The organism is Shewanella sp. 1311, from assembly GCF_059338235.1.
The window spans coordinates 2,305,331-2,363,001 of the sequence record NZ_CM181686.1 but is presented as its reverse complement, the minus strand read 5'-3'; the positions used below and the strand labels follow the sequence as shown (position 1 = coordinate 2,363,001).

The 57,671-nt window shown below is 47.0% G+C and carries 49 protein-coding genes, 3 rRNA genes and 1 other RNA gene (2 of these 53 running past the window's edge); 36 read left to right on the top strand and 17 right to left on the bottom strand.

Going from position 1 to position 57,671, the window contains the following annotated elements:
- A protein-coding gene (gene ccmB, locus AC5YB3_RS10600) for a heme exporter protein CcmB (RefSeq protein ID WP_006079706.1) crosses the window boundary here: on the bottom strand, positions 1-35 show its 5' end (the start). 652 nt of this gene lie to the left of the window's left edge; only the first 35 of its 687 coding nucleotides appear in the window; it begins with the start codon at positions 33-35; the stop codon falls past the left edge of the window.
- 11 nt (positions 36-46) lie between these two features.
- Positions 47-697: a cytochrome c biogenesis heme-transporting ATPase CcmA gene (gene ccmA, locus AC5YB3_RS10595; RefSeq protein ID WP_006079707.1), complete on the bottom strand. Its 651-nt coding sequence runs from the start codon at positions 695-697 to the stop codon at positions 47-49.
- A gap of 318 nt (positions 698-1,015) precedes the next feature.
- Here ccmA and AC5YB3_RS10590 point away from each other — a divergent pair, with 318 nt between their 5' ends.
- The gene (locus AC5YB3_RS10590) at positions 1,016-1,315 is read left to right on the top strand and encodes a c-type cytochrome (protein ID WP_006079708.1); all 300 of its coding nucleotides are present in this window, start codon (positions 1,016-1,018) and stop codon (positions 1,313-1,315) included.
- Between the two features lie 64 nt (positions 1,316-1,379).
- On the opposite strand, the gene ccmI is transcribed toward AC5YB3_RS10590, so the two are convergent.
- Positions 1,380-2,633, bottom strand: a complete 1,254-nt coding sequence (gene ccmI / locus AC5YB3_RS10585) for a c-type cytochrome biogenesis protein CcmI (RefSeq protein ID WP_126493415.1) — start codon at positions 2,631-2,633, stop codon at positions 1,380-1,382.
- 400 nt (positions 2,634-3,033) lie between these two features.
- Here ccmI and AC5YB3_RS10580 point away from each other — a divergent pair, with 400 nt between their 5' ends.
- From AC5YB3_RS10580 to AC5YB3_RS10545, 8 genes are all read left to right on the top strand, one after another.
- Positions 3,034-5,013 (top strand): heme lyase CcmF/NrfE family subunit, encoded by a 1,980-nt coding sequence (locus AC5YB3_RS10580; protein ID WP_012588806.1) that lies wholly within the window; start codon positions 3,034-3,036, stop codon positions 5,011-5,013.
- An 11-nt stretch (positions 5,014-5,024) separates the two neighbouring features.
- Positions 5,025-5,579, top strand: a complete 555-nt coding sequence (locus AC5YB3_RS10575; protein WP_006079711.1) for a DsbE family thiol:disulfide interchange protein — start codon at positions 5,025-5,027, stop codon at positions 5,577-5,579.
- The gene (nrfF, locus tag AC5YB3_RS10570) at positions 5,576-6,055 is read left to right on the top strand and encodes a heme lyase NrfEFG subunit NrfF (protein WP_063883936.1); all 480 of its coding nucleotides are present in this window, start codon (positions 5,576-5,578) and stop codon (positions 6,053-6,055) included. Before AC5YB3_RS10575 ends, nrfF begins: the two co-directional genes overlap by 4 nt.
- A complete protein-coding gene (locus AC5YB3_RS10565; RefSeq protein WP_494527102.1) occupies positions 6,052-6,639 on the top strand; it encodes a TlpA disulfide reductase family protein in 588 nt (195 codons plus the stop codon). The genes nrfF and AC5YB3_RS10565 overlap by 4 nt, the downstream gene beginning before the upstream one ends.
- A gap of 514 nt (positions 6,640-7,153) precedes the next feature.
- Positions 7,154-8,698, top strand: a 16S ribosomal RNA gene (locus tag AC5YB3_RS10560).
- A 368-nt stretch (positions 8,699-9,066) separates the two neighbouring features.
- Positions 9,067-11,969, top strand: a 23S ribosomal RNA gene (locus AC5YB3_RS10555).
- 138 nt (positions 11,970-12,107) lie between these two features.
- A 5S ribosomal RNA gene (rrf, locus tag AC5YB3_RS10550) occupies positions 12,108-12,223 on the top strand.
- The 16S, 23S and 5S rRNA genes sit together here, the layout of an rRNA operon.
- A 312-nt stretch (positions 12,224-12,535) precedes the next feature.
- A complete protein-coding gene (locus AC5YB3_RS10545) occupies positions 12,536-13,810 on the top strand; it encodes a CinA family nicotinamide mononucleotide deamidase-related protein (protein WP_226060271.1) in 1,275 nt (424 codons plus the stop codon).
- Positions 13,811-13,918: 108 nt separating this feature from the next.
- Here the strand turns inward: AC5YB3_RS10545 and AC5YB3_RS10540 are convergent, their stop codons facing one another.
- Together AC5YB3_RS10540 and ppc are read right to left on the bottom strand one after the other, a co-directional pair.
- Positions 13,919-14,464, bottom strand: coding sequence for a YceB family lipoprotein (locus AC5YB3_RS10540; protein WP_268649921.1), 546 nt, complete (start codon positions 14,462-14,464; stop codon positions 13,919-13,921).
- A complete protein-coding gene (gene ppc, locus AC5YB3_RS10535; protein WP_006084518.1) occupies positions 14,464-17,133 on the bottom strand; it encodes a phosphoenolpyruvate carboxylase in 2,670 nt (889 codons plus the stop codon). The genes AC5YB3_RS10540 and ppc overlap by 1 nt, the downstream gene beginning before the upstream one ends.
- 624 nt (positions 17,134-17,757) lie before the next feature.
- On the opposite strand from ppc, the gene argC reads away from it, so the two are divergent.
- From argC to argH, 5 genes are all read left to right on the top strand, one after another.
- Positions 17,758-18,738, top strand: a complete 981-nt coding sequence (argC, locus tag AC5YB3_RS10530; RefSeq protein ID WP_494527101.1) for an N-acetyl-gamma-glutamyl-phosphate reductase — start codon at positions 17,758-17,760, stop codon at positions 18,736-18,738.
- Between the two features lie 31 nt (positions 18,739-18,769).
- The gene (gene argB / locus AC5YB3_RS10525; protein ID WP_011848138.1) at positions 18,770-19,552 is read left to right on the top strand and encodes an acetylglutamate kinase; all 783 of its coding nucleotides are present in this window, start codon (positions 18,770-18,772) and stop codon (positions 19,550-19,552) included.
- Positions 19,553-19,564: 12 nt separating this feature from the next.
- A complete protein-coding gene (locus AC5YB3_RS10520; protein ID WP_494527100.1) occupies positions 19,565-20,470 on the top strand; it encodes an ornithine carbamoyltransferase in 906 nt (301 codons plus the stop codon).
- Between the two features lie 60 nt (positions 20,471-20,530).
- A complete protein-coding gene (locus AC5YB3_RS10515) occupies positions 20,531-21,769 on the top strand; it encodes an argininosuccinate synthase (protein ID WP_006083550.1) in 1,239 nt (412 codons plus the stop codon).
- Positions 21,770-21,878: 109 nt separating this feature from the next.
- Positions 21,879-23,246, top strand: coding sequence for an argininosuccinate lyase (gene argH / locus AC5YB3_RS10510; RefSeq protein WP_494527099.1), 1,368 nt, complete (start codon positions 21,879-21,881; stop codon positions 23,244-23,246).
- Between the two features lie 99 nt (positions 23,247-23,345).
- Here the strand turns inward: argH and AC5YB3_RS10505 are convergent, their stop codons facing one another.
- Positions 23,346-25,880: a penicillin-binding protein 1A gene (locus AC5YB3_RS10505; RefSeq protein WP_494527098.1), complete on the bottom strand. Its 2,535-nt coding sequence runs from the start codon at positions 25,878-25,880 to the stop codon at positions 23,346-23,348.
- 188 nt (positions 25,881-26,068) lie between these two features.
- Between AC5YB3_RS10505 and AC5YB3_RS10500 the strand changes: the two genes are divergently transcribed.
- The 9 genes from AC5YB3_RS10500 (at position 26,069) to AC5YB3_RS10460 (ending at position 35,101) form a co-directional block, all read left to right on the top strand.
- Positions 26,069-27,148 carry a pilus assembly protein PilM gene (locus AC5YB3_RS10500; protein WP_494527097.1) on the top strand — a complete coding sequence of 360 codons (1,080 nt, stop codon included), beginning with the start codon at positions 26,069-26,071 and terminating at the stop codon, positions 27,146-27,148.
- The gene (locus tag AC5YB3_RS10495) at positions 27,136-27,720 is read left to right on the top strand and encodes a PilN domain-containing protein (protein ID WP_107946263.1); all 585 of its coding nucleotides are present in this window, start codon (positions 27,136-27,138) and stop codon (positions 27,718-27,720) included. Before AC5YB3_RS10500 ends, AC5YB3_RS10495 begins: the two co-directional genes overlap by 13 nt.
- Entirely contained in the window at positions 27,717-28,340 is a 624-nt protein-coding gene (locus AC5YB3_RS10490) for a type IV pilus inner membrane component PilO (RefSeq protein ID WP_226060262.1), read from the top strand. The genes AC5YB3_RS10495 and AC5YB3_RS10490 overlap by 4 nt, the downstream gene beginning before the upstream one ends.
- Positions 28,340-28,855: a pilus assembly protein PilP gene (locus tag AC5YB3_RS10485; protein WP_226060261.1), complete on the top strand. Its 516-nt coding sequence runs from the start codon at positions 28,340-28,342 to the stop codon at positions 28,853-28,855. The genes AC5YB3_RS10490 and AC5YB3_RS10485 overlap by 1 nt, the downstream gene beginning before the upstream one ends.
- A gap of 21 nt (positions 28,856-28,876) precedes the next feature.
- Positions 28,877-30,928 carry a type IV pilus secretin PilQ gene (locus AC5YB3_RS10480; RefSeq protein WP_494527096.1) on the top strand — a complete coding sequence of 684 codons (2,052 nt, stop codon included), beginning with the start codon at positions 28,877-28,879 and terminating at the stop codon, positions 30,926-30,928.
- A 216-nt stretch (positions 30,929-31,144) separates the two neighbouring features.
- A complete protein-coding gene (gene aroK / locus AC5YB3_RS10475) occupies positions 31,145-31,660 on the top strand; it encodes a shikimate kinase AroK (protein ID WP_006083542.1) in 516 nt (171 codons plus the stop codon).
- Between the two features lie 9 nt (positions 31,661-31,669).
- A complete protein-coding gene (gene aroB, locus AC5YB3_RS10470) occupies positions 31,670-32,746 on the top strand; it encodes a 3-dehydroquinate synthase (protein ID WP_006084509.1) in 1,077 nt (358 codons plus the stop codon).
- Positions 32,747-32,764: 18 nt separating this feature from the next.
- Positions 32,765-34,213 carry an AAA family ATPase gene (locus AC5YB3_RS10465; protein WP_494527095.1) on the top strand — a complete coding sequence of 483 codons (1,449 nt, stop codon included), beginning with the start codon at positions 32,765-32,767 and terminating at the stop codon, positions 34,211-34,213.
- A 48-nt stretch (positions 34,214-34,261) separates the two neighbouring features.
- The gene (locus AC5YB3_RS10460) at positions 34,262-35,101 is read left to right on the top strand and encodes a Dam family site-specific DNA-(adenine-N6)-methyltransferase (protein ID WP_012588791.1); all 840 of its coding nucleotides are present in this window, start codon (positions 34,262-34,264) and stop codon (positions 35,099-35,101) included.
- A gap of 18 nt (positions 35,102-35,119) precedes the next feature.
- Here the strand turns inward: AC5YB3_RS10460 and AC5YB3_RS10455 are convergent, their stop codons facing one another.
- Together AC5YB3_RS10455 and AC5YB3_RS10450 are read right to left on the bottom strand one after the other, a co-directional pair.
- Positions 35,120-35,305, bottom strand: coding sequence for a DUF2970 domain-containing protein (locus tag AC5YB3_RS10455; protein ID WP_006083538.1), 186 nt, complete (start codon positions 35,303-35,305; stop codon positions 35,120-35,122).
- Entirely contained in the window at positions 35,305-35,670 is a 366-nt protein-coding gene (locus AC5YB3_RS10450; RefSeq protein ID WP_494527094.1) for a hypothetical protein, read from the bottom strand. The genes AC5YB3_RS10455 and AC5YB3_RS10450 overlap by 1 nt, the downstream gene beginning before the upstream one ends.
- 556 nt (positions 35,671-36,226) lie before the next feature.
- Here AC5YB3_RS10450 and rpe point away from each other — a divergent pair.
- The 3 genes from rpe (at position 36,227) to trpS (ending at position 38,651) form a co-directional block, all read left to right on the top strand.
- Entirely contained in the window at positions 36,227-36,901 is a 675-nt protein-coding gene (rpe, locus tag AC5YB3_RS10445; protein WP_012090481.1) for a ribulose-phosphate 3-epimerase, read from the top strand.
- A 2-nt stretch (positions 36,902-36,903) separates the two neighbouring features.
- Complete coding sequence (locus AC5YB3_RS10440; RefSeq protein ID WP_012090480.1) at positions 36,904-37,581, top strand: phosphoglycolate phosphatase; 678 nt, start codon at positions 36,904-36,906, stop codon at positions 37,579-37,581.
- 71 nt (positions 37,582-37,652) lie between these two features.
- Complete coding sequence (gene trpS / locus AC5YB3_RS10435) at positions 37,653-38,651, top strand: tryptophan--tRNA ligase (RefSeq protein WP_006083534.1); 999 nt, start codon at positions 37,653-37,655, stop codon at positions 38,649-38,651.
- Between the two features lie 63 nt (positions 38,652-38,714).
- Here the strand turns inward: trpS and AC5YB3_RS10430 are convergent, their stop codons facing one another.
- A complete protein-coding gene (locus AC5YB3_RS10430) occupies positions 38,715-39,587 on the bottom strand; it encodes a LysR substrate-binding domain-containing protein (RefSeq protein ID WP_006083533.1) in 873 nt (290 codons plus the stop codon).
- A 120-nt stretch (positions 39,588-39,707) separates the two neighbouring features.
- On the opposite strand from AC5YB3_RS10430, the gene AC5YB3_RS10425 reads away from it, so the two are divergent.
- Positions 39,708-40,592, top strand: a complete 885-nt coding sequence (locus tag AC5YB3_RS10425) for a DMT family transporter (RefSeq protein ID WP_261273279.1) — start codon at positions 39,708-39,710, stop codon at positions 40,590-40,592.
- 92 nt (positions 40,593-40,684) lie between these two features.
- Here AC5YB3_RS10425 and dolP read toward each other — a convergent pair whose 3' ends face one another.
- The 4 genes from dolP to AC5YB3_RS10405 form a co-directional block, all read right to left on the bottom strand.
- Positions 40,685-41,251 (bottom strand): division/outer membrane stress-associated lipid-binding lipoprotein, encoded by a 567-nt coding sequence (gene dolP / locus AC5YB3_RS10420; protein ID WP_106649115.1) that lies wholly within the window; start codon positions 41,249-41,251, stop codon positions 40,685-40,687.
- The gene (locus AC5YB3_RS10415) at positions 41,248-41,841 is read right to left on the bottom strand and encodes a phosphoheptose isomerase (RefSeq protein WP_006083530.1); all 594 of its coding nucleotides are present in this window, start codon (positions 41,839-41,841) and stop codon (positions 41,248-41,250) included. Before AC5YB3_RS10415 ends, dolP begins: the two co-directional genes overlap by 4 nt.
- 109 nt (positions 41,842-41,950) lie before the next feature.
- Positions 41,951-42,277 (bottom strand): YraN family protein, encoded by a 327-nt coding sequence (locus AC5YB3_RS10410; protein ID WP_347098250.1) that lies wholly within the window; start codon positions 42,275-42,277, stop codon positions 41,951-41,953.
- Entirely contained in the window at positions 42,274-44,169 is a 1,896-nt protein-coding gene (locus AC5YB3_RS10405) for a penicillin-binding protein activator (RefSeq protein ID WP_494527093.1), read from the bottom strand. Before AC5YB3_RS10405 ends, AC5YB3_RS10410 begins: the two co-directional genes overlap by 4 nt.
- A gap of 88 nt (positions 44,170-44,257) precedes the next feature.
- On the opposite strand from AC5YB3_RS10405, the gene rsmI reads away from it, so the two are divergent.
- The 5 genes from rsmI to AC5YB3_RS10380 all read left to right on the top strand — a co-directional run bounded on the left by rsmI (position 44,258) and on the right by AC5YB3_RS10380 (position 46,963).
- Complete coding sequence (rsmI, locus tag AC5YB3_RS10400) at positions 44,258-45,100, top strand: 16S rRNA (cytidine(1402)-2'-O)-methyltransferase (RefSeq protein WP_126493063.1); 843 nt, start codon at positions 44,258-44,260, stop codon at positions 45,098-45,100.
- A gap of 65 nt (positions 45,101-45,165) precedes the next feature.
- Positions 45,166-45,517, top strand: an RNA gene (rnpB, locus tag AC5YB3_RS10395) — RNase P RNA component class A.
- Positions 45,518-45,878: 361 nt separating this feature from the next.
- On the top strand, positions 45,879-46,202 hold the full coding sequence (locus tag AC5YB3_RS10390) for a DUF883 C-terminal domain-containing protein (protein ID WP_006083526.1): 324 nt from the start codon (positions 45,879-45,881) through the stop codon (positions 46,200-46,202).
- Between the two features lie 9 nt (positions 46,203-46,211).
- Entirely contained in the window at positions 46,212-46,721 is a 510-nt protein-coding gene (locus tag AC5YB3_RS10385) for a hypothetical protein (RefSeq protein WP_494527092.1), read from the top strand.
- Entirely contained in the window at positions 46,715-46,963 is a 249-nt protein-coding gene (locus tag AC5YB3_RS10380; protein ID WP_011848121.1) for a hypothetical protein, read from the top strand. Before AC5YB3_RS10385 ends, AC5YB3_RS10380 begins: the two co-directional genes overlap by 7 nt.
- A gap of 130 nt (positions 46,964-47,093) precedes the next feature.
- Here the strand turns inward: AC5YB3_RS10380 and AC5YB3_RS10375 are convergent, their stop codons facing one another.
- Positions 47,094-48,740 carry a BamA/TamA family outer membrane protein gene (locus AC5YB3_RS10375; protein ID WP_494527091.1) on the bottom strand — a complete coding sequence of 549 codons (1,647 nt, stop codon included), beginning with the start codon at positions 48,738-48,740 and terminating at the stop codon, positions 47,094-47,096.
- A 180-nt stretch (positions 48,741-48,920) separates the two neighbouring features.
- The gene (locus AC5YB3_RS10370) at positions 48,921-50,141 is read right to left on the bottom strand and encodes a threonine/serine exporter family protein (protein WP_006083522.1); all 1,221 of its coding nucleotides are present in this window, start codon (positions 50,139-50,141) and stop codon (positions 48,921-48,923) included.
- A 157-nt stretch (positions 50,142-50,298) separates the two neighbouring features.
- Here AC5YB3_RS10370 and AC5YB3_RS10365 point away from each other — a divergent pair, with 157 nt between their 5' ends.
- From AC5YB3_RS10365 to gntR, 3 genes are all read left to right on the top strand, one after another.
- The gene (locus AC5YB3_RS10365) at positions 50,299-50,709 is read left to right on the top strand and encodes an MAPEG family protein (protein WP_006083521.1); all 411 of its coding nucleotides are present in this window, start codon (positions 50,299-50,301) and stop codon (positions 50,707-50,709) included.
- Positions 50,710-50,926: 217 nt separating this feature from the next.
- On the top strand, positions 50,927-53,344 hold the full coding sequence (locus tag AC5YB3_RS10360; RefSeq protein WP_494527090.1) for a YgiQ family radical SAM protein: 2,418 nt from the start codon (positions 50,927-50,929) through the stop codon (positions 53,342-53,344).
- A 405-nt stretch (positions 53,345-53,749) separates the two neighbouring features.
- Positions 53,750-54,748, top strand: a complete 999-nt coding sequence (gene gntR, locus AC5YB3_RS10355; RefSeq protein ID WP_494527089.1) for a gluconate operon transcriptional repressor GntR — start codon at positions 53,750-53,752, stop codon at positions 54,746-54,748.
- A gap of 60 nt (positions 54,749-54,808) precedes the next feature.
- On the opposite strand, the gene gntU is transcribed toward gntR, so the two are convergent.
- Positions 54,809-56,152 (bottom strand): gluconate transporter, encoded by a 1,344-nt coding sequence (gene gntU, locus AC5YB3_RS10350; RefSeq protein WP_006083518.1) that lies wholly within the window; start codon positions 56,150-56,152, stop codon positions 54,809-54,811.
- A gap of 85 nt (positions 56,153-56,237) precedes the next feature.
- Between gntU and AC5YB3_RS10345 the strand changes: the two genes are divergently transcribed.
- Positions 56,238-56,798, top strand: coding sequence for a gluconokinase (locus tag AC5YB3_RS10345; protein WP_494527088.1), 561 nt, complete (start codon positions 56,238-56,240; stop codon positions 56,796-56,798).
- A gap of 460 nt (positions 56,799-57,258) precedes the next feature.
- On the opposite strand, the gene AC5YB3_RS10340 is transcribed toward AC5YB3_RS10345, so the two are convergent.
- On the bottom strand, positions 57,259-57,671 hold the 3' portion of the coding sequence (locus AC5YB3_RS10340; protein WP_311906227.1) for a porin. 742 nt of this gene lie beyond the right edge of the window; only the last 413 of its 1,155 coding nucleotides appear in the window; the start codon falls outside the window, past its right edge — the gene reads right to left on this strand; it ends in the stop codon at positions 57,259-57,261.

The window sequence follows — 57,671 nt, the reverse complement described above, 5'->3', positions numbered from 1 at the left end:
AAAAATGCCTGGGTAAAACTGATGCCTCTTTTCATTTAGCCTGACCTTATATGAAGCGATAATCTAGACGAATTTTACGAAGCCTATCATCTTTGATAATGCCCATATCTTGGTGAGTTGTGAGGATCACACACCCGCCATTATCCGCATGCTGAATAAATAATTGCTCCAGCTCTTCGACGCCTTTTTTATCGATCGCGGTAAAAGGTTCGTCAAGGATCCAAATTTTACAATTGCTATGCCACAATCTAGATAGCGCGGTTCTGCGATGCTGGCCTGCGGATAAATGTCCGGCAAGTGCCTCTTCAAAACCTGTTAAGTTCACTTTGGCTAAAATGGCTGAGGTATCAAAGTCATCATAACCACTGATTCTTAAATTGAAATTAAGGTTTTCTTCAGCGGTAAGCTCGCATTTCACTCCCGCTAAATGGCCGAGATACAAGAGATCTTCATTGTATTCATCACGGCAGCGGTTTATGTCTTCATTTCTGTAAAAGGTTTGTCCGGCATAGGGGCGAGAAAGACCTGCCAATATACGTAATAAACTGGTTTTGCCCGCGCCGTTAGGGCCTTCAATTTGAACAATATCACCGGCATTAATATCAAAACTTAACTCATCAAAAAGGATGCGTTCTTCGCGGATACAGGTCAGCTTGCTGGCTGACACTAATGTGGTTTCTTTAGTTATATTTGTCACTGAACCCTCTATCTCAAGCCGGAAGGAAACACAAGTTATTCTAACACAAACGTTATTGGGGGTTTACCCTTGGTTTGCACTAGATGTCAGCAATATGATGTGGTTCCAATAACCGCAATATTTATCGAACTTTTTTACGACTTGCTAATATATTAACGAATTTGTCACCCTTGTCGCCTGATTCATTTTGTGTTGAGATTCTAATCACAAAAAGATGAGATTTCTTGAAGTTTGTAGTAATCTTAGTCGGCTATAATGAGTCTGCCTAAGTAAGGGCAGCGCCGAGCTTTGTACGTATTTGCATTAGGAACATTGAACATGAAAAAACTGTTAGCAATGACTGCAGTCGCTGCTTTGACTATGTCAGTCAACGTATCAGCTCAAGAAGCTGAAGCTATTTTCAACAAGGCATGTACCGTATGCCACAGCATGGGTGTTGCTGGCGCTCCAAAAGTGCATAACGCTGCAGAATGGGAACCACGCTTAGCTAAGGGTATTGATGCTCTACTGCACAGTGTGAAAACTGGTTTGAATGCAATGCCACCAGGCGGTATGTGTACAGATTGTACTGACGAAGATTACAAAGCAGCTATCGAGTTTATGTCTAAAGCTCAGTAATTTTTTCAGTGTTAATAAAAAACCGGCCAAAGCCGGTTTTTTTATGTCTGCAATAAACTGCGGTCTATTGCACTTGGGTATCAAGTACTAGGTTGGCGGTATCGCCGACAGCTACTGTGCTGATCTTACCTTGAAGATCACCCGCTTGTGGTTTGATAGTTCCGTGCTTAGAAAGTACTGCAATCACTTCCACATTGGTAGCGTCACTTAACTTCTTATCGCCACCCATACCGCTGCTATCGTCTAATGTCACAGTAACTGGGAACGACTTCGCACTGACTTTGGTTGCCGCTAATGGGACTTTTGGTCCTTCAGTTGCACGGGCAAAGATAAATATAGTGTCTTCAGGGCTGGCTTTAGCGGCAAGTTCTGCAGAGATAGATATAGTCACATTGACTGACTTAGTTGCACTCGTCTTCACTTGCTTGTGGGCATCGTCATTTGGCATGCCAGCCGTTTCAGATTGCATACGTAAGTTAGCGGTTTCGATAGCATTCATTAGGGCTGCGCGATCAACATCAGCACGATCGCTATCAAGAATAGTTTGCCAAGAGGCGATGGCTTTCTTGTAATCAGCGGTAAAGAAGGCATCCATACCTACAAGTAATAGCGTTGAAGGATCTTGAGCATCCATCGCTAAAGACTCATCGATGATCGCTTGGATTTGCGGTGTCATTTGCTGGCCCGCTTTGTAATACATGGCTGTTGCTTTAGGACCTAATAATTCAGCGTGTTTTCCGACTAAATCCATTACTTTATCGAAAGCCGCGATCCCTTTGTCGTATTGGTTTGCCGATACATAAGCGTGGCCTAAGCTGAACCATACTTGACTATTCTCTGGCTCGGCTTTCACTTGGGCTTCCATCATCTGTACGCGCTGCGCCATGATTTGAGCCGTATCCATTCCCTCATGTGGGTTGGCAGGTTGTTGGGCAGTTTCAATATTCTCGAAGGCACCTAAATGCTGATAGAGATAGCCTGAGATAACAATCAAACAAACTGACATGATCGACGGCCACAGAATCGTCTTTGGCTTGATTTGGTTGACCAGTGAATCATCGCTCGCTTCTTTGATGTCTTGGAGTAGACTGATTTCAAGCTCTTTTTTCAATGCATCGAATTCGGCTTGATCCAGTAACTCTTCGCTTAATTCTTTTTCAAGAACGCCCAGGCGCTCATTGAACAATTCAAGGTTCGTTTGTTTACGAACTCCAGCTTCTTCAGTTTTCAGCAACTTCTGCTGTCTGAAATGCGGGATCCAAATCAGCATCAGGCCGACTAACATAACAAGCGCAATAAAAATCCAAAATGTCGTCATTGTTTCTATATTCACTTTAGTTTGCAGAAAGCGGAGTAACCGCTAGGCTTGGAAGCAAGATTATACGTAAAGATTGTTCATTGAACAGTAATATAAGGTAATCCCAGTACCGAAAGCTTATAGTTGGGCACTGGTTCACAAATTGATTCTTCTTGTAAAAATTGTATGAAACTTAAGTGTCATTTGTCGGTCACATGCAGAACTGAGCCTCTTCCGTGACTTTCATCAGCCTCTAAAATTGAGAATGAGACAAGTAACCCAGTTTTGTACGAAAGAGGCAGACAGGAACAATAGCAAATACTAAAATGAGCAACATTTCGTGCATTTGCGTGAATAACATGTTGTGCGTTGAGATAGAGTCTTTCTAAATCAACATATTATTGAAGACTGAGGAAAACCCATGATCCCAGAACTTGGACACTTTGCGCTGATAATAGGGGTGGCTTTTGCCTTCTTATTAATCAGCGTCCCCCTAATAGGTGTTGCCCGTAAAGATCAATACCTTGTTAGGTATGCTTGGCCGTTAACGTACGGAATGTTCTTTTTTATCACTGTATCAGTTGTCGTGCTGGCCTATAGCTTTGCCGTCGATGATTTCTCAGTCGCTTATGTGGCACATCACTCTAATTCTCAGTTACCTATCTTCTTTAAGATTTCGGCCGTATGGGGCGGTCATGAAGGGTCACTGTTGTTCTGGGTGTTTGCTTTATCGACTTGGGCTGCAGCGGTTGCCTTATTTAGTAAAGGTTTAGAGGAAGTGTTTACTGCGCGTGTACTGGCAGTATTAGCACTGATCGTGATTGGCTTTAGCTTATTCATGCTTCTCACCTCTAGCCCATTCGAACGTCTGTTCCCGATCCCTGCTGAAGGTCGTGATTTGAACCCAATGCTGCAGGATGTGGGATTAATCTTCCATCCACCTATGCTGTATTTAGGTTATGTGGGTTTCTCGGTGAGCTTTGCATTTGCGATTGCCGCGCTGATGAGCGGTCGTCTCGATTCTGCATGGGCTCGTTGGACGCGTCCTTGGACCTTAGCCGCTTGGATCTTCCTTACAGGAGGTATCGCGCTAGGTTCTTGGTGGGCATATTATGAATTAGGCTGGGGCGGTTGGTGGTTCTGGGATCCTGTTGAGAACGCTTCTTTCATGCCTTGGTTAGTGGGTACTGCGCTTGTTCACTCTTTGATTGTGACCGAGAAACGCGGCGCCTTCCGTAACTGGACCGTATTACTGTCTATCTTCGCTTTCTCTTTAAGTTTGCTTGGTACCTTTATTGTTCGCTCTGGCGTATTAACCTCAGTGCATTCATTCGCAGCCGATCCAAGCCGTGGTATGTTTATTCTGTTGTTACTTGGCTTAGCGATTGGCGGTTCATTAACACTGTTTGCCTTCCGCGCCAGTGAAATGAGCAGTCCAGCCCGTTTCGAGCTGAAGTCTAAAGAAACCATGCTACTGGTCTGTAACGTGTTACTGACCGTTGCCGCAGGTACTGTGCTATTGGGTACACTCTATCCATTGCTCATCGATGCACTCGGCATGGGTAAAATTTCTGTAGGACCTCCATACTTCAACGCTGTGTTTGTGCCTATCGTATTAGTCTTATTTGGCTTTATGGGTATTGGTCCAATTATCCGTTGGAAAAAATCGAAAGCAGGCGAGCTTAAGCGTCAGCTATTGATCCCTGCAATGGTTGCTGCGGCTATCGGTATTGTGACGCCATTTATCGTTGATGGTGTATTCAACATTTGGGTTGCCTTTGGTATCGCGGCGGCTTCTTGGATTATCCTAGCGACAGCAAGAGCGGCCTATAACATGGTCAAGTCGAAAGAAGGTGATATCAGCATCAGCCGTATGGGCCGTAGTCAGCTGGGCATGATCTTCGCGCATCTTGGTATTGCTGTATCTGTGATTGGCGCCACTATGGTGTCGAATTACTCGATTGAGAAAAGTGTACGCATGGGACCGGGTATCAGCCAAGAGCTTGCGGGTTATACCTTTAAGTATCTCGAGACTAAAAACGTAGTGGGTCCTAACTACACTGCAATGCAGGGACAGATAGAAGTCTACAAAGGCGATGAGCTGCTGACATTACTCAAGCCCGATCGTCGTCAATATAATGTGCGTACTATGGACATGACAGAAGCGGGTATCGACTGGGGTCTATTCCGTGACTTGTATGTGACCATGGGCGATCCAATTACCAGCACTGAATTTGCGGTTCGTTTGAACTACAAACCGTTCGTGCGTTGGTTATGGTTTGGGGCAATTTTCATGATGATTGGTGGATTCTTCGCGGCATCGGATAAACGTTACCGTGCGAAAGTCACTGAAGCTGTCGCGCCTTCGGCCGAAAAGGCAAAATTGGCAACGGCTCAATAATTGGGGAATGTATGAAGAAGTTGGTTCTGTTTATCCCATTGGTCATATTTCTCGCCATGGGGGTGTTTCTATATAAAGGCTTATTCCTGAATCCGCAGCAATTGGATTCGGCACTGGAAGGAAAGCCTATTCCGGCTTTCCAACTGGAACGCTTAGAGACACCAGCTGAGATCATTACGAATGAGCAACTAAAAGGTAAGGTGTCATTACTTAATGTGTGGGCGACTTGGTGTCCATCTTGTAAATATGAGCATCCTTTCTTAGTGATGCTAAAGCGTAAAAATCTTCTGCCAATTTACGGGATCAACTATCGCGATGAGCGTGCTCCCGCATTAGAAGAGTTGAAGCGCCAGGGCGACCCCTATAACGTCAATATCTATGATAAAGACGGCCGTTTAGGATTAGACCTTGGCGTCTATGGTGCACCTGAAAGTTTTGTGGTTGATCACAACGGTATTATCCGCTTCCGTTATGCGGGTCCAATCGACCAACGCGTATGGAGTGAAACCCTTTACCCTATGATCCAACAATTACAAGCTGAAGCGGCGAAGGATGGCGCATCATGAGAACTCTGACAAAAATCATTGGTGGTCTAGTGCTGTTATTCAGTATGACGACCGCCGTTATGGCAACACCGGTTGATACTTACGAATTCAAAACGCCTGAAAATCAAAAGCGCGGTTTGTCTTTGGCTCATGAACTACGTTGCCCACAGTGTCAAAACCAAAACTTGATCGACTCAAACTCACCGGTTGCGCGCGATCTGCGTCTTGAAGTCTTCAAGATGGTAGACGAAGGCAAAGGAGATGATGAGATCATCGAGTTTATGACCAGCCGTTACGGTGAGTTCGTACTCTATAACCCTAAGATGGAAACCAAAACCTACATTCTTTGGTTAGGTCCTATCGGTTTGTTACTTATGGGTCTAGTGATTGGTTTTGTCTTCATTCGTAAACAACGTATCAGCGGTAATGTGCCGAACGAAATTAGTGAAGAAGATCAGCGAGAGTTAGATACCTTGCTAAAGCGTAATACTAAATGAAGCATAAAGTCATAACGGCATTATTGTTGTCTTCCCTCTTTTCGTTACTTGCTGGTGGGGTCGCGCATGCGTACCCCGGCATGCAGCAGGCGACTAAACCGATGGAATCAACCGTTGATTTGATCAATGTCTTGCCAAAGACTTTCCCGATAGGGCCTGTCGCCTTTAATGACGTCGATGGTAAAGCCATCGACTTCAGTCAATTTAAAGGTAAGATCATCATGGTGAACATGTGGGCGACCTGGTGTCCACCCTGTGTAAGGGAGCTACCAGCAATCGAAAGACTCGCGACCAAGTTCAAAGCTGAAGACTTTGTACTATTACCTATCTCTATTGATGCAGAAGGTAAGCAACAGGTTCAACCGTTCTTAAACTCGTTAGGTATGCCAAATTTCAACTCTTACTACGATCAGTCACAAAGTCTTGGGGATGTTTTCCCGCTCGATACGATTCCAGCGACATTTATTCTTGATCAACAGGGCCAATTGATAGCTTTTGTTCGATCTTATGTCGATTGGGACGATGCCAAAGCTGTCTCACTAATCCAAGGTTTTATCGATAAAGGCAGTAAAAAGCCCAATTAATCGACACTCTACACGTAAAAGAATCACCATCGTTTAAAAGATCGCCATGCGATCTTTTTTCATTAAAAAGCCCTTGCACAAAATCTCCTGCTCCCTATAATGCGCATCCACTGACACGGCAGACAGCGTTAAGCAGCCTGGTGTGACAGTTCATCAATGAGTTTACTAATTGATGAGTGTTGAGAAAGTTTGCAAAAACTCCTTGACGCGAAACGGGAAATGCGTAGAATACGCAGCCCTAGCCATCTGGAAGCGTTCGACGCTCAGTGTGGTACTCACGTTCTCTTATGAATATTGAGTTGCTCTTTAACAAGATAAAACAAGAAATCTGTGTGGACACTCACAGGTGTTGAGTTAATCGAAACTGCTTAACCTTAGGGTTGGCAGTCAAAAATTTAAATCAATGTAACAATGAGTGTTCATAGCAATATGTACAGTTTGTTTCTTTTAGCGAGAAACAAGAAATCAGAATTCATTGAGCCGCTGAAGTCGCAAGACGGAAGCAACAAAACTTTAATTGAAGAGTTTGATCATGGCTCAGATTGAACGCTGGCGGCAGGCCTAACACATGCAAGTCGAGCGGCAGCGGGAAGATAGTTTACTATCTTTGCCGGCGAGCGGCGGACGGGTGAGTAATGCCTAGGGATCTGCCCAGTCGAGGGGGATAACAGTTGGAAACGACTGCTAATACCGCATACGCCCTACGGGGGAAAGGAGGGGACCTTCGGGCCTTCCGCGATTGGATGAACCTAGGTGGGATTAGCTAGTTGGTGAGGTAATGGCTCACCAAGGCGACGATCCCTAGCTGTTCTGAGAGGATGATCAGCCACACTGGGACTGAGACACGGCCCAGACTCCTACGGGAGGCAGCAGTGGGGAATATTGCACAATGGGGGAAACCCTGATGCAGCCATGCCGCGTGTGTGAAGAAGGCCTTCGGGTTGTAAAGCACTTTCAGTAGGGAGGAAAGGTAGCAGCTTAATACGCTGTTGCTGTGACGTTACCTACAGAAGAAGGACCGGCTAACTCCGTGCCAGCAGCCGCGGTAATACGGAGGGTCCGAGCGTTAATCGGAATTACTGGGCGTAAAGCGTGCGCAGGCGGTTTGTTAAGCGAGATGTGAAAGCCCCGGGCTCAACCTGGGAATTGCATTTCGAACTGGCGAACTAGAGTCTTGTAGAGGGGGGTAGAATTCCAGGTGTAGCGGTGAAATGCGTAGAGATCTGGAGGAATACCGGTGGCGAAGGCGGCCCCCTGGACAAAGACTGACGCTCAGGCACGAAAGCGTGGGGAGCAAACAGGATTAGATACCCTGGTAGTCCACGCCGTAAACGATGTCTACTCGGAGTTTGGTGTCTTGAACACTGGGCTCTCAAGCTAACGCATTAAGTAGACCGCCTGGGGAGTACGGCCGCAAGGTTAAAACTCAAATGAATTGACGGGGGCCCGCACAAGCGGTGGAGCATGTGGTTTAATTCGATGCAACGCGAAGAACCTTACCTACTCTTGACATCCACGGAATTCGCTAGAGATAGCTTAGTGCCTTCGGGAACCGTGAGACAGGTGCTGCATGGCTGTCGTCAGCTCGTGTTGTGAAATGTTGGGTTAAGTCCCGCAACGAGCGCAACCCCTATCCTTATTTGCCAGCACGTAATGGTGGGAACTCTAGGGAGACTGCCGGTGATAAACCGGAGGAAGGTGGGGACGACGTCAAGTCATCATGGCCCTTACGAGTAGGGCTACACACGTGCTACAATGGCGAGTACAGAGGGTTGCAAAGCCGCGAGGTGGAGCTAATCTCACAAAGCTCGTCGTAGTCCGGATTGGAGTCTGCAACTCGACTCCATGAAGTCGGAATCGCTAGTAATCGTGGATCAGAATGCCACGGTGAATACGTTCCCGGGCCTTGTACACACCGCCCGTCACACCATGGGAGTGGGCTGCAAAAGAAGTGGGTAGCTTAACCTTCGGGGGGGCGCTCACCACTTTGTGGTTCATGACTGGGGTGAAGTCGTAACAAGGTAGCCCTAGGGGAACCTGGGGCTGGATCACCTCCTTACCTATACGACTAACTTAATTTTTGCTGAGTGTTCACACAGATTGCTTGTTTATCTTCTCTTAGGAGAAGTCAGAGCTGAATGCGCCGCTAGCCGGTACGCATTGTTCTTTAACAATTTGGAAAGCTGATAGTATGTAACGTGATGATGTCTGTCGTCATGTTACTTACAAACCGATGTAAACGTGGAAACGTTTGCATCATGAGTTCTCAAACACTTTATTAAGTGTCTTGAATATTCAAAAAGTAAATTATTCTTTATTGAATAGTTTGCGTCTAAGGCGCGTCCACTTCTTTGGTCAGAAGTGAGACAAGTAAAACCAAGCTGGTCGCAATGCGGCGCAGATGAGTGAAACTCATTTGGGTTGTATGGTTAAGCGACTAAGCGTATACGGTGGATGCCTTGGCAGTCAGAGGCGATGAAGGACGTAGTAACTTGCGAAAAGCGTTGGCGAGCTAGTAACAAGCATTTGAGCTAACGATGTCCGAATGGGGGAACCCAGCAGCATAAGCTGTTATCGCAACATGAATACATAGTGTTGCGAGGCGAACCCGGGGAACTGAAACATCTAAGTACCCGGAGGAAAAGAAATCAACCGAGATTCCCCTAGTAGCGGCGAGCGAACGGGGATTAGCCCTTAAGTCAGTGGGGTGTTAGTGGAATGTGTTGGAAAGCACAGCGGCACAGGGTGATAGCCCCGTACATGAAAACTAACCATTGATGAAAACGAGTAAGGCGGGACACGTGACATCCTGTTTGAATATGGGGGGACCATCCTCCAAGGCTAAATACTCCTGACTGACCGATAGTGAACCAGTACCGTGAGGGAAAGGCGAAAAGAACCCCTGTGAGGGGAGTGAAATAGAACCTGAAACCGTATACGTACAAGCAGTGGGAGCGGTTCTTGAGACCGTGACTGCGTACCTTTTGTATAATGGGTCAGCGACTTACATTTTGTAGCGAGGTTAAGCGAATAGCGGAGCCGTAGGGAAACCGAGTGTTAACTGCGCGTTTAGTTGCAAGGTGTAGACCCGAAACCCGGTGATCTAGCCATGGGCAGGTTGAAGGTTGAGTAACATCAACTGGAGGACCGAACCGACTAATGTTGAAAAATTAGCGGATGACTTGTGGCTGGGGGTGAAAGGCCAATCAAACCGGGAGATATCTGGTTCTCCTCGAAAGCTATTTAGGTAGCGCCTCGAGCGAATACCATTGGGGGTAGAGCACTGTTAAGGCTAGGGGGTCATCCCGACTTACCAACCCTTTGCAAACTCCGAATACCAATGAGTACTACTCGGGAGACAGACGGCGGGTGCTAACGTCCGTCGTCAAAAGGGAAACAACCCAGACCGTCAGCTAAGGTCCCAAAGTACTAGCTAAGTGGGAAACGATGTGGGAAGGCTTAGACAGCTAGGATGTTGGCTTAGAAGCAGCCATCATTTAAAGAAAGCGTAATAGCTCACTAGTCGAGTCGGCCTGCGCGGAAGATGTAACGGGGCTAAGCTAGTCACCGAAGCTACGGGTGCACAGTTTACTGTGCGCGGTAGAGGAGCGTTCTGTAAGCCGTTGAAGGTGAAGGGGTAACCCACGCTGGAGGTATCAGAAGTGCGAATGCTGACATGAGTAACGATAAAGGGGGTGAAAAACCCCCTCGCCGAAAGACCAAGGGTTCCTGTCCAACGTTAATCGGGGCAGGGTGAGTCGACCCCTAAGGTGAGGCCGAAAGGCGTAATCGATGGGAAACAGATTAATATTTCTGTACTTCCGCTAACTGCGATGGAGAGACGGAGAAGGCTAGGCTAGCGCGGCGTTGGTAGTCCGCGTTTAAGGTGGTAGGTTGATTTCTTAGGCAAATCCGGGGAATCGCACTTTAGTGTGCAGACTGAGAGCTGATGACGAGGTCCTAAGGGACTGAAGTAGTTGATGCCATGCTTCCAGGAAAATCTTCTAAGCTTCAGGTTAGCGGGAATCGTACCCCAAACCGACACAGGTGGTCGGGTAGAGAATACCAAGGCGCTTGAGAGAACTCGGCTGAAGGAACTAGGCAAAATGGTACCGTAACTTCGGGAGAAGGTACGCTCCTGTTGGTGATGAGACTTGCTCTCTAAGCTGACGGGAGTCGCAGATACCAGGTGGCTGCAACTGTTTATCAAAAACACAGCACTGTGCAAACTCGCAAGAGGAAGTATACGGTGTGACGCCTGCCCGGTGCCGGAAGGTTAATTGATTGGGTTATCGCAAGAGAAGCTCATGATCGAAGCCCCGGTAAACGGCGGCCGTAACTATAACGGTCCTAAGGTAGCGAAATTCCTTGTCGGGTAAGTTCCGACCTGCACGAATGGCGTAATGATGGCCACGCTGTCTCCAGCCGAGACTCAGTGAAGTTGAAATTGCGGTGAAGATGCCGTATACCCGCGGCTAGACGGAAAGACCCCGTGAACCTTTACTATAGCTTGGCACTGAACATTGAACCTACATGTGTAGGATAGGTGGGAGACTTTGAAGTTGTGACGCTAGTCATGATGGAGTCGTCCTTGAAATACCACCCTTGTAGTTTTGATGTTCTAACCTAGGTCCCTTATCGGGATTAGGGACAGTGCCTGGTGGGTAGTTTGACTGGGGCGGTCTCCTCCCAAAGAGTAACGGAGGAGCACGAAGGTTGGCTAAGTACGGTCGGACATCGTACGGTTAGTGCAATGGCATAAGCCAGCTTAACTGCGAGACATACACGTCGAGCAGGTACGAAAGTAGGTCATAGTGATCCGGTGGTTCTGAATGGAAGGGCCATCGCTCAACGGATAAAAGGTACTCCGGGGATAACAGGCTGATACCGCCCAAGAGTTCATATCGACGGCGGTGTTTGGCACCTCGATGTCGGCTCATCACATCCTGGGGCTGAAGTCGGTCCCAAGGGTATGGCTGTTCGCCATTTAAAGTGGTACGCGAGCTGGGTTCAGAACGTCGTGAGACAGTTCGGTCCCTATCTGCCGTGGGCGTTGGATGATTGAAGGGAGCTGCTCCTAGTACGAGAGGACCGGAGTGGACGAACCGCTGGTGTTCGGGTTGTCATGCCAATGGCATTGCCCGGTAGCTACGTTCGGAATCGATAACCGCTGAAAGCATCTAAGCGGGAAGCGAGCCCTAAGATGAGTCATCCCTAGGAATTTAATTCCTCTAAAGAGCCGTTCGAGACTAGGACGTTGATAGGCATGGTGTGTAAGCGTTGTGAGGCGTTGAGCTAACATGTACTAATGACTCGAGAGGCTTAACCATACAACCCAGATGGGTTTTACTGAAAGCCTTAGACAGAATATCGACACTTGATAAAGTGTGAACTCAAACAAAGCAAATCAGCTTTCCGAATTATTATTAACGTGGTCCAGAGATGGACACGGTAATAAACAGAATTTGCTTGGTGACAATAGCCTTGTGGAACCACCTGATCCCATCCCGAACTCAGAAGTGAAACGCAAACGCGCCGATGGTAGTGTGGGGTCTCCCCATGTGAGAGTAGGTCATCGCCAAGCGCCTAATTATCTCATTGAGATGTAACGAAGCCAGCTGAATAAGCTGGCTTTTTTGCGTCTGCAATTTGTGAAATTCAGCCTAGTTTGTCCTCAATTTATTAATTTATCTTCAATTTTCTCTCTACAATTACCTTCTATCACGCTCCACGATATTAATAATTCGTGCCGCTTGGCTTTTATTTCAGCAGTTATTCTGACAATGCTTCGATTTCGCTACAGCGATCTGAGTTCTAGATCGCGCCTAGCTATTGCTATTAGTTAAGCGGTTACTTACCTTATGATTTAATTTGTTGGGGTAGATAAGGATCTGAGATGAAGTTAGAGATGATTTGTACTGGGGAAGAGGTGTTGGCGGGACAGATTGTTGATACCAACGCCGCTTGGTTTGCCAGTACTATGATGGAGCATGGTGTCGAGATCCAGCGTCGAGTGACTGTCGGCGATCGCCTCGAGGATTTGATTGCAGTTTTCCAAGAACGTAGCTTACATGCCGATGTTATTTTGGTTAATGGTGGTCTCGGGCCGACGAGTGACGACATGTCAGCTTTAGCGATGGCGAAGGCTAAGGGCGAACCATTGGTTGAGAATACGGAGTGGCGTGAGCGTTTAGAAGACTGGTTTACCCGTAATAACCGTGAAATGCCTTTAAGTAATCTCAAGCAAGCTATGCTGCCAGCCTCAGCTGTGATGGTTGATAACCCTGTGGGAACCGCCTGTGGCTTTAGAGTTAAGCTTAACCGCGCGTGGTTATTCTTTACACCGGGCGTGCCTTTTGAGCTTAAGCACATGGTTACAGAGCAGTTTGTGCCTTTTATTCGCGATGAGTTTAATCTTGATTCCAAGGTCGCATTAAAGAAATTATTAACGATAGGCCAAGGTGAGTCGGCGTTGGCGGATAAGTTAGAGCCATTAGAGCTGCCAGAAGGCATTACTATTGGTTACCGTTCTTCTATGCCGCATATTGAGATTAAGATTTTTGCCCGTGGCGAGAAGGCGATAGCGGTATTACCTCGAGTCGCTGGGCACATCAAAATGGTGCTGGGCACTGCGGTAGTCGCGGAAGACAAAGCCACTCTTGCCGAAGAAATTCATTATAAGTTACTCAACTCCGGCTTGACCTTAAGTGTTGCAGAATCCTGCACTGGCGGCATGATCACCAGTCAGTTAGTTGATTTCCCTGGTAGTTCATCTTACTTACAGCACGGATTAGTGACTTACAGTAATGAATCTAAAGTTCGCGTGTTAGGTGTTAATCCTTCAACATTAGATGATCATGGCGCTGTCTCCATTGCGACTGTGGAAGAAATGGCAAAGGGGGCAAGGCAAATATTGGACAGTGACTATGCGCTGGCAACCAGTGGTATTGCGGGACCCGATGGTGGCACAGACGAGAAGCCTGTGGGCACTGTGGCGATTGCCTTAGCAACTCGCGGCGGTGTTTATAGCCAGATGATTAAACTGCCACGACGTTCGCGGGATCTGGTGCGTAGTTTAAGTGCTGCGGTGGCTTACGATATGTTAAGACGTGAGCTTTTAGCTGAAGCCGTGATTGTCGATTACCAGTCGATTGGGCGATTCAGTAAGTAACTTTTCATACAAGCTTAAAGATTTATTGGTTTACGCCTGTTTAAACGTATTAACAAAAATGCTCCCGAGGGAGCATTTTTTATGGCGGATGATCCACAAAATAATCGGTTATTTCGTGAATTTAAGCACTAATTTGCCAGGGGCGACTTGAATACTTTCAGTCATCTTCGCCATCAGTGCTTGGTTACTGTCCTTAGTATCAAGCACATACACAGGCTGGTTTTCTAAGAATTGTCTTAGATAACCCATCACCTGCGGTGTGGCACTGCTAATCGCCTTTTCAATATCTTTTGGTGTTAACTCCACTTTGACTAATTCGAGCTGGCGCAGATAGACACTATGCGTTGCGCTGTCATACCAAGGCTTGGCCTCAAAAGTCGTCGTGAGTTTGGCACTCAATGGAAAGATTGGATTCTTAATTGATACTTGAGTTGCGGCACTTACGCTCATAGTGTCAGGTTTTACACCTAGCTTGACACTGATGTCGTTAATGCGCACTTCTGCGCCAACTAATTGATTGCCTTGTTTAATCTCAAAATGGATCTCTTTACTGAGGTACTGCTCCATTTCGTGCTCGCTGATACTGTACTGCGAGACGCAGCCGCCAAGCAGTACAGTCAGTCCCAAGCAAATCGTGCGGGAAAGTTTTTTCATTAACCAGTGTTTCTCATTCCCGCTGCCACACCTGCAATAGTCAGCATTAGCGCTAGCTGCACATGTTCAGACGCGGGAGTTTCGGTTGTTTCCTTACGTGTCCGCGCTAATAGCTCAGTTTGTAAGAAGTTTAATGGATCGATATACGGATTTCGCAGTTTTACTGACTCGCGATTCCACGGCGTATGCGCCATTAAGCTATCTGATTTTGTCAGTTCAAGCACGACTTTAATGCCCAGATCTAAGCGTTGGCGCAAGGTTTCGCCTAAGTGATGTAAGTCTTTCGGTACTAAACAGGTTTCGTAGTAGCGGGCTAAATTAGGTTCCGCCTTGGCGTAGACCATTTCTAGCATTGAAATGCGAGTGCTGAAGAAAGGCCATTCCCGTTCCATCTCTTGTAATAAGCCCATTTCACCGCGTTCACAGGCGGCTTGTAGCGCTTCACCGGCGCCAAGCCATGCAGGTAACATCAAACGGTTTTGCGACCAAGCAAAAATCCACGGAATTGCCCGTAGGCTTTCAATCCCACCATCGACACGACGTTTAGCTGGGCGGCTGCCGAGTGGCAGTTTTCCTAATTCCACTTCTGGCGTTGCCGCGCGGAAATAAGCCACAAAATCAGGTTCATCACGCACTATGCCACGGTAAGCACCCACGGATTCTTCAGCGATACGTTGCATGCAATCGCGCCATTCTTGTTTAGGTTCTGGCGGTGGTAGTAGGGTCGCTTCCAATACGGCAGAGGTATACAAGGCTAAGCTTTGAACCGCGAGTTTTGGCAAGCCAAACTTGAAGCGGATCATTTCGCCCTGCTCAGTGACACGAATACGGCCATCTACCGACCCCGGAGGTTGGGATAGAATCGCTTTGTGTGCAGGACCGCCCCCGCGACCAATGCTGCCGCCACGACCATGGAATAGTGTGAGCTTGACGCCCGCTTGTTTACAGACCGCCACTAACTGCTCTTGAGCGTGATACTGAGCCCAAGCCGCCGCCATTACGCCGGCATCTTTAGCAGAGTCAGAGTAGCCAATCATCACTTCTTGCATACCCTTGGTGTAACCACGATACCAGTCGATATCGAGTAAATCGGTAATACAGGCTGCGGCGTTGTTTAAGTCGCTTAGGGTTTCAAATAGCGGCACCACGCGCATTGGGTGCGAACAGCCCGTTTCTTTGAGTAACAGTAAAACCGTTAAGACATCCGATGGCTTACCCGCCATCGAAATCACATAGGATCCGAGCGCTTTAGCCGGATGTTTAGCAATTAAACGGCAGGTATTAAGCACTTCGGCCACATCGGCTGACGGCTGCCAGTTGCTTGGGATCAGTGGACGACGGTTGCTGAGTTCGCGTAATAGGAAAGCTTGCTTCTCGGTTTCATCCCAATGGTTGAAATCACCCATGCCGAGATAGCGAGTTAATTCGGCGAGCACATCGCTGTGACGGCTGGCGTCTTGGCGAATGTCGAGTCTGAGCATGTGAATGCCAAAACAGGCGAGACGACGGAGAATATCAAGTAATAGACCGTTGGCTATTAAGCGCATACCGCAGTCGGTCAAACTCTTATAAAGCATTTCTAACGGCGCTTTGAGATCGCTTTCTTGCCAAATCAGGCTCGACTTATCGACTTCAGGATTGTGGCCTTCGATGCGCGCATTTAAATAATCTATGGTGTCACGCAGTCTTTGCCGAATAGATCGCAACACGTGGCGGTATGGCTCGCAGCTGTTGTTGGTGTAAGCCTTTAACTCATCATTGGCTTCTTCCATCGACAGCTCGCCAACCAGTAGGACTATGTCTTTTAGAAATAATCTGGCGGCGGCATGGCGGTTGCGATCGAGCACCTCTTGGGTGACCTTCGCGGTAACAAAGGGGTTGCCGTCGCGATCGCCGCCCATCCAGCTTGAAAAACGCACTGGCGCGATATCAATCGGTAATTGTTGACCCGTGCGTTGTTGCACTTGGTCGTTAAGCTGTCTTAAGAAGTCTGGCACCGCATGCCAAAGTGACTCTTCAATGGTCGATAATCCCCAGCGGGCTTCATCAACAGGTGTTGGGCGCTCACGGCGGATCTCATTGGTGTGCCAGATTTGCGCGATCAATTGGCGCAGGCGCAGACTGATTTGCTGACGCTCTCTATCTGATAATTGGTCGTTTTCTTGCTCAGTTAAGCAGTCGACAATGGCGGCGTACTTTTGGATCAGGGTGCGACGGGAAATTTCAGTGGGATGCGCTGTCAGCACTAGATCGATATCCAGTGTCTTAAGGCAGTCGAGCATTTTCGTTTGGTCTACACGGCCATTTAACATGCGGCCTAGGAGTTGTTCCACGGGATCAGGCACGCAGACGAGTTCGTCACAGTTGCGGCTAATGGTATGAAATTGTTCAGATAAATTAGCTAAGTTGAGGAACTGGTTAAATGCCTTTGCAAACGGAACTAATTCTTCGTCTGGCAGGGCGGTGAGTAACTCGAGCATTTGCTCTCTAGCGGCTTGATCGCCCCGGCGTGAATCTTTAGCAAGTTTACGGATCTGTTCAACCTTCTCGAGAAAAGAGTCCCCGAGGTGGGTGCGCATAGTGTCACCGAGGATTTGTCCTAACATACTCACGTTCGATCTTAATGACGCATACATATCGGTCATATTGTCTGCCTTGGTTACAACCATAGTTACTCCGAATAGAAAAACATGAAAATTCCGCATTGCATTTAGCCCGTTAGCACAATACCTATCACTTGGGGCAATGGTCAACAGAAGAACTTATAACTTATACGACTGGCTTATCTAATATGCAACTAATCGCAATGATCGTTGAGGAATATTCAATATAAATGCGAAGCTACGCAATATTTTGTGATGATTAGCGTAAGTGAATATGAAGTGCATCATTTTAGGCTTTGCAGGCATGTATCTTAGCTGTTAATAAAAAGGACTGATTTTGGCGGAAATTAACCCTAGATAACTGAGTTATTAACGAGTTAGCTGAACGGATGATAGGCGGGCGAGATCTGCATTTCAGTAAGAAATATAAAAATAAATTAAAAATATATATTCACATATATTGCATAAGTAGATCTTTGTGGTAGTCTAGCCTGCAGTTGAGATGAGTCACCCCCTGTCACCTGTAGAGTAAATATCATGATTCAGAGCATTAACCTGACAGTGAATAAAATAACAACCAATTACGATTTCCTGCGACGATAATCTTGTCATCATAGATATGCGCTGTTGCGTGTACGCTATTCATCTATTCTTTAAGTTTCTTTGATTCGGTTAATAAGACAACAACACATGAAAAATATCGCCATTATTGGTGCCAGTGGTTACACAGGCGCACAACTGACCGCTTTAATCCATGCAGAAGCAGAACTGACGATTCAGGGTTTGTATGTTTCTGAAAACAGTTTAGATAAAGGTAAGCCTTTAGCGGATTTGTACCCTAGCTATAGCCATATCGCATTAACGCTGTCGCCATTGTCAGAAGACGCTAAGGCAAAAATCGTTGCCGAAGCCGATGCCGTGGTATTAGCGACTGAGCATTCAGTGAGCTTACATTTAGCCGCTTGGTTTTATAGCCAAGGGTTAGCGGTATTCGATTTAAGCGGTGCTTATCGTTTTAGCGATGTGGCGCAATATCCTAAGTGGTATGGCTTTGAGCATGAATATCCTGAAGTTTTAGCCAAAGCTGTGTACGGACTTGCCGAATGGAATGCTAAAGAAATCGCTGCGACTAAGATGATCGCCGTGCCAGGTTGTTATCCAACCGCATCACTTACAGCGTTAAAACCGCTGGCGAGTTTACTGACATCGGCTTATCCGGTGATCAATGCTGTGAGCGGCGTAACAGGTGCGGGCCGTAAGGCGCAGTTACACACCAGTTTTTGTGAAGTGAGCCTGACACCTTACGGCGTATTAGGCCACAGACATCAACCCGAGATCGCCACTCAGCTTGGTCAAGAAGTAATATTTACCCCGCACCTTGGCAACTTTAAGCGTGGCATTTTAGCGACTATTACCGTGCAGCTAAAACCAGGCACTACGACTGCCGATGTGGCAGCGGCCTATAGCGTATATGACCAGGCGCCATTGGTGACCGTGAAGCACAATCAGTTCCCGAAAGTGGACGATGTGGTGCTGACATCTAACTGCCACTTAGGTTGGAAGTTTGATGAGAATAGCGGTTACTTAGTGGTAGCCAGTGCAATCGATAATTTGATGAAAGGTGCTGCCAGCCAAGCGCTGCAATGCATAAAGATTCATTTTAACCTTTAATTGTTCATCCTTATTTAAGAGAGTCGTCAAGATGTCTACAAACAACTCAGTATTAGTTCTTAAAGTGGGCGGCGCGCTGCTGCAATGTGAAATGGGGATGGCGCGGTTAATGGATACAGCTGCGGCTATGTTAGCCAATGGTCAGCAAGTGTTGATGGTGCATGGCGGCGGCTGTTTAGTGGATGAACAGTTAGCGGCAAACGGCATGGAAACCGTCAAGTTAGAAGGTTTACGGGTGACTCCGCCTGAGCAAATGCCGATTATTGCCGGCGCACTTGCGGGCACTTCGAACAAGATCCTCCAAGGCGCAGCGACTAAAGCAGGGATTGTGAGTGTGGGCATGAGCCTCGCCGATGGCAATACTGTATCGGCAAAGATTAAAGATGAACGTTTAGGCCTAGTGGGTGAAGTGACACCAAAAGATGGCGCTTATCTTAAGTTTATCCTCGCCCAAGGTTGGATGCCGATTTGTAGCTCTATCGCCATGATGGACGATGGCCAAATGCTTAACGTCAATGCTGACCAAGCTGCGACGGCCTTAGCCAAATTAGTGGGCGGCAAGTTAGTGCTGCTGTCGGATGTGTCTGGTGTACTCGATGGTAAAGGCCAGCTCATTCACAGTTTAAATGGCAAGCAGATAGCAGACCTTGTTAAACAAGGTGTGATCGAAAAGGGAATGAAGGTCAAAGTTGAAGCTGCGCTCGAAGTTGCACAGTGGATGGGGCAGGCGGTTCAAGTTGCCTCGTGGCGTGATGCAAGCCAATTAATCGCATTAGCAAAAGGTGAAGCCGTAGGAACACAAATCCAACCATAAGTGGAGTAGGTTATGAAGCATTTACTATCGATAAAAGAGTTAACCCAGCAGCAGTTACTCGATCTGATTGCCTTGGCAAAAACGATCAAAGCCAATCCGGCTGAGTATCGCCACGCGCTGGATGGCAAGAGTGTGGTGATGTTATTTGAAAAGCCCTCGCTCAGAACACGCGTTAGCTTTGATATTGGTATTAATAAGCTCGGTGGCCACTGTTTATACCTAGACCAACAAAATGGTGCGCTAGGTCAACGGGAATCGGTTGCTGACTTTGCTGCTAACCTGTCTTGTTGGGCCGATGCGATTGTAGCGAGAACCTATTCGCACACCACCATAGAACAATTAGCCGAGTTCGGCACAGTGCCCGTGATTAATGCCTTGTCGGATCTTTATCATCCTTGCCAAGCATTAGCCGATTTTTTAACACTGGCCGAGCAGTTTGAGGATGTCAGCAAAGCCAAATTAGCTTATGTTGGTGATGGTAATAATGTCACTAACTCGCTGATGTACTGTGCGGCTATTCTCGGTGCTACCATGACAGTGATCTGCCCAGCGGGTCACTTTCCTGATGGCTACGTAGTGGCAGAAGTGCAAGAGCTTGCTAAGCGATATGGCGGTAAGCTGGTACTGACTTCAGATATCGATGCGATTGAAGGTCACGATGCGATTTATACTGATACTTGGATTTCAATGGGCGATCCAACACCGCTGGCGGATATCAAAGCGAAGTTTGCACCATACCAAGTAAACAAAGCCTTGATGGTGAAAGCGGGTGCTAACTTCTTTATGCATTGTTTGCCTGCTCACCGTGGTGTAGAAGTAACAGATGAAGTGATGGACGGTGCAGGCTCCTTAATTCTGCAACAAGCCGAAAATCGGATGCATGCCCAAAATGCGGTACTGGTAACCTTATTTAGTTAAATTAACCCTGTTTAGCAGCCTGTTTTCTCCTAGGTGAGAAACGAGTCATAGGAATTTAAGATGTCTATCGAGATAAAAAATACTGGCGTGAAAAAAGTGGTTTTAGCCTATTCAGGTGGTCTAGATACCTCGGCCATTATTCCTTGGTTAAAAGAAAACTACGATAACTGTGAAATCATCGCATTCTGTGCCGACGTTGGCCAAGGCGAAGAAGAGCTGGTTGGCTTGACTGAAAAAGCCTTAGCTTCGGGTGCGTCTGAGTGTCATATCGTCGATCTGAAAGAAGAATTCGTTAAAGAATATATCTATCCAACGATTGCGAGCGGTGCTATTTACGAAGGCACTTATTTACTCGGTACGTCAATGGCGCGTCCTATCATTGCCAAAGCACAGGTTGAAGTGGCCCGTAAAGTGGGCGCCGATGCTCTGTGCCACGGTTGTACCGGTAAAGGTAACGACCAAGTGCGTTTCGAAGGTTGTTTCGCTGCATTAGCGCCTGATTTAAAAGTGATTGCACCATGGCGTGAATGGACCATGCAGAGCCGTGAAGATCTACTGGCCTATTTAGCCGAACGTGACATTAAAACGTCAGCGTCAGCGACTAAAATCTATAGCCGTGATGCCAACGCTTTCCATATTTCCCATGAAGGTGGTGAGTTAGAAGATCCATGGAACGAGCCAAGCAAAGGTGTGTGGACTCTGACAGCCGATCCTGAAGATGCCCCGAACAAGCCTGAATATGTGTCGCTAGAAGTAGAACATGGCCGTATCACGAAAGTGAATGGTGAAGCGCTAACGCCTTATGCTGCACTGATGACATTGAACGCGATTGCTGCGCCACACGGTGTGGGTCGTATCGACATCACGGAAAATCGTTTAGTCGGCATGAAGTCTCGTGGCTGTTACGAAACTCCCGGCGGCACTGTGATGTTCGCAGCACTGCGTGCGATTGAAGAGCTGGTACTCGACAAAACTAGCCGTAACTGGCGTGAGCAAGTTGCCGCACAAATGGCGCATTTAGTGTATGACGGCCGTTGGTTCACGCCACTGTGTAAGTCACTGCTGGCAGCATCTGAGTCATTGGCAGAATCAGTTAACGGTGAAGTCGTGGTTAAACTCTACAAAGGTCAAGCGACGGCAGTGAAGAAACGTTCACCTAACAGCTTGTACTCCGAAGCGTTTGCCACCTTCGGTGAAGATCAAGTGTACGATCAAAAACATGCAGAAGGCTTTATCCGCCTGTACTCATTAGCGAGCCGCATCCGCGCACTCAACGCTAATGATGTTAAGTCTAAGTAATAGGTCGTTTAAAAGGGCGCCTAGCGCCCTTTTTTGTTTCTAGGTTTTGATCAAATTTTTTGATTTAGATGAGTCGATTTCAAATCAGCAGTGAGTAAGGGGAGTTAGCATGGCTTTATGGGGTGGAAGGTTTCAGGGCGAAACGAGCGCGCTATTCAAATTATTCAACGATTCGCTACCCGTGGATTATCGCCTGTTCGAACAGGATGTGGTCGGCTCTATCGCTTGGGCTGATGCGATTGCTAGCGTGGGTATTATCACAGCCACTGAATGCAGCGACTTGAAAAAAGCACTCAATGATTTGCTAATGGAAGTGAATGGCGATCCAGCGATTATTCTCGCGTCGGGCGCTGAAGATATTCACAGTTTCGTCGAGTCGGCCTTGATTGCCAAAGTGGGCGATCTCGGTAAGAAATTGCACACCGGCCGTAGCCGTAACGATCAAGTTGCCACCGATTTAAAGCTTTGGTGTCAATCCGAAGGGGCTGCACTACTGGCGCGCCTTCAAAGCTTACATGCTGAATTGCTGGCGTTGGCTGAACGTGAGTTTGATGCGGTAATGCCTGGTTACACTCACTTGCAGCGCGCCCAACCTGTGACGTTTGGCCACTGGTGTTTAGCATATGTGGAAATGTATGAGCGGGATATCAGCCGTTTAGCCGATGCGTTAACCCGCGCTAATACCTGTCCATTAGGTTCAGGCGCCCTTGCTGGCACAGCCTATAAAATGGATCGGCATGCACTGGCTGCTGCACTGAATTTTGCCTCGCCGACACTCAATAGTTTAGATAGTGTGTCAGATAGAGATCACGTGGTAGAACTGTGTTCAACGGCATCGATCAGCATGATGCATTTAAGCCGTATGGCCGAAGATTTGATTTTCTTTAACTCGGGCGAAGCCAACTTTATCTCTCTGAGTGATGAAGTGACCTCGGGTTCATCCCTGATGCCACAGAAGAAAAATCCTGATGCATTAGAGCTTATCCGTGGTAAAACGGGTCGGGTTTATGGCAGTTTAGTGGGTATTCTCACCACCATGAAAGCACTGCCTTTGGCGTATAACAAAGATATGCAGGAAGATAAAGAAGGCCTGTTTGACGTAGTTGATAGCTGGGCAATTTGCCTCGATATGGCGGCGTTGGTGTTATCGGGTCTGAAAGTTAATCGTCCTAATGCGCTGTTAGCTGCGCAGCAAGGTTATGCAAATTCAACTGAGTTGGCCGATTATTTGGTGTCTAAAGGTATGCCTTTCCGTGAGGCGCACCACGTTGTGGGTGAAGTGGTGGTTGCCGCGATAGCGAAGCAAATTCCGCTGGAGGAATTCTCCTTGGCCGAGTTAAAAGCCTTTGCCACCATCATTGAAGATGACGTTTATCCTAACCTCACCATTGAAGCCTGTTTAGCGAAACGCGATGTGCTTGGTGGGACAGCTCTGCCGCAAATTCAACAGGCGATCGCGGCTAAAAAAGCCCGCTAAGGCTAGTTGTTAAATCAACAAGCCAATAAAAAACGCGACTTTAAGTCGCGTTTTTTATTAGGTCATTATCCGTATGGGCAATGACTTTCTATGCGTTGTTTATTGGAATAAGTCGTCAGTTGGCGCATCGATGAAGATGTTATTTTCATCCTGAGTTTCGCTGATGTATTCCTTCGGCTCAGTGCCCGAGATGAAGTATTCGAACGCACTGGTATAGTCGGTTTTGCGCGTGAGTTTACCCGTTGCTAAATCGATCCGTACCGAGACAATGCCTTCTGGTGGAATCGATGTGGTTTCAGGTGTGCCTTGTAAGACACTGTTCATAAACTCGTTCCAACCCGGACCTGCCGTTTTCGCGCCGGCCTCGGCGCCGGTTATCTGATCTTTCTCTGCGCTGGCATTCCATGCAGTTCTGCCCAGTTGTCGACCGTGATCGTCGAAACCGACCCAGAACGTACTGGTGAGCACAGGGCTAAATCCACTGAACCACGTATCGCGAGATTCGTTGGTTGTACCTGTTTTACCCGCAATATCATGGCGTTTAATTAATCTTGCAGCACGCCAAGCCGTACCTTGCCAGCCAGTACCGTGACTCCAATCACCGCCACCCCAGATCACGCTCTTTAACGCTTCGGTGATGAGGAATGCCGTTTGCTCTGAAATGATCTGTGGTGCAAAGCGACCCGTTTGCTCGAAACACTGGGCAACAGGTGCACTCGGTTCAGCACTAGGGTCTCCACTAACACTGAACGCCATAGGATCGCTCGGTGTAACTGGTTGGCTAAGACTTTGGCTAGGCTTACAGGCCAATGTTGGATTCGCTTTTTCAATCACATTACCGTAGGCATCTTCGACGCGATCGATGTAGAAAGGTTCGAGTAAGAAACCGCCGTTAGCAAACACGTTAAATGCCGTGACCACTTGTAATGGCGTTACTGAAGACGAACCTAATGCAATCGACTCGTTATGCGGTAAGTCATTAGGGTCGAAACCAAATTTTATCAATTCAGCAATGGTGGCATCAAGTCCGACATGGCGCATTGCACGCACAGACATCACGTTGATTGATTGCGCTAAGCCCACACGTAAACGGGTTGGGCCGCCATAGATATCAGGCGAGTTTTTAGGGCGCCATGCGGTGCCTTGGCTGATATCGGGTTTATTGATCGGTGCATTGTTGATGAGGGTCGCTAAGGTAAAGCCTTTCTCTAATGCGCCAGCATAGATGAAAGGTTTGATGTTCGAACCTAATTGGCGTTTTGCTTGAGTGACGCGGTTGTATTGGCTTTGGCTAAAGCTATATCCGCCGACTAAAGAACGAATCGCACCATTTCGTGGGTCGAGTGACACAGTCGCGCTGGCAACTTCTGGTACTTGCGATAACTGCAAATATTGGCCGTTATCACGGATCCAAATACGCTCACCAACCTTGAGCATGTCAGAAGCTGACTTAGGTACACTGCCTTGACGTTTATCGGTAATAAATTTACGCGCCCACTTCAAACCATCCCAAGTAATGACTTTAGTCTCGCCCTTGGCGGTCATGACGCTGGCTTGTTGATCTGCAACGCTGATGACGGCTGCGGGTTGCAGTTCTTGAATCGAAGCCACCTTGGACAGTTCAGCCTTGATTTGGGCTTGATCTGGTTTTTCGTCTGTCCACAGTACGGCGGCAGGACCACGGTAGCCATGACGCTCATCATAGGCATAAACGTTATTACGTAATGCTTGCTGAGCTTTCAGTTGTATATCCGATGAAATGGTCGTGTAGACGTTGTAGCCATTGGTATAGGCTTCTTCTTCGCCGTACTTTTGCACCATATAATCCCGAGCCATTTCAGAAATATACGGGGCATAGAGATCAATTTCGGCGCCGTGGTATTTAGCGACCAGCGGTTCTTGTAGTGCGGCTTGGTATTCAGCTTGGCTGATGTAACCCACTTCATTCATCCGCATGAGGACGACATTACGGCGAGCGACGGCACGAGAAGGTGAGGTCACAGGGTTGAGTGTCGAAGGCGCTTTGGGTAAGCCTGCGATCATACTCATTTCTGAGAGTGTAAGGTCTTTAACATCTTTACCGAAATAAACTTGTGCAGCGGCACCAACACCATAGGCGCGTTGGCCTAAGTAAATGCGGTTCACATAGAGTTCTAAAATCTCGTCTTTGGTGAGTAATTCTTCAATGTGATAGGAGATAAAAATCTCCTTCACTTTACGAATAATGGTTTTATCGCGGGTTAAGAAGAAGTTACGCGCAACCTGCATGGTAATGGTACTGGCACCTTGCTTTTTCTCACCTGTGGTCAACATCACTAATGCGGCGCGAAGTACACCTACAGGATCTATACCACCATGCTCGTAAAAACGCGCATCTTCAGTTGCGATAAACGCTTGAAGTAGGGGTTTTGGCACTTCGTCTAACTTCAATGGAATGCGACGCTTCTCACCAAATTGTGAAATAAGTTTGCCGTCACTGCTGTAGATGCGTAAAGGTGTTTGAAGTTGCACATTTTTTAGTGTTGAAACATCCGGCAAATCCGGCAAAACATAAAAGTATGCTGCCACAATGGCGCCTACTCCCAAAAGGGCTAGACTGAATAGTGCTATAACAATACGTTTTAACCACTTCACCAAAATTTATCCTAATGTTCCGTTAAGTGCGACAGTATATAAGGCGTACACCTCTTGGTGAAGTAAAAACGTGAGAAGCTTAAAATAGCGTTTGTAAAATGATGAAACATTCGATACAAGTAAGTATAACAAGTTGATTTTGTGCTAATCTCTTTTACTGAAATATAAATAAAAAAGTGACAATGGATATGCTTTCAAATTTATGGAAGCGTCAGGCTCCGCAGATGGTGGGAATTGACATAGGTTCCCATGAAGTTAAGGCCATTTTGTTGAGCAAGACTGCTGATGGATACAAGATATTGAGTCATGCGGCGGTACCCATTAAAAAGGGGGCCGTTAACGATCATGATATTCGTGATGCTGATGCCGTTGTCGAATGCCTTAGGCAAATAAAACGCAATTTACCTAAATCGGTTAAATATGCGGCGGTGTGTGTTTCAGGCTCTGCTGTGATGACCAAAGTGATCTACATGGATGCTTCGCTGAGCGAGGAAGAAATGGAGGCGCAGATAGAAGTTGAAGCCGACAACCTTATTCCGTATTCACTCGATGAAGTCAGCATAGATTTTGAAACCCTCAGCGTAAATAGTACAGATCCAACCAAGGTAGATGTGTTGTTGAGCGCATGCCGTACTGACAACATTGATGTCAGAGTCGATGCGCTCGATAGCGTAGAGCTTGAGGCCAAAGTTGTTGATGTCGAGGGTTATGCTTTAGGCCGCGCCGCCGAATTGATTCTGGCACAACTACCCGAAGGGGCGAAACATAAGGCCGTCGCTATGGTTGATATCGGCGCGAATATGACCACTTTCTCTGTAGTTGAAGCGGGTGAGACGACTTTTATTCGCGAGCAAGCCTTCGGTGGTGAGCAATTTACTCAGTCAATTTTATCTTTCTATGGCATGTCCTACGATCAAGCTGAGAAAGCAAAAGTTGAAGGCGACCTACCACGAAATTATATGTTTGAAGTCTTGTCACCTTTCCAAACTCAGCTATTACAACAAATAAAACGTACGCTACAAATCTATTGTACTTCGAGCGGTAAAGATAAAGTCGACTATCTCGTATTATGTGGAGGGACATCTAAATTAGAAGGTATGGCTAACTTACTGACTAATGAATTAGGGGTTCACACTATTATTGCCGATCCTTTTCAAGGATGTTTGCACGCCGACGAGTCGATTAAAAGTGTGCTGCAACCTACAATCAGCAAATATATGGTTGCTTGTGGCTTAGCATTGAGGAGTTACGGTCAATGGCGAACATAAACCTACTCCCTTGGCGTGAAGAGGCGAGAGAAAAACAAAAGCGCGATTATATTGGTATTTTAGCTGCGGTATTTTTAGCGTCAGCGGTCTTAGTCTATGTGGCAGTATCTCTATTGGACGTTATGACTGATGAGCAGAAAGCGCGTAATAGTTATTTGCAATCGGAAATTAGCCTGCTCGAAACACAAATTTCTGAGATTAAGAAAATTACCGAGCGTAAGAAAGACATTGAGCGCCGCACCGAAATTATTCTGAATTTACAACAATCCCGTAATTTGCCTACTCATGTGTTGGATGAACTGGTACGAATAGTGCCCCCAGGAATATACCTTTCTAGCTTAGAGAAAAAGGGCAGTTTGTTGCTGATAGAAGGACGTAGCGAATCAAATAATAACGTTGCCAATATGATGCGTAAGGTAAAAACCTCAGAATGGCTAACCGATCCGAATATGCAGTCTATCGTGACCCAAAATGAAGAATTGCGGCAATTACAGCGATTCAGTTTAAGAGTCACGATTAAAGGCGCGAATGTAGGTGAGCCTGAGAAAATGACAAAAGGAGCGAGTAAATGAAACTCGATCTAAGTCAATTCAATGATATCGATTTTGAAAATATTGGTGGCTGGCCCAACCAAGTTAAAACCTTTTTTGCGATCCTATTAGCACTTTGTGTTTTTGCTGCGGGTTATTTTTTGGTCGTTTCAGATTCGGTCGATACCTATACAGCAGAGCAAGATAAGGAAGTACAACTTAGAGATGACTTTAAAAATAAGTATCAACTTGCAGCAAATTTAAAACTCTATCGTGAGCAGTTAGCAACGATGGAAGTGCAATTTGCCGAGTTACTGAAGATGCTACCCTCTGAGAATGAAATGCCTGGTTTGCTAGACGATTTAACCTTCGTAGCGACCGATGCAGGACTTCGAATAAAGAGCTTAGATTGGGAGCCGGAAATTCAGCGGGATTTCTATATTGAGTTCCCCATCAAAATGTCCGTGACGGGCGATTATCATCAGCTAGGTAATATGGTGAGTGGTGTAGCAAAACTGCCGCGTATTGTCAGCCTTCATGATTTTACCATTAAGCGCGATGATGCAGGCAACTTAGCAATGGACATTTTAGCCAAGACCTATCGCTTTAAAGAAGGGGCTGAATTACCGCCTGAAAAGCCTGCTAAGAAGGGGAAGAAATAATGAAATTCTTACCTCTAGTGGTTATGTGTATTTTTTTAACGGGTTGCGTTGGCGATCGCAGTGATTTAGAGCTATTTGTTACTACAACCAAAGCGCAACATGTTGCTCATATCCCGCCCTTGAAAGAGCCGCCGAGATTTGAGCACTTCGCCTATCAAGCTGAGTTAATGCGTAGCCCTTTTGTACCTCCTTCGCGTGAATTAACGGAAGAGGTTGTCGATACCAGCAAAGATTGTTTACAACCGGATTTAAAGCGTCGAAAAGGGCGGTTAGAAACTTATCCTTTAGATAATTTAAAAATGCGCGGCACCTTAAGTGAAGCTGATACGACTTGGGCGTTAGTTGAAACAAATGACGGCAGTGTGTATCGGATGGGAACGGGTGAGTATTTAGGCCTGTTTAATGGACGCATTTCTAAAGTTACTTCACAAAATGTCGAAGTAGTAGAATTAATTCCAGATGGTTCTGGTTGTTGGTCTGAAAGGACAAGCAATTTAGAACTTTCTGGAGAATAACGAGCGAAGGATGAGGAAATAATGAAATCTTCTGCCGCGATAAAAGTCCCGTTAATTTCTTCAGGCTTAATCAAGTCTGTTATAGGGATCGCACTGGTATTTGGAATTTTGCCATCGAGTTTTGCGGCAAATCGATTAATGGATGTGAAATACCACGCCTTGGTTGACCATCAATTGGAGCTAGAGCTGGTCTTTGAAGATGCGGTCACTCCGCCTGCAATAGACTCAAATGCCTCACCCGCAGAGCTAGTGCTGACCTTCGATGATAGTATCTCAGGTTTATCTAAGGATCGTTTATCCATTAATCAGGTTGGGGTGACAGACATCACCACTGAGCAGCAAGATACTCGTCTTAAAGTCATCTTAGGTATGTCCAAAGTGAAACCTTACCAAGGTTCTGTCATGGGCAATTCATATCGACTCACAATTAACGATGAAGTGGCGGGTACTCAAGCCCAAGCTGAAAATCCTTTCGTTAATAGCATTAAAAATATCGATTTCCGTCGTAATGATAATGGTGGCGGTGAGTTATTGGTCTATCTAAATAATCGCTCGGTTGCCGCTAATGTCGAGCAAGTGGGCGCTAAGCTCGAAGTGAAGTTATATAACACAGATATTAATAACGATCTTCTGTATGTTATGGATGTGAAAGATTTCTCCACACCAGTAAAAAGCTTCGAGACCTTTAAAGAAGACTTAACAACGCGCATATTAGTTGATATCGCGGGTGAGTATGAATTCACTTACAAGCAAGAAGATAACCTCTTTAGGCTCTCAATGAATAAAGTCGAGAGGGCCGCCGCCAAGAAAGATGTTAAAAAATACAATGGCCGGACTTTGTCGCTTAACTTCCAAAATATCCCAGTGCGAACTGTGCTGCAGATCATCGCCGACTATAACAACTTTAACTTAGTCACCAGCGATACTGTGGAAGGTAATATCACCTTAAGATTGGACGATGTGCCTTGGGATCAAGCTTTAGAGTTAATTCTGCAAACCAAAGGATTAGATAAGCGTATCGAAGGCAATATTTTAATGGTGGCGCCGAGCGAAGAACTGGCAATTCGTGAAAGCCAAAACCTTAAAAACAAACAAGAGGTTAAAGAGTTAGCACCGCTCTATTCTGAGTACTTGCAAATTAACTACGCTAAAGCGGTCGATATTGCTGAGTTACTGAAAAGCGCGGATTCAAGCTTACTTTCACCACGCGGTTCAGTCGCGGTCGATGAACGTACTAACACAGTGTTAGTGAAAGATACGGCTGAAACGATTGAGAACATTCACCGTTTAGTCGAAGTGCTCGATATCCCCATCCGTCAAGTGTTGATCGAGTCACGTATGGTGACAGTGAAAGATGATGTCTCCGAAGACTTAGGTATTCGTTGGGGCGTCACAGATCAGCAAGGTAGCAAGGGAACCTCTGGCACATTAGAAGGTGCACAGAGTATTGCCAATGGGATTATTCCTACTCCCGATCAGCGTTTGAACGTTAACTTACCCGCGGCAGCCACTAATCCAGCGAGTATTGCCTTCCATGTCGCTAAATTGGCGGACGGCACCATTCTTGATTTGGAATTAAGCGCATTAGAGCAAGAAAACAAAGGTGAAATCATCGCGAGCCCTCGCATCACCACCTCTAACCAAAAGGCGGCTTATATTGAACAAGGTGTCGAGATCCCTTATGTGCAGTCTACTTCGAGTGGTGCAACGTCAGTCACGTTTAAGAAGGCGGTGTTGTCTCTACGGGTTACACCCCAAATTACGCCTGATAACCGAGTCATTTTAGATTTAGAAATCACTCAAGATTCTCAGGGCAAAACCGTTGATACTCCAACGGGTCCCGCAGTTGCCATCGATACTCAACGCATCGGCACCCAAGTGCTCGTTAATAACGGCGAAACCATAGTGCTTGGTGGTATTTATCAGCAAAATCTGATCAGCCGTGTGAGTAAAGTACCAATTCTAGGTGACATTCCTCTGGTAGGTTTCCTGTTTAGGAACACAACAGACAAAAATGAGCGTCAAGAGCTACTTATTTTCGTCACCCCAAAAATAGTCGGTGAGAAGATCTAAGCACTTGCTATGTATCGACTAAAGCCAGCAGTGATTGCTGGCTTTATTATTACTGTTATACAATTCTTTGCATAAATAGCGCACATGGCTTGCCATAGTAGACCCTAAGCTGAGATAATCCTCGGTCAAGTCTCATAAGAGCAAGGTAACATATAGGTCGGCTTGATTTTGAGTCGATATAGGCATACTTTTCAATAAGATTCAGACGTACAAGAAATGGCTGAAAAACGTAATATTTTTCTGGTAGGCCCTATGGGCGCAGGTAAAAGCACAATTGGTCGCCATCTGGCGCAAATGCTGCATTTAGAATTCCACGATTCAGATCAAGAGATTGAGCAACGCACAGGCGCTGATATTGCTTGGGTGTTTGACGTCGAAGGTGAAGAAGGCTTCCGTCGTCGTGAAGCTCAGGTTATTGCTGATTTGTCTGAAAAACAAGGTATCGTCCTTGCCACCGGTGGTGGTTCAGTACAAAGCAAAGATATCCGTAATCATCTGTCTGCTCGTGGCATTGTGGTTTATCTGGAAACCACTATCGACAAACAGGTCGCTCGTACTCAAAGAGACAAGCGACGCCCATTATTGCAAGTGGATGATCCTCGAGAAGTGTTGGAGAATCTTGCAGAGATCCGTAATCCATTGTACGAAGAAATTGCCGATGTGATTGTCAAAACCGATGATCAAAGCGCAAAGATTGTCGCCAATCAGATCATTGAGCAATTAGGTTTTTAGGCAGAATTTATGAAGCAAATTCAGGTTGATTTAGGTGTACGTAGTTATCCCATTTACATTGGCCAGAATTTGATGAGTGATGGCGAGACCTTGTCTCGCTACCTGCTTAAAAAACGTATTCTTATCGTCACCAATGAAACTGTCGCGCCTTTGTATCTTAAACAGATACAAGAGACGATGGCTTCGTTTGGTGAGGTAGAGAGTGTTATCCTCCCCGATGGCGAACAATTCAAAGACTTAGCGCATCTAGATACTATTTTTACTGCATTGCTGCAGCAAAACTATGGTCGAGATTCTGTGCTGGTGGCTTTGGGTGGCGGCGTAATTGGTGATATGACGGGCTTTGCCGCGGCATGTTATCAACGTGGGATCGATTTTATTCAAATTCCGACAACCCTATTGTCGCAGGTGGATTCTTCCGTCGGTGGTAAAACGGCTGTTAACCATCCTCTTGGTAAAAACATGATTGGGGCCTTTTATCAGCCACAAATCGTGCTTATCGATACTTTATGTTTACATACGCTTCCAGCGCGCGAGTTTGCGGCGGGAATGGCGGAAGTCATCAAGTATGGCATCATGTGGGATGCTGATTTTTTTCAATGGCTTGAAGATAATGTAACGGCACTAAAAACCTTAGATGCCCAAGCATTGGTTTATGCTATCTCCCGTTGCTGTGAGATTAAGGCCGATGTAGTTAGCCAAGACGAAACTGAGCAGGGTGTACGTGCTTTATTGAATCTGGGTCATACCTTTGGTCATGCGATTGAAGCCGAAATGGGCTACGGTAATTGGTTGCATGGTGAAGCCGTGTCAGCTGGCACAGTCCTTGCTGCTCAAACAGCTAAGGCACTGGGGCTTATCGATGAGTCAATAGTTTGTCGTATCATACAGTTACTACAAGCTTTTGATCTTCCAGTGAGTGCGCCGGAATCTATGGATTTCGACAGTTTCATTCAACATATGCGACGCGATAAAAAAGTTTTAGGCGGTCAGATTCGACTGGTGCTCCCAACGGCTATAGGCCGTGCGGATGTGTTTAGTCAAGTCACAGAATCTACCCTTGAACAGGTTATTCGCTGCGCATAAATACTGTGTGGTGGGCGAGTGACGTTTCAAGGTTCTGTCTTGCTTCCTTCTCAGGAAGCCCTCATACAAAGAATGCATCATGTTGCCAGTTATAGCGATCAGCTACTGGTGCTTTCTGGTATCAGCGGTTCAGGAAAAACCACCTTAGTGACCGGATTAGCGACCGATTTTGACGAGTCAAATGCAGCATTTGTGATTTGTCCTATGCATGCCGATAACGCGGAAATCCGCCGTAAAATTCTGGTCCAGTTAATTTCATCCCCTATTTTTGACGACGATATTCCCCTCGCCGATACCCTGTTGCGGCTTGCGAGCACGCAAACTAAACCCTTACATATCATTATCGATGATGCGCATTTATTGCCTAAGGCATTATGGGCAGAGTGCATTATTCTCAATCAAATTCAGTGTGCGGGCAAGAATATCGCTGTCACACTCACGGTTCCGCCGGCATTTTTAGCAGATCTGCTTCCACAATTACCGGAGCAATTACGGCGGCAAATATTGCCTATCAGTATTGAGCCGTTAACCATGCCTGAGCGTGAGGCCTTGTATCAAACGTTACTGAGATACAGCGATCAAAATCCTTTTACGCCAAGGGAAATCGTGCGCAGTCAGCTTGAGAAACAAACCGGTACGCCGCAGGAAGTGGTTAATCTATTAGATAAAGCCTTGCATAGCGCGCCGGAGAAGACATCTTCCTTGGTGAAATATAAAGCTGTGATGGTGACTGCTGTGAGTATGCTACTCGCCTTAGGCATTTGGTTTGGCGTTACTCAGCCTTTTTCTGAGGAGCAAGCCTTAGAGGCTGCGACTTATCCTGCGATAGATTCACCCGTCTTTTTGTCCTACGGGAAAAAAGTCTTAACGCCCTATTTTACGCTGCGCGCTGAGCAGCTGAAGCTCGCTGCGGAGACTGCGAAAGTTATTGAAATCGAGACGACAGAAGCTAAAACAGAACAAGCCGTCGATCCCTTAAGTGAATTCCACGGTGAAGCGCCACATCCCATGCCTGATGATGCTGCCTTCGTGAGTGTGGGTGAAGTGAGTAGCAAGTCTTTTGGTGAGGATAAGCCGCCTGAGGATACTGAACCACAAGCTAAAGCGGCTCAGACTCAACCCGCAACCATTGATGCTGCAAAGGCCGATAAGCCGGTAGCTAAAGCGGGCTTGGATACGCAAAAGCCGCTCAAAGGTTACACAATACAGATTGCCAGTGTTGCTCAGTTGGACACCCTGCGTGCAACATTAAAGAGTATTGAGCATCTTGAGGGCGTTCGCGTTGCACAACATAAGCAGCGTTGGGTTGTCCTCGTTGGCAACTACGGTAGTAGCAAGTCAGCTTCGAATGCGGCGGCACAATTGGTTAAAGAGTATCGTTTCGAGCAACCTTGGGTAAGAAAGTGGGCGGATTTAAAAGATTATCAACTAGAAGAAAGTCTGCCAAATCGTGAAATTTCAGAATAAACAGAGTACAATCATGGCCTTTATTTTTGTCGGCATTCATCAAGTTAAATGATAAAAAAACACAGAGCCTTCCTTAAGTGGGCTGGCGGTAAATTTAAATTGGTGGATGATTTGGCCAGTTATTTACCCACAGGAGACCGTTTGGTCGAGCCATTCGTGGGTGCAGGATCCGTTTTCTTAAATACGGATTATCCTAGCTACCTGCTCTGTGACATTAATCAGGACTTGATTGAGTTATACCAGATTGTGAAGCATCAACCTGAAGCTTACATTGCTGCGGCTAAGGCAATGTTTGTTGATGAGATGAATCAAAAAGACGCTTACTATCAGGTGCGGACCGACTTTAATAAATGTCGCGACCCTTTCCAACGTTCCGTCTATTTCCTCTATCTAAACCGTCATGGTTTTAATGGCTTATGCCGTTATAACCGTAAAGGCGGCTTCAATGTACCCTTTGGTTCCTATAAAAAGCCGTATTTCCCCGAAAAGGAAATCTGGGCCTTTTCTGAAAAAGCGCAACGTGCCGAGTTTAAATGCATAGGTTACGAAAAAGCCTTTGAGCAGACACGTAGCGGCGATGTGGTTTACTGCGATCCACCTTATGCGCCATTATCTACCACATCCAGTTTTACTACGTATGTTGGTGCAGGCTTTAGTCTAGACGACCAAGCGCTGCTGGCCCGTCATTCGCGCCATACAGCACTAGAGCGTGGTATTCCTGTGTTGATTAGTAATCACGATATTCCATTGACTCGCGAGTTATACCGCGGCGCTCACTTAGCGAAAATCCAAGTGCAACGTAACATTAGCCAAAATGGTAGTGGTCGTAACAAAGTGGATGAGTTGATGGCGTTATATGATGAAAATTACGATCCAAAGGATGACTAGGTTCGACATAGCTTAGGTTTAGCTGAGCACTTGTCCTACGAGAAACATCAGGCTTGCCACTAAGATGACTGCCAACACGATTCCCATTGCGATATAAGGTAATGGTGAGCTAGTTTGGAAATCTTTTTTTCGATTGTCGTCAGTTTGTACCCCGAAAAAGGCGGCGACTGTACTGTGGAATACTTGCCAGATACGGCTAAGCATTAATAGGCGAGATGCGACGTAGTGGGTTTGAGATCATCCATAGGCTTATCTTGATGACCGTGTAATAGCTCAAGCAGATCGACAAAGTGGAACTGACTCGAACGGTTTTTACCTGTGAGCCACGTTTTCCAGCTTAGGGTTTGTGCTTGATCGGCGCAGCGATTATTGGGATGACTACTAGGTAAAGCACTATTGTAACGAGTGTCACTGCTACAAGCGCAAGAAGCTGTTTCGGTATTTTCCGTGAGTTTTTCAACACCAAAGGCTAACGTGGCCACGACAACTGCAGTGAATGCCAACATCATAGATGACTTAAATGTCAACGACCTAACATAGTGTGAAAATAAACTAAACCGCCCCTTCATAACGCTTCCTTTGAAATGAACCAGCATTGCGCCTCGAGTATAACAAACTCGCCTAGTTTATGAACAAAAATTTATCAATTGCCGCCAAAATGCGCGTAAATGTTAGCAAATTTCATATTATACCAATCACATTAAATATCTAATCAGTTCAGAGCCTCACAGGCATCTCAATCCAAGGCGCATTGACGCAGAAATGGTTATTCCCTTTTAAGTCAATGCAACACGGGAGTGGGATGCCTGTGAGGCTCCCGAAGGGCGGCTGATGTTAACGGCATGGCAATGCGCTTTATACTTCGTTCAAGGCTTTAGACAGAGCACCACTATGCCTTCAAGCCTTCGCCTTGTCTAAATCGCGTTGAACTCCCGCTGAATGAACAGATATTTAATACGATTGGTATTATCTAGACCCCAATTGACTACGATAGTTGCAGAATGTGTTGCTTTGCTGACAGCTGCATCGCGTATCAATTGCCAGAAATGTGGCTTTAGCTATAGAGGCTTAGCTTGGCTCAGGGTAAAATAAGGCACTTTTTATCCAAATAGCAGCGAGTGTTTTATGCGTCCATTCTTGATTGCTCCATCGATTTTATCTGCCGATTTTGCCCGTTTGGGCGATGATGTAAAAGCCGTGTTAGATGCGGGGACCGACGTAGTGCATTTTGATGTGATGGATAATCACTATGTTCCTAACTTAACGATTGGCCCTATGGTGTGCCAAGCGCTGCGTAACTACGGTATTACCGCCGATATTGATGTGCATTTGATGGTCAAGCCAGTTGACCGCATCGTGCCTGATTTTGCTAAGGCGGGCGCATCTATTATTACTTTCCATCCAGAAGCTTCAGAACACGTCGATCGCACACTTCAGTTGATCAAAGAGTGTGGCTGTAAAGCGGGTCTCGTGTTTAACCCTGCTACACCACTGCATTATCTCGACCATGTGATGGATAAGCTGGATGTGATTCTATTGATGTCGGTGAACCCTGGCTTTGGCGGTCAATCCTTTATCCCATCGACCTTAGATAAGCTGCGTCAAGTGCGTGCGCGTATCGATGCCAGTGGTTTTGATATTCGCTTAGAAGTGGATGGCGGCGTTAAGGTCGACAATATTGCTGAAATCGCCGCCGCCGGTGCCGACATGTTTGTTGCGGGCTCTGCCATTTTCGGCAAGCCAGATTACAAAGCTGTTGTTGATGAGATGCGTGCCGAACTTGCTAAAGTTGGGGCATAGGTATGTGGGATAAGATTAAAGCGATAGCGTTTGATCTTGATGGCACGCTGATCGACAGTGTGCCTGACCTAACCGTTGCCACGCAGCAAGCCTTAGCCGAGTTAGGTTTGAAGAGCTGCTCTGAGGCGCAAGTGCGTACTTGGGTCGGTAACGGTGCCGAAATGTTAATGCGCCGCGCCATGACCCATGCCTTGGGAGCGGATGTTGAGCAAACCGCACTGGATGCGGCCATGCCGATCTTTATGCATCACTATCAAGAGAATCTTGAAAAACACAGTGCGCTGTATAGTGACGTGCATCAAGTACTGCAAACCTTGTTCGATGCAGGTTTTAAGCTCGCCGTTGTCACCAATAAACCCTATCGTTTTACCTTGCCATTACTCAATGCCTTTGGGATTAATGACTTTTTCAGCTTAGTGTTAGGTGGCGATACCCTAGCTAAGATGAAGCCCGATCCTTTGCCGCTGCAGCACTTATTACATGAGTGGCAATTGGATAAAGAGGCGTTATTGATGGTCGGCGACTCTAAAAACGACATTTTAGCGGCGAAAGCGGCTGGGATAGCGTCAATCGGCTTGACCTACGGCTACAACTACGGTGAAGATATTGGGCTCAGTGGCCCAGATGCCGTATGTGAGCAATTTAGTGAGATTTTGAACTGGGTAAAACATACCAAGTAATGGGTGTTTACCCGTTCTTTAGTCGATTTTTTTATAGTCTTTTTATATATAGATAGTGGAGCAATGACGTAATGACCAAACCCATAGTACTCAGCGGTGCACAGCCGTCCGGCGAATTAACCATAGGTAACTACATGGGTGCATTGCGTCAATGGGTTGCGATGCAAGATAGCCACGACTGCCTCTATTGTGTGGTCGACTTGCATGCCATTACCGTGCGTCAAGATCCTAAAGCGTTGCGCGAAGCCTGTTTAGACACCTTAGCCCTGTATTTGGCCTGTGGCGTCGATCCTAAAAAGAGCACAGTGTTTATCCAGTCACAGGTGCCACAACATACGCAATTGGGTTGGGCATTAAACTGCTACACCCAAATGGGCGAGTTGAGCCGCATGACGCAGTTTAAAGATAAGTCACAAAAGCATGCTAACAACATCAACGTGGGTCTGTTTGGTTACCCAGTGCTGATGGCGGCGGATATTCTGATTTATCAAGCGAACGAAATCCCAGTTGGTCAAGATCAGAAGCAACACCTTGAGTTAACGCGTGATATCGCGACTCGCTTCAACAATGCCTACGGCGATACTTTCACCATTCCTGAGCCGTTTATTCCTGAACATGGCGCGAAAGTGATGTCGTTGCAGGAGCCGCTGAAGAAGATGTCTAAGTCAGACGAGAACCGTAATAACGTCATCGGCCTGCTAGAAGATCCAAAAGCCGTGCTGAAGAAGCTGAAAAAAGCCATGACAGACAGTGATGAGCCGCCAGTCGTGCGTTTCGATATGGACAATAAGCCAGGCGTTTCTAACCTGCTGAGTCTCATGTCGGGTGTGACGGGGCAAAGTATTGCAAGCCTAGAAGCCGAGTTTGAAGGCAAGATGTATGGCCATTTGAAAGGGGCAGCAGGCGAAGCGGTTGTGAGCATGTTAGAGCCGCTGCAAGAGCGTTACCGCGCGATTCGTGCCGACCGTGCTTACTTAGACCAAGTGATGAAAGCTGGCGCTGAAAGTGCGCAGGCGCGCGCCGAAGTGACATTGAAGAAAGTGTACGAGAAGATTGGTTTGTTAGTGTAATCAATCGATATCGATAAACTAAGCCGACGTCAGCGTCGGCTTTTTTGTGTCTGTCTGTTCACCTTAGGCCTGTGATTTTAGCCAAGAGGAGAAGGCGGCAATCGCAGGTTCTGATAAACGGCGTTGCTTACAAAAGAAAGTAAATTCAAATCCGGTATGCACATCGGGAAGATTCAAGGCGACTAAACGCCCTGTGGTGATATCGCCAGCCACCATAAAGTCCGGCGCTAGGGCTAAGCCTTGGCCTGCAATCGCCGCCTCAATCGCCATCACAATATGACTAAACACATGCTGTTGTTCGTTATCGAGTGGGATCTGGTGTGCCGATGACCATTTGTGCCAGTCGAGTCCGAGTGGGCCTTCATCGACAACCAGCAGGGCTTGTTGCTGGAAATTGCTCAGGCTAATGTCACGCCATTTAAGGTAGAAATTTGGGCTGCACACTGGGATTAACCGCTCTTTATGGAGTAACTGTTGCCAATAGCCGCGTTGATTCAGTTTACCTGCGATAAAGATATCCGCCGTACTCGTGCTGAGATCAGGATCTTGGGTGATCATCTCGAGGCGGATTTTTACGCTCGGATATTGGCGGCGAAAATCGGTGAGTCTGGGGATCAACCATTTCACCGAGAAGGAACTGTAAACAGCTAAGCACAGCTGCTGATTGGGCGTGTCGCGAACCTTCAAATTAAGATCACTTAACTCGTTGAATATCCGCTCTAACTCTAGAAATAGTCCGTGTCCTTTTGGGGTTAACTGCAGTTTACGCCCCTGACGGTCGAACAGTTGCTCGCCAAAATACTCTTCTAATACACGCACTTGGTGAGAAACCGCACTTTGGGTAATGCACAGTTCATCGGCGGCCTTAGAAAAATGCTGCTGTCTGGCGGCGGCCTCAAACACTTGCAGAGCGCGTAATGGTGGTAGCTTTCTCATTATTTTCAATATCTAAAGGCTTTAGTATGAATTTAATTCATCTAGCATGAGAAAGCATCATTTCAGCTTAAGTTTTGGGAGGATTATCATGCCGCCATTGAGATTTATGGATGTTAAAAAATGCAACGCCCAGTTGTTATTGGTTTGATTTTATTGATAGTAGGTAATCTATTTAGTGCCTTCTATGATGTGTCGATCAAGTGGTTGCCGGACGATGCGAATGCCTCGACTTTCCTTCTTGTCAGGCAAATCTCCTCAGTCTTTATGTTGTTGCCAGTGTGGTTGTATTCACAGCGGCCGATGACGACACATATTTCAGTTCACCTTTGGCGTGCCAACATAGGCTCAGTTGGCGCGCTTTTTTTAATTATTGGCTTGATGGCATTGCCACTCGCGACGGTTAGCTCATTGTTTTACTCGGCACCTTTGATGATCATCTTGATGGGGTATTTTTTCCTGAGGGAGCGGATCACTGTTGCCCAGACCATCTGCACTGGCTTAGGTTTTGTTGGTATTTTGATTATCCTGCGGCCGAGTGAAATGAACTGGTATGGCATTGCTGTGCTATTTTCGGCTTTTACCTTTGCGGTGAATCAGTTAGCGCTGAAAAAAGTGCCTAATGCAGAGCATCCCGTGTTAACGCTGATGTTGTATAACTTGCTGGGTATTCCTGCGACGTTAGTAATTGCGGCGTTTCAGGGCATCGAAGGTTTGAGTTGGGAGCTGGTGGGCGTGGCATTGCTGAGCAACGCATTTTTACTTGTGTATCATTGGTTTTGCGTGCTGGCATACCGTAAAGCACAGGCAAGCGATATCGCGATTGCGGAATACACTGGCTTGTTATTTATTGTCTTTTTAGGCTGGTTGTTATTCGATGAGTGGTTGGATAACTTAAGCTGGCTCGGCGCTGCTTTGATTGTGTTGCCTTCGTTGTGTTTACCTTGGTTAGGGTCGCTGTTATCAAAATCAACGCCTAAGGTTGCGGATACACTAACGGGGAAATAACGCTGAGCGTTTAAGCCTAAGTATGCGAGTTGACTCGCGACTTAGGCTTCACTGCCAAAATACTCACATTTCAACATACTTGAATTGTAAAGTTACTCTGTATATTCAAATACTTTCACCACTTTACGCACGCCTGCTGTATTGCGGGCGATATCGACAGCTAAATCTGCTTGCGAGCGATGGATAACACCAAGTAAGAAGACTTCACCATTTTCAGTGATGACTTTAATGCGAGTCACATCTAAATCTTTCTCGTTTAACATGCGGCCCTTCACTTTGGTGGTGACCCAAGTATCGTTGCTGCGTGTAGTGAAAGAAGTCGGGTTGCCAATGCGGATCTGATTGTGGATCTTGCCGCCTAGCTTAAGATCTTGTACGACCTTGATGGCTTTATCCCTTAACATGGAGTTAGGGGCTTGGCCTATCATAAGCACATTGCCATTGACGGACACACCAGTGATATTGGTTTGTTTTTTAAGATCTTCTTGCTCTAGTAGCGCACTAGTGATCCTAAAATCGGTATTAGTATCATCAATCTGTGTCTTAACAGTACGCTCATCGTTGGCCATCATAGCGCCACTCACTGCGCCCACCATAACGGCACCGGCGCAGCCTTGTAGCAGCAAGCAAACCATTAACAGCGGGGCAGCGTGTCTCATTGCTGCTCGTCCTGCGGGAAGAGTGTGCGGTCAATGTTGTCACACAGGCAGTGGATCACCAGTAAGTGCACTTCTTGAATACGTGCGGTAACGTTTGAAGGCACGCGGATTTCCACATCGCCCACGCTTAACAGGCCTGCCATAGCGCCGCCATCTTTACCCGTTAGTGCAACGATCGTCATGTCGCGGCTTAATGCGGCTTCCATGGCTTTAATCACGTTACCTGAGTTACCGCTGGTGGAGATTGCCAGCAGAATATCGCCCGGTTGACCTAAGGCAAAAATCTGTTTTGAGAAAATCTCATCATAGCTATAGTCGTTGGCGATAGCTGTGATGGTTGAAGTGTCAGTAGACAGGGCGATGGCCGGTAAGGGTGGACGTTCAATCTCGTAGCGGTTTAGCAGTTCGGCTGAGAAATGTTGTGCATCGCCAGCACTGCCGCCGTTACCGCAAGCAAGGATTTTATTACCACCCAAAAGACAGTGCACCATCATCTCGGCCGCTTTGGCGATTGATTCTGGCAGTGCTTCGGCTGCATCGATTTTTGTCTGGATAGATTCAGTAAAGCTGTCTTTAATGCGTTCTAACATGGATAAATCCTTTCAGGATAAAGTGTTGCTATCATGCCATATTTCCACAAGCGTGTTGAGGCACAGACGTTAAAAATAATTTGTGTTGCTAATCTCGCACTATTGGCGCTTAAAAGGCATCGACGAGCCAATGAATTTGATCGGCTTCCATGGCGATGACATCGAAACGACAGGGCACATCGAGCCGATTGAGTTGCAAATAATGGTTGGCCGCTTTGCGAATCCGCGTGATTTGCGCAGCGCTTAAAGCCTGTAATGCGCCGCCATATTGGGTTGCCGAGCGATACTTCACTTCAACAAATACCCAATAGCTTTTATGGCGCATGATCAAATCAATTTCCCCAAACGGATAGCGGACATTACGTTCGACAAAAGTTAACCCTTGCTGTTCAAGGTAACGTTGTGCGTGCGCTTCTGCCTGCTGTCCGAGTGTCATAGCTGACGGAAGCTGCCTCTTTGGTAACGTCCCCAGCTTAATTGGCGGTTTACTATGCCATCTGGGTTAACCGATAAAGCACCGCTGCGGCCATTGAATTGGTAGCCCGTAAATGAGCGCATTTGTGCTAAACGGCCGATCAAGTCCATTGCATCATAACCCATAACAAACAAACGTTTCTGACTGTTATTCCAGCCCGAAAATAATGTGTTAACCATTAGGTTTTCTTCGCCGTTTTGCATCAGCCAAGGGGCATCGCTGAGGGTGAGGTTATTTAAATCCTGCGCCGTTTGTGTGCTCTCGTTCTCAACTCGGCTGCGGCTTGAGGTATACAGGGGCACAGGTTGAGTGAACACGCTGAAGTTAACATCGATAAAGGCCTTGAGCAGAGTCAGATCCTGCGGTGTTGAAATCATATAAATGGCATCAATATCTTGGCGTGAGCGGAAGTCAGCCTGCACTGAGTTACCCAGCAGCTCCTTGATGCGTGCGATACGGGCTTGGCTATCACGTACGCCAAGGGCATCTTGCACTGTGGTTTTCATTTGGTCGCCACCATCGTAGTAATAGACTTCGACGACGTTATCGCTCTTCTTTTTCCACGCTTGAATAAAGCTTTCGGCCATACGTTTGCCAAGGGCATCATTGCTGGCGAGCAGCAATGGCATAGTGACGCCATCTTGATATAAATGCTCGGCGGCATCGGCTGCTTCTTGGGCTGGTGATAGCGCAAAGTAGAATTTGTTTGGATCGGGGGTGAATTTATCAACTTGATTCAAAAACAGTTGTGGTACAGGCGCAGCTGTAACTGTATTAGCTTTTTTTTCTGGGTTAGCCGTATTGGTCAGCGCATTAGTGGTGGCAGTATTTGCTGCATTCATCACTTGTATTTGTTCGATTTCAGTCGGCAGTAATGGGCCAATAATAAACTCGGCTCCTGCTGTCAGTGCCTGTTGATAGGCGCTCGCCGCATCGTTGGCCGTATCGTAAAAATTCACTGCGACTTGATCGTTTTGCTTTGCCATATAGCTGGCTAATATACCTTGGCGAATCGCATTGGCGGCGTTCGCTCTTGGACCCGTCAGCGGCAACAGCACGGCAATATTTTTCGGCGTAAATGGTTTAGCGTTTAAGGCTCTATCCAAATCGGCGGGCAGTTTGGCTGCAGCTGGGTGATAAGGATTTTGTTTCTGCCATTCACCTAAGTAGCGCACTAACTGAGTGGGATCGACGGCATAATGCTTAGCGATATAAGCCAGTTGTAACCAGCCCGCAAACACTGGACTTTTAGCATCTTGGGTAAACGTCTTTATGGTTTGTTCGTGCATCGGCTGCAGCACTTGCCAAATGGTGTTATTCACTTCGTTGGCTTGGGCGGGTGGCAAGTAAGTTGTCAGCAAACTCAACTCGCGCACTTGTTCAATTGGCTGTTTATTCAATTGATATAAATGCGCTTTGAACTGGTGATAGGCCGTCATCTGCCAGCTTGGCAGGCTCCAATTACTTGGATAATTTAAGGTTTTAAGGGCATCACTGTAGGTGGACGTGTGTTCAAGCACACGTGCAGTTAAGTATTTATGTTCGGCCAGTAATGTTGGGCTCTGAGTTAAGCTCGGCAGTATCGATTTTAGTAGCTTCTGCGCTGCGGCATAGTCATTGGCATTAATATAGGCATGGGCTGCTAGCAGCAGATTAGTATCGCGCTGCTGCGGATCTTTACTATTGGCCGCTTGCGCCAAATAGACATTTGCCGCCAAAGGTGCGGATGCTAATGAGGTAGCCAATGTGGCGGTTGTTCCAGTGGAATTGGGCGATGAAACACCACAACCCGCCAAGATTACCGATAAAATGGCCACGGAAACGAACTTAGTTGTATTCAGGCTTTTTAACACTGGGCTTCACTCTGGTAAGATGCGGCCTCTAGTTTAACCTTCTCTCGCGCTTGACGAAAGTCTTGGCACTGTCATTACAGAGGTATATATGGACCAAAGCGTCGCACTCTACATAGTTCCTACTCCCATAGGTAATTTGGGCGATATGAGCTCACGGGCAATAGAGGTGCTGAATCAGGTTTCATTGATCGCCTGTGAAGACACTCGCCACAGCGGTAAGTTATTGAGCCACTTCGGCATTACCACTAAAACCACGGCTTTACATGACCACAACGAGCGTGCGCGTGCCCAGTGGATTGTGGATCAGCTTGCCGCTGGGTTGTCGATAGCATTAATTTCCGATGCGGGTACGCCGTTGATTTCTGATCCTGGTTATCACTTAGTCTCCCATGTGCGCCAATCTGGGTTTAATGTGATCCCATTGCCGGGCCCTTGCGCGGCGATTACTGCCTTAAGCGCCTCTGGTTTGCCATCGGACCGTTTTACTTTTGAAGGATTTCTGCCATCAAAAGAAAAAGCCCGCGCCGATAAGTTATTGGCACTGAAAGAAGATCCGCGCACGCTGATTTTTTACGAATCACCACACCGCATCGAGCATAGCTTAACGACTATGGTCGAAGTGCTGGGCGGTGATCGCCATGTGGTGATGGCGCGCGAAGTGACGAAAACCTTCGAAACCTTTTTATCTGGCCCTGTGTCAGAAGTGCTCGCTAAAGTAAGCACTGACCTAAATCAGCAGAAGGGCGAAATCGTTCTTATGGTGCATGGCTACCATTTGAGTGATGACGAAGCGATTCCCACAGTCGCCATCAACACGCTCAAACTCTTATGTGAAGAATTGCCATTGAAGAAAGCCGCTGCAATTGCCGCGCAAATTCATGGACTTAAAAAGAATGCCTTGTATAAATACGGCCTAGAGTCTGATTTATAAGCGCTAAAACGGCCGCGAGCGGATTATCTGTGGTACATCAGGGTGGCTTAGGCTATAATCCGCGCCGAGTTGGCCAGACAGTCGCCGCGTTCGCAAGAACGGGGAGGAAAGTCCGGGCTCCAAAGAGCGGGGTGCCAGGTAACGCCTGGGCGGTGTGAACCGACGACAAGTGCAACAGAGAGTAGACCGCCTGCCTGATTTATCAGGTCGGTAAGGGTGAAAGGGTGCGGTAAGAGCGCACCGTGCGGCTAGCAATAGTTCGTAGCAAGGTAAACTCCACCCGGAGCAAGACCAAATAGGGTTCCGTATGGCGTGGCTCGCGTTGGAACCGGGTAGGTCGCTTGAGCCTGTGAGCGATTGCAGGCCTAGATGAATGACTGTCCAAGACAGGACCCGGCTTATCGGCCAACTCACCTCATTCAATAAAAAGCCCGTTTGTCGTAATGACAAACGGGCTTTTTGTTTTTTAACTGTTGCAGTTTTAAGTGACCGTTACTTTTTAAATTATTAAAAATCAAAGTATTGAATTCCCCGTCCGTATCCAATCTATATCCTATTTAGTTGTCTGTTCTGTCGCTCTCTTTATCATCCTTCGCTGCAGGTAAAAATTACCCTATGTAGGTAACATCTACCGTTAACTGAGGGCGTGGATATAAAGTATTTAAATCTAAGTATTTGTTTTTGTTTGCTTATATCAATTGGCTTAGCCGTTGCATTAGTTTATATGCAAAGTGCAGCATTTTGTTGCATTGCACTCGGTTCATCAAGGAGTCTGCTAATGGCCAGTTCAAAAAGTGTAACAGAACAAACTAACAGTAAAGATAATGGCGCGTTAAATTCGCCAACCACAGCGAAAGCCAGCGAAGTGACGCATCATGCCGTTGACGCTGTGGCAGAGAAAGCCGCTGTTGCAGAGGATACTTTGCGTAAAACCGCCGCTAGCTCGCAGGAAACGCTGGCGCACAAGCAAGAGGAAATCAAACAGCAACTGCAAAGCTCTTACAGTAAAACCCGTGAGCTGGCAGCGCAGAATCCTCTGGCCACAGCCGGGATAGCGTTTGCTGCTGGTGTAGTGTTGACGGCCTTGTTACGCCGTCGCTAAGGTGGGGTTATGCAAAACCGTGCACATTCAGAGGCGCCAGAGCAAAGACCTGTCCAGCATGCTGAATCCACTGGGCAGCCAGCATCAGCTGCCCAGAATAAAGTGGTTGATCAGGCCATTGAGCAATTGGCTGAGATAGCGGCACTGAGCAGTTCGGTGAAGCAAGCCTATATCAATCAGTTAAATTTGGCAGGGAAAATAGCAACGGCAGAATGGCAGTTAACGGGTCGCAGCTTGATTATTGCTGCGGCTTTGGTTGTCTGTTTTGGGACGGGTATTACCCTATTCTGGGGCAGTATCTTGTTGTTGCTGGGCTATTTGCTGTTTCAACTGAGCGGCTCGTTGTTGATTACCGCGAGCGCGTTAGTGGTATTGCAGTTTGTGTTATTGATTTGGTGTTGGCGTAGCCTGAGCTATGTACTGTCGCAAGCGGGTTTTTCAAAGACTTGGCAGCAGTTACGGCTGTTGTTTTCTACTCAACACTCAGCCAACAAACAACAGGAAGATCAACAATGCTAGTGCAACAGTTACTGAAAAAACAGCAATTGAAGCTCACTGTGCTCACCGAACAAGGTCAGCTGCAGCATGAGTTATTGCAGGTGAGGAAACAACAACTAGCGCAAAGCGGTCGTGCTTTTATCGGTTCGACTCCCGGCCTTATTGTTAGTTTTAGCTTGGGTTGTCTGTTTCAAATGCGCCACAACAGCACAGTAAAACTGTTGCGTAGTACCTTCGGTCTGCGTTGGATGACCAAACTCTAACTGCCCAGTTACTCTCTGGACGGTTAGCGTTTGGTTTTGTAGGACTAACCTGCATGACTTTGTAGATCAACATCTTATCAATGCGCTTTAACTCAGCGCCCAACCTTATTCGTCATACGTAAATCAGCCGCTAAAAACTGCGTTTCACTAGGAATCGCCATTCCCAACTGTTCACTGACTCGCCGCCCGTGTAAGGAATCGAAAAATCGATATGGGCGACGTTGCCATAGCTGGAGCGTGAGGAATAAATCCGCGCGCCTATGCCTATGCTGCCCAGTGGACCGCTGACTTCGTTATTCTCGGCAAATTGTCCGCCGGAAGCTTGACCCAAATCAGTAAAGACGGCCCAGCCCAATTCAGCCAATTGGTATAAGTTGATGTTGGGGTAATTACGTATCTCGGCGGTCAATAACCACTGATTGTCCCCTTGTTGGTATTCGTTTGGATAACCGCGCACGCCAGTTTCATCTCCCAGCCCTTTGGTCAGATCCAGATAAGTGTTCTGTGAAAGGCTGGCCCATGCTTTGCCGTAGGCTGTCCACTTCGGATTGATTTGATAGAAGTACTCGGCTTGGACATCGACCTTGTAAGTGTCTTTTTGGGTTGTACCTATTGTGCTAGTGCCGCCCATTTCTAACAGCCACAGTTGGTCGTCAAACTTATAGCCGCCAGTACTTTGCCAATTCACGTGGTAACCGACAGGATTGTTATCGCCTATGTCATTGGTTTCTATGCCGAGTTGCACATAGTGATGCCAGCCTAAGTTAAAGTCTTCGTTGTTGGTGATCAGGTGAACGTTATTCAGTACATGGAAATCATCTTGGATAAACTCGTAGGCGACCCAAGGGTACATAAAATCCCTGTCTTGAGGCAGCATCGAATTAGGGTAGAGATCTGAATTGGCAAACTCGTGTTTATCTTGAGTAACACCGGTAATAAAGCGAGAAAGATGCTCACTGTTCTTATTAATTAACCAGCCATATTGCAGATTAAGGTAGTCGACTGTGTGTTCGAATTCATTTATCTCTTGCCCATTTTGCCTCAGGGTATCAATACGGTTTTCGTCTAAAAACTCCGCCGAATACATGGTATTGGTATCGAGAGAATAGAAAGGCTTACTGACATAAACGTGCTTAGCTTCGCCGTCGCTATTGTCGTAAAACTCGGCGGCAACCGTGCCGTGTTCGATAATGCTCAGCGGAGCTTCGAACGCAAATTTGTAGCCATTACGGGATTCGTTGGACTGGTACTTGAGTCGAGTGCGGATACCTGTTCCGAGTAAGTTGTCTTCTTTAACACCAAAAGAATAACGAGTGTCGCCACCTGAACTACTCAGGCTCGCAGTGGGCAATAATGACCAGTTATCCCAGGTTTCGACGACAACGGACTCAACCGTGGGATCGGTGTCGGCTAGGGGATCTTTTTCGGCGACATAAATTTTGGCGTCGCGGATATAGGGCACCGCCCGCAACAGTCGTTGCGATTCGTCGAGGTCTTTCTGGGCGACAGTATCATTTTCGCCGAAGGTCAGTTTATCGAGCACCACATATTCTTTGGTGTTGATGTGTAAAGCGTTCGCCCAGCGGTGGATGAAAAAAGCATCGGGATCGGATTCATCAAAAATAGGATTGTTAACTACGACGATCTTGCTGACTTTTTTGGTTGCTTGAGCCTTTGTTGCGGGCTCGGTGAGCTTAGTGTCTTCTGCTTGGGCAGCACTGATTAGGCTGCCAACACAACAAGGTAGGATGCATGCATACTGAATGAATTTCTGCATAAAAGGCCACTCCCATGAAATTGACGACTGCAGCGAAAACAATTTCACTCTGCAATTCACAATTTAATAACACATGGAAAGCTGGTGTTAGTCAAGAAAACATTTTAATAAGTTTCTGATTTTACTTAAGGTTAACTTAAGGTGGCGGCTGGGCGCGGGCTCCAGCCGAATTCACAATTGTTACAATGTTCGCCTTGGCGGGACGGCGACGTTGGCAAAAATCAATCCCGCGATTAGAGACATAAAAATCAAAAAGATTTGCGAGCCAATATGGGACTGGTTAAGCATGGTCTCACCTGAGATTAAGGCATTGAGTCCGATATAGGTTTTACTGCCGGGGACTAAGATCACTATGCCTTGCAACAGGGCGATGGAGGCGGGAGCTTTCATCCAGCGGGCGAAGAGGTTGGAGTAAATCCCGACAGCCAAAGCGCCAAAGAAAATGCCAACCGAATCACCAAAATAATGTCCGCCGAGCATGGCCGAGAAAAACGCCACAATTCCAGCTAATACGCCCCAAGGTGAATCTTGCATCCGTGCCTTGAAGATAAACACTAACGCCATAGATAAAATCGGCACCGCCGACCAAATTGCCCAGCGCGGCAACCCTTCTGGCTCGATATGAATCGCTTCGCCAAACACAGCTTTACCAATCGCCATGCCGAGCACTGCACCAAAGTACAGTTTAAACAATTGCATAATCGCATCCATGATGCGCGCCGTGCCGGAAATCAAATCCCGCGCGGCAAGTTCGGCTAGACCTAAGGTTAACGCTAAGCCGGGAATAAAAATAATGATCGAGGAGAGGATCACCACCGGGATATTAATGTTGGGATCAATACGCGCTATGCCGCAGGCGGCAATGGCACAAAGAATGGTGGCGAAGGGTTCAAGCACTTCGGCCATGCGTGCCGAGCGTTCGGCACGGTATACCAAGCCATAGACAAATAAGCCTAATAACCCCGACCAAAATACATCGTTCCAACCTGTGCCCATTAACATGGCGAAGGCGGCGGCAGAAGTACCAAATGAAAAACAAGTTAACACTGGGCCATAGGGATTGGGTTTGTTGGCGATTTCTTCTAAGCGATCTAAGGCCTCGGCCAAAGTGCGCTTACCTGAGGTTAATTCATCGACTAATTCATCTGTGCGGGCGAGTGAACCTAAATCGAGTTCGCCGGGCTTCACCCGAGCGGCATGGTTATATTCTTGATCTGTATCGTGTTGTAAAACGAAGGTCATCGAAGTTGGCGAGATAAGGAAGTAGCCTTCGATACCTAAGGTGCGCGCAACGGTTTGTAAGTGGGTTTCTAGGCGATAAGCGGGTGTGCCAAACTTATGCAATGCCTTGCCTAGCTTTATGATAAATCTGCGTTTTTCGATAAACTCGTCGTTATCCAATCGGGGTCTTCACTGTATAAAAAGTTGTAGGGATTAACGCGCGCATATTAACCTATCTTGTCTATAAAAGGTTAACGGCTTTTAACCTTAATACAAATAAATTGCTGAATTTTTGCAGCTCGGGCTATAGTCAGCTTTTTGATAAGGGGAAATCAGTATGTCTTTGATGGTAACGGGTCTTTACGCTAGCCTCACTGGGCTATTAATTGTCGCTTTAGCTTATCGAGTGGTGAAAGTCAGAAAAAGTCACAAGATTGGCCTAGGGGATGGCGGTAACAATGCGCTTGCCTTAGCTAATCGCGTCCATGTAAACCTGATCGAAAATGCGCCTATCGTATTGATTCTCATGCTGGTGGCCGAAGCCGGTGGCTTACCCGTATTTTATCTTCACTGCTTTGGAACTGTGTGGATAGTGGCGCGCCTGCTCCATGCTATCGGTTTAACCCAAGGCCAAGGCGGTTACCATTTTGGACGTTTCTGGGGCGTATTGCTCACTTGGCTAGTGATCATCAGTCTGGCATTGGTGAATTTGCTGCATTTTGTTCAAGGATTAGGAAAGGGTCTCTAGACGCTTGGGATAGGGCGGTTGATTCCGCCCTAAGCCATATCCATAGCGGATTTAGGGGTATTAGGCTTCAGGCTCAAATACCCCGAAAAACGCCTTGATTGATGTTTTTTTAATCGCACTTATCCCTCGTTGCCTGCTATACTCCGCGTCCCTAAATTGGTGTAACTTAATTTTCAGTGGCGCCTTTATTTGACATTACGTTTTCGGGTCATAATCGATGCAAGTTGAATCCACACTCTTTAGTCATCCCAAGTATTGGGCTACAGGTGACAGCACTGCGCCTTTCTTACCTATGTCCCGCAAGGAGATGGATAAGCTTGGCTGGGATAGCTGTGACATTATCATAGTCACAGGCGACGCTTATGTGGATCACCCAAGCTTTGGCATGGCAGTGATCGGCCGTATGTTAGAGGCCCAAGGTTACCGAGTCGGCATTATTTCCCAGCCCGATTGGTCGAGCAAAGACGCCTTTATGCAATTGGGTCGTCCAAACCTGTTTTTTGGCGTCACCGCCGGCAACATGGATTCGATGATCAACCGTTACACTGCTGACCGTCGCTTACGTTCTGACGATGCTTATACCGCCGGCGATATTGGCGGTAAGCGCCCAGATCGCGCTGTGACTGTGTACACCCAGCGTTGTAAAGAAGCCTTTAAAGATGTGCCTGTGATCATTGGCGGTATTGAAGCCAGTTTGCGCCGCATCGCCCATTACGATTATTGGTCGGACAAAGTGCGTCGCAGTGTGATTTTCGATGCCAAGGCCGACATTCTGATGTATGGCAACGCCGAGCGTCCTTTAGTTGAAGTGGCACGCCGCTTAGCAGCAGGTGAACCCATTAGCTCGCTGCACGATGTGCGCGGCACTGCGGTTATCCGAAAAGAGCCGCTGCCCGAATGGCGCGGTATGGACTCGCGCAAGATTGACCAACTGCATAAGATAGAGCCGCTGCCGAATCCTTACGGCGCCGATGATGTGGGTTGTGCTAACTTGTCTGGCCCGTCGGATGTGAAGATATTCGATAACGAAGCCCCTAAGCCAATTAGCGTTCAGCCGCCTAAACCTAAGCCATGGGATAAAACCTATGTGCTGCTGCCCGCGTTTGAAAAAGTCTCTGAAGACAAATATTTATATGCCCATGCTTCACGGATTTTGCACCAAGAGCAAAATCCAGGTTGTGCCCGTGCGTTATTCCAACCCCATGGCGATCGCGCAGTTTGGGTGAATCCGCCCGCATGGCCGCTTAATACCGATGAGATGGATGCCGTATTCGATTTACCCTATCAGCGCATTCCTCATCCTATCTATGGCAAGGAAAAAATCCCTGCCTATGACATGATCAAGACTTCTATTAACATCATGCGCGGCTGCTTTGGTGGTTGTTCTTTCTGTTCGATTACCGAACATGAAGGCCGCATCATTCAGAGTCGCTCACAAGAGTCGATTGTTAAAGAAATCAAAGATATTCAGGAAAAAGTGCCAGGCTTTACTGGGGTAATTTCCGATTTAGGCGGCCCAACCGCCAACATGTATCGTTTAGGTTGTACTAGCGAAAAGGCCGAAAAAACCTGTCGCCGTCTTTCTTGTGTGTTCCCATCGATTTGCGGCCACTTAGGCACAGATCATAAACACACTATCGACTTGTACCGCGCGGCGCGTGTTGTACCAGGCATCAAGAAAGTATTGATCGCCTCTGGCGTGCGTTACGACTTGGCGATCGAAGATCCGGCTTATGTAAAAGAGTTAGTGCAGCACCATGTGGGCGGCTACTTAAAAATCGCCCCTGAGCATACCGAAGAAGGTCCGCTCAGCAAGATGATGAAACCCGGCATGGGCGCCTACGATAAGTTTAAAGAATTGTTCGACAAGTTTTCGAAGGAAGCGGGCAAAGAGCAGTTCTTGATCCCTTACTTTATTTCGGCGCATCCGGGCACGACCGACGAAGACATGGTGAACTTAGCGCTGTGGTTGAAGGAGCGTAAGTTCAAGCTCGACCAAGTACAGAACTTCTATCCGTCACCAATGGCGAATGCGACCACGATTTATCATACCGAGTTAAACTCGCTGAAAAACGTCAAGCACACCAGTGAAGTGGTATCAGTGCCGAAGAAAGGGCGTCAACGTCGCTTGCACAAAGCATTGCTGCGTTATCACGATCCTGCGGGTTGGCCATTGATCCGTGAAGGCTTAACCGCAATGGGGCGTGAAGACTTGATCGGCAATAGCCCACATCAATTAGTGCCGCCAGAAGGTCGAAATGAGCGCGGACCTAAATGGATGAAAGATGCCAACCAAGGCCAAAAAGCCTTTACTCGCTTCTCGGGTAATCAATTCGATGACCGCAAGGGCGATGGCAAATCTAAAGGTGCGGCTAAAGGCGGCGCGCAAGCTGGTGCTGAATCAAAACCGGCCGCTAAAGGTGGAAAACCTGCAGCGAATGGCGCTAAGCCAGTGGGAAGTAAACCAAGTGGCTCTAAACCTAGCGGAGCTCATTCGAGCCGTCCGGGAGCGAAAGCGCCCTTCGGCCAGTCTGGTTTTAAGGCAAGCGGTTCTCAGGCTAAAGCTGGAAGTCCATCAAAAAGTGGTGGTAAACCAGCAGGTAAGCCATCCCAAGGTCGCCAACAGGCTAAGTAATCACTTTTTTAGCCATCACAAATAATGTGCAAAGGCCGCTCCTGACATAAGTTTGGAGCGGCCTAGCTAGCAAGAGCGTCCCGCGATACTCTCCTTTCTTACAATCCTCTTTACTATCCTTTTTGATTTCGCCACAATTTTGCCAGTATGTTTACCTTAGCTCAGTCTGAAATAAGTTAATGCATATACGGGCTAGCACTTGAGCTTTTTGTTATCAGCCCCTCATCATCTTTACCGATAAATGCTTACAATGAGCGGCGCTGCGATAAAAGAGTCCTAACTGGTATCGCAGGGCGAACTATTATAAAATCTCGTCTGATGCTTATGTCTACTATTTGTTTATATTCGATATTTTAGCTATACATCTCACCCATACCCGCGGCTTGTTAACTAACATTAGATACTATGAATAAAAAGCGTAGACCCACTCTTCAAGACGTTGCCGATCAAGTTGGGATCACCAAAATGACGGTGAGCCGCTATTTAAAAAATCCAACAAGGGTGGCGCAAAGCACTCAAGAAAAGATAGCTATCGCGCTAGAAACCTTAGGTTATATACCTAATCGTGCGCCGGAAATTTTGGCGCAAGCGACCAGCCGCGCCATTGGTGTGTTAGTGCCGTCGTTAACCAACCAAGTGTTTGCCGAAGTGCTGCGCGGTATCGAGAATGTGGCCGGCAAACGCGGTTATCAAACCATGCTGGCTCACTACGGATATCAGGCCGAATTAGAAGAAGAGCGGGTGGCATCACTGCTCTCTTACAATATCGATGGCTTACTCTTGTCCGAAAGTTACCACACGCCGCGTACCGTGCGAATGATTGAAACGGCGGGCATTCCGGTCATTGAAATGATGGATAGTGTGTCGCCTTCAATTCAACAGTGTGTGGGGTTCGATAACACAGCTGCCGCATACGAAATGGTTAAAGCCATGATTGCACAAGGCTATCGCTACATTGCTTACTTAGGCGCGCGCATGGATATTCGCACTCAGCTTAAGATGCGAGGCTACGAGTTAGCGATGCAGGAAGCTAAGCTCACACCTTTGACGATGACCACCAATGAGGCTTCATCGTTTTCCTTGGGTGCGTCGTTATTACAGCAAACCTTAGCGAAATATCCCTATGTGGATAGCTTTTTCTGCACTAACGATGATTTGGCGGCGGGGGTGATATTTGAGTGTCAAAGACAAGGCATCAAGATCCCCGAACAAATAGGCGTTGCAGGGTTTCATGGCCATGATATTGGGCAATCCATGACGCCAAAATTGGCGAGCATTATTACCCCGAGAAAGGAGATCGGTCGAATTGCTGCCACTGAGTTATTAGACCGATTAAATGGCAAAGAGATAGCAGAATCGGTTATCGATCTGGGCTATCGTATTGATCTAGGGGAAACATTGTAGACTTCCCCTTGATCTTTCGCTTAACGGCTAATGCCTAATGTTTTTGATCACTGGCTAGCGTTAGAGAAACGCAGAGATGATGACTGCGACTATGCCACCCGTCGTGCCAATAATGGTTTCCATTACCGTCCAGGTTTGCAGCGTTTGTTTTTCTGACAATCCAAGAAAACGGTTAGCGAGCCAGAAGCCTGAGTCATTAACGTGCGAGAGCACAATCGAACCACCGCCAATGGCAATCGTAATCGCCGCCAATTGAGCACCATCTAAGTTTAGTGGTTCAAGTATCGGGATGATAAGGCCGCAAGCCGTTAACATGGCCACGGTTGCCGACCCTTGGATCACGCGCACCGAAGCCGACAAAATAAATGCCAGTATCACAATCGGTAATCCCGAACCTGCCAGCATATTCCCTAACGCATCGCCGACACCCGAATCAATCAGCACTTGTTTGAACACGCCGCCAGCACCGGTGACGAGAATAATGACCCCAGCAGGTTGGAGCGCACTGCTACAGATTTCCATGATGCGGTCATTGGGAATATTACGTCTCACGCCCAGCACATAGAATGCGATTAAACAGGCTAGCAGAATGGCGGTGAAGGGATGACCTATCAAGGCGAGCCAATTATGCAGATCGGATTTTTCATCAATAAAGCGCGACACAACGGTTTTTAAACCGATAAGCAGCAGTGGAAAAATCACAATACTGATTGATAGCGCGAATGAGGGGATAGGTCCACCTTCTCGTTCGCCTTTTTCTTGCTGTTCGTGGGCTGGTAGCTCAACATGGACTTTTTGCGAGATGAGACTGGCAAAGAGAGGGCCGCCAAGAATCATCGCAGGAATCGATGCCAGCAGACCGAAGACTATCATGTAGCCAAAGTCGGCATTGAGCTGGGAAGCGACCAAAATAGGCCCAGGTGCAGGAATAAGAAACGCCTGACAGGTGGCAATACCCGCGAGCAACGAAATACCAATTTTAACCACGCTACCGCCCCCTTTACGAACCACGGCAAAGGCGATGCCAATCAGCAGCACCACAGCAACGTCGAAGAAGAGGGGGAGCGCACAGATAAAACCAGTAAAGGTCATCGCCCAGTGGGCTTTGTCGTTACCAAATTTATTCAGCAGTGTATGGGCTATCTGATCGAGTGCGCCAGTTTCTTCCATGACGCGACCAAACATCGCCCCCAAAGCGACCACCACCGCCACAAAGCCCAGTGTTCCCCCCATACCTTGTTGAATAGTATTGGTGATATCGGCTGGGTTCATGCCAGAGAAAAGGCCGGCAATGATCGACACCAGTATCAGCGATACCACTGCATGTAATCTCACTTTCATCACTAAGAACAGTAGCAGGGCGATTGAACCCAGCGCTGTCAGAATCAATGACATATCGGACATAAGAGGACTTTTCCTTGTTAGTTAAGTTGTCCACATTTTTGTAGGTTACCGGTAACATGTTACCTGTAATATGATAGAGTGGGAAGTGACTAAATTCGAGAATTGGCATGAGGTTAACAAAGTGACTGTGAGAAAAAAAGGCAATAGCTATGTGTTCATGGGCGTCTCTAGTTGTGGCAAATCTTCGATTGGTGCTGCGGTCGCAAAGGCGTTAGAAACGAAATTTATCGATGGTGATGATCTGCATCCTAGAGCCAATATTATCAAGATGAAATCTGGCTCACCGCTTAACGATAGCGATCGCTCTCCTTGGCTTGAGCGCATCAACGATGCTGTGTATAGCATTGAACAAAAAGGTGAACAGGGGGTGATTGTCTGCTCTGCGCTGCGTCGTCAGTATCGTGACTTAATCCGTCAGAACAACAGTAAGCTGGTGTTTATTCATCTATATGGTGATTTTGAATTAGTCAAAGAACGCATGTTTGCCAGAAAAGCCCACTTTATGCCGATTGAGCTACTCAAGAGTCAGTTCGACACGCTGGAGATGCCTGCGACCGATGAAGCTGACGTTATCCAAGTGAGCATAGATGGCACTTTCGAAGAAGTCGTGCAGCGCTGTATTCAGGCGATAAATGGCGAAGTATAGACAAACGTCGGTTATTGGATCTTAACGCGAGGCTTGGCTGTTTTATCATGATGTTGCAGATTAGCCTTTGAAGCGAAGGGGTAGCTGAACGACAGTCGTCGGCATTAATAAGTGCCGCCGAAGGTCGAAGCAAATCTGGAGCTAGCCGCTCGACATTGAAAAAAAACCACTCCAGAAATTGACTTGGAGTGGCGTAGAGATAATGGTAAGCCTGCGGTACCATCCAATGAGTGTTACGGCGAGCGTTTGTAGACGAAACGTGCGCCGCACCTCAGCCTCAAATAAGCTCACGCATATGAGCGATGACGCGAGCTGCCTGTCCTGCAAAACATGGTTAATTGAACATGTGATTAAAACAGCCACTGAAGACTGTTACTTAAAATAGTCTCGCTATATATGACCAAGGAATGCCAAAGTTGAATGAGCGCTTTAGCCACCTTGGTTAATATCCCCTTGAGCCTTAAAAGAAGTAATTAATCCCGACTGCGAAGCTGTTGTCTTCCTGTGCTTCGAGTGCGGCATCATCCATATCACTGAAATCTAACTTCATTTCGGCAAACATCACAGTATCCTTGCTATAGCGATAGTGCAGTCCCAGCATGGCAAATTGGCGGGTCCAATTACCTTGGATGGGCGTAGTTGCATCTGTGTCTAAATCTAAATAACTGAGCACGACCATAGGCACAAAACCGTTGTCGAATTGATAGGCTGTCATCAACTCGGCACCAGTGGCGTCGTAGAGATCACCATTGACCAGTTCATTACTCTTACTTTGGTGAGCGTTAAAACCCACATAAAGACCGCTGGCTTCGCGTCCTTCGGCATAGTGGTAGTAGTCACCATACATGGCACCAATGCCGATGATTTCATTGG

Bases quoted from the DNA above. Each gene is read 5' to 3' on its own strand.
- argC (WP_494527101.1), top strand. From the start codon at position 17,758: ATGAAAAATATCGCCATTATTGGTGCCAGTGGTTACACAGGCGCACAA.
- aroK (WP_006083542.1), top strand. From the start codon at position 31,145: ATGGCTGAAAAACGTAATATTTTTCTGGTAGGCCCTATGGGCGCAGGT.
- AC5YB3_RS10580 (WP_012588806.1), top strand. From the start codon at position 3,034: ATGATCCCAGAACTTGGACACTTTGCGCTGATAATAGGGGTGGCTTTT.
- AC5YB3_RS10360 (WP_494527090.1), top strand. From the start codon at position 50,927: ATGCAAGTTGAATCCACACTCTTTAGTCATCCCAAGTATTGGGCTACA.
- trpS (WP_006083534.1), top strand. From the start codon at position 37,653: ATGACCAAACCCATAGTACTCAGCGGTGCACAGCCGTCCGGCGAATTA.
- ccmI (WP_126493415.1), bottom strand. From the start codon at position 2,633: ATGACGACATTTTGGATTTTTATTGCGCTTGTTATGTTAGTCGGCCTG.
- AC5YB3_RS10415 (WP_006083530.1), bottom strand. From the start codon at position 41,841: ATGTTAGAACGCATTAAAGACAGCTTTACTGAATCTATCCAGACAAAA.
- dolP (WP_106649115.1), bottom strand. From the start codon at position 41,251: ATGAGACACGCTGCCCCGCTGTTAATGGTTTGCTTGCTGCTACAAGGC.
- AC5YB3_RS10495 (WP_107946263.1), top strand. From the start codon at position 27,136: ATGGCGAACATAAACCTACTCCCTTGGCGTGAAGAGGCGAGAGAAAAA.
- rpe (WP_012090481.1), top strand. From the start codon at position 36,227: ATGCGTCCATTCTTGATTGCTCCATCGATTTTATCTGCCGATTTTGCC.
- gntR (WP_494527089.1), top strand. From the start codon at position 53,750: ATGAATAAAAAGCGTAGACCCACTCTTCAAGACGTTGCCGATCAAGTT.
- argH (WP_494527099.1), top strand. From the start codon at position 21,879: ATGGCTTTATGGGGTGGAAGGTTTCAGGGCGAAACGAGCGCGCTATTC.
- AC5YB3_RS10365 (WP_006083521.1), top strand. From the start codon at position 50,299: ATGTCTTTGATGGTAACGGGTCTTTACGCTAGCCTCACTGGGCTATTA.
- AC5YB3_RS10590 (WP_006079708.1), top strand. From the start codon at position 1,016: ATGAAAAAACTGTTAGCAATGACTGCAGTCGCTGCTTTGACTATGTCA.
- AC5YB3_RS10490 (WP_226060262.1), top strand. From the start codon at position 27,717: ATGAAACTCGATCTAAGTCAATTCAATGATATCGATTTTGAAAATATT.
- AC5YB3_RS10565 (WP_494527102.1), top strand. From the start codon at position 6,052: ATGAAGCATAAAGTCATAACGGCATTATTGTTGTCTTCCCTCTTTTCG.
- AC5YB3_RS10515 (WP_006083550.1), top strand. From the start codon at position 20,531: ATGTCTATCGAGATAAAAAATACTGGCGTGAAAAAAGTGGTTTTAGCC.
- AC5YB3_RS10440 (WP_012090480.1), top strand. From the start codon at position 36,904: ATGTGGGATAAGATTAAAGCGATAGCGTTTGATCTTGATGGCACGCTG.
- AC5YB3_RS10385 (WP_494527092.1), top strand. From the start codon at position 46,212: ATGCAAAACCGTGCACATTCAGAGGCGCCAGAGCAAAGACCTGTCCAG.
- AC5YB3_RS10375 (WP_494527091.1), bottom strand. From the start codon at position 48,740: ATGCAGAAATTCATTCAGTATGCATGCATCCTACCTTGTTGTGTTGGC.
- AC5YB3_RS10480 (WP_494527096.1), top strand. From the start codon at position 28,877: ATGAAATCTTCTGCCGCGATAAAAGTCCCGTTAATTTCTTCAGGCTTA.
- AC5YB3_RS10450 (WP_494527094.1), bottom strand. From the start codon at position 35,670: ATGAAGGGGCGGTTTAGTTTATTTTCACACTATGTTAGGTCGTTGACA.
- AC5YB3_RS10485 (WP_226060261.1), top strand. From the start codon at position 28,340: ATGAAATTCTTACCTCTAGTGGTTATGTGTATTTTTTTAACGGGTTGC.
- AC5YB3_RS10425 (WP_261273279.1), top strand. From the start codon at position 39,708: ATGCAACGCCCAGTTGTTATTGGTTTGATTTTATTGATAGTAGGTAAT.
- gntU (WP_006083518.1), bottom strand. From the start codon at position 56,152: ATGTCCGATATGTCATTGATTCTGACAGCGCTGGGTTCAATCGCCCTG.
- ppc (WP_006084518.1), bottom strand. From the start codon at position 17,133: ATGGTTGTAACCAAGGCAGACAATATGACCGATATGTATGCGTCATTA.
- rsmI (WP_126493063.1), top strand. From the start codon at position 44,258: ATGGACCAAAGCGTCGCACTCTACATAGTTCCTACTCCCATAGGTAAT.
- AC5YB3_RS10390 (WP_006083526.1), top strand. From the start codon at position 45,879: ATGGCCAGTTCAAAAAGTGTAACAGAACAAACTAACAGTAAAGATAAT.
- AC5YB3_RS10575 (WP_006079711.1), top strand. From the start codon at position 5,025: ATGAAGAAGTTGGTTCTGTTTATCCCATTGGTCATATTTCTCGCCATG.
- AC5YB3_RS10520 (WP_494527100.1), top strand. From the start codon at position 19,565: ATGAAGCATTTACTATCGATAAAAGAGTTAACCCAGCAGCAGTTACTC.
- AC5YB3_RS10545 (WP_226060271.1), top strand. From the start codon at position 12,536: ATGAAGTTAGAGATGATTTGTACTGGGGAAGAGGTGTTGGCGGGACAG.
- AC5YB3_RS10380 (WP_011848121.1), top strand. From the start codon at position 46,715: ATGCTAGTGCAACAGTTACTGAAAAAACAGCAATTGAAGCTCACTGTG.
- argB (WP_011848138.1), top strand. From the start codon at position 18,770: ATGTCTACAAACAACTCAGTATTAGTTCTTAAAGTGGGCGGCGCGCTG.
- AC5YB3_RS10500 (WP_494527097.1), top strand. From the start codon at position 26,069: ATGCTTTCAAATTTATGGAAGCGTCAGGCTCCGCAGATGGTGGGAATT.
- nrfF (WP_063883936.1), top strand. From the start codon at position 5,576: ATGAGAACTCTGACAAAAATCATTGGTGGTCTAGTGCTGTTATTCAGT.
- AC5YB3_RS10460 (WP_012588791.1), top strand. From the start codon at position 34,262: ATGATAAAAAAACACAGAGCCTTCCTTAAGTGGGCTGGCGGTAAATTT.
- AC5YB3_RS10540 (WP_268649921.1), bottom strand. From the start codon at position 14,464: ATGAAAAAACTTTCCCGCACGATTTGCTTGGGACTGACTGTACTGCTT.
- aroB (WP_006084509.1), top strand. From the start codon at position 31,670: ATGAAGCAAATTCAGGTTGATTTAGGTGTACGTAGTTATCCCATTTAC.
- AC5YB3_RS10410 (WP_347098250.1), bottom strand. From the start codon at position 42,277: ATGACACTCGGACAGCAGGCAGAAGCGCACGCACAACGTTACCTTGAA.
- AC5YB3_RS10430 (WP_006083533.1), bottom strand. From the start codon at position 39,587: ATGAGAAAGCTACCACCATTACGCGCTCTGCAAGTGTTTGAGGCCGCC.
- AC5YB3_RS10455 (WP_006083538.1), bottom strand. From the start codon at position 35,305: ATGCTTAGCCGTATCTGGCAAGTATTCCACAGTACAGTCGCCGCCTTT.